Genomic DNA, 57,671 nt, shown 5'->3' with positions numbered 1-57,671 from the left:
CGACGGCCTCATCTACCTCAAGTAGTCGGCCCGACCCGAGCGCAAGGGCAAGGCCGCTACCCGGCTGGTCCACCGACGTTCCGCCGCACCGAGGACATCAGAGGGCACCAGGCCCACACCACGCTGCTCGGGCTGCGCAGTCAGCGCCGACCGTCGCCGATGCGGCGGTCGGCGGCCAGTCCGGTCAGCGGGCCGAAGTCGCGGGCGAGCTGGTTCCACGTCAGAACTGGAGGCGCTGGCACACCGAGCGGTGGGGCTGGGTGGTGAGTTGGTCTCCGCCCAGGCGGCCCAGGCCAACGCTGCCCCACCGCGTACGCGGAGCCGTCACCGTCCAGGACGGCCAGCGGGCCGTGCGGGAAGCGCGGGTCGGTCGCGGGCGTGGCAGCCTTCGCCGCCGTCGACCGCGCATACGCTCGCTCGTAGACCGCACCGACATGGAGCGGGACAGCCCCGGTGCCTTACAGGCATGGTCCTGGGATGGAGTACGACCGGGTCCCCAGCAGTCCCGGCAGCCCGCGCGGCCGCGGGGACTGCAGCCGTGAGGACTGCTGGCGAGTTGGTTCCTGTGACGCGGTGACTCAAAGGTCGCGCGTTGTCACCCGGTGGTGCTCTTGCGCTCAACCCCGCCCCCATGCATCACTATCTGTGATCAATTGGATACGGCGAAGTCGGGGGTTGCGATGTCGTCAGGAACGAGCGGGGAGATACCGTCGAGCGGCTGATGGTCGAGCTGGGCCTGGAGGGCGTCATTCGTGGCCGGCGGCGCCGGACCACGGTTCCGGAGCCGTCGGCGCCGCGTCCGCCGGACCTGGTCGACCGCGACTTCACCGCCTCGCGGCCGGATCAGCTGTGGGTGGCGGACATGACCTATGTCCGCACCTGGTCGGGATGGGCGTATGTGGCGTTCGTCCTGGACGTGTACTCGCGGATGATCGTCGGCTGGCAGGTCGCGAACCACATGCGGACCGAACTCCCGCTGGACGCAATGGAGATGGCGCTGTGGAGGCGGAGGATCAAGAAGGACTCCGGGCTGATGCATCACAGCGACCGCGGGTCGCAATACGTGTCAATTCGGTATACCGACCGGCTCGCCGACATCGGCGCCTCCGCGTCGGCCGGCTCGGTCGCGGACTCGTACGACAACGCGATGGCCGAGGCCCTGAACGGCACCTTCAAGGCCGAGCTGATCGAGATGCAGGGCCCCTGGAAGGACGTCGACCAGGTCGAGCGGGCGATCTTCCAGTGGATCACCTGGTACAACGAGGAGCGTCTTCACTCCGCGCTCGACTACGTTCCGCCGGCCGAGTACGAAGAAGCCTTCTGGCGGAGCCACGAGCAAATCCCGCAGTCCGCCTGAACCAATCAAGATCGGACTCTACGAAACTCGGGGCAGCTCAAGCACGGGCTGAGGACACCGTCAAGGCCGGCTGACTTCCCGCTGCGATCACGGCTGCTGCCGGCAGTCTTCTGCGAGTCCGCCTGCCGGTCAGGGCACTTTTCCTTCCAACACACCCGTGCCAGCCTGGGTGGCCAGGTGCCCTGACCAGCTTGCAGATGGAGGCACAGTGGGCAGCAGTGCGGTGCAGATGAACAGCGTCTTCGACGGTCGACTGAAGTGGCGTTCCCGCTACCTGGTCCACAGGGCCCGCCGTCGATGCCTGACCGGACTGCTTCTCCAGGCAGACCTACGCGATCCTCCCCGGAGCATGTCGCCCAAGTGGTGCGTCTTGTCTGTCACTGCAAACGGGCGTCACCTCTGCAGTGTTGATCGGACCACCTTCCGAACGGTCCGCTTCTTCCCCTTGCCCCCAGGCTCGTACTCGCTGCACCTTGAGGTCGAGCGGGTCCGCCGTCCAGGTCCCACACGAGTCGAGCGGAAGGTTGTGCTCGACCAGGGAGACATCCTGCTGGTGACGTGTGACCCAGTACAGCCGAACGTCTTCTACCGCCGCAGTCCCGTGGTGGACACCTGGAGCACTCAGATTCTTCAGCACCGAACGGCTTCGGATCCCCGCTGAGCCGCCCCCATGCCCCGACCATGACAGTGCCGTCATTTCTCATCGACATCCACGGGTCCGTTGATCACCGACTGACTCCGGAACCGGTCGACAAACGCTGTCCCAGGAAATGAACGAAGCCACTCACCCGAAGTTCAGCCGCGTCCTCCATGACGGCTCACCCCGACCTCCGCAAGGCAGCCTGAGCCGCAGCGAGCCGAGGGGGCACGGAGGCTGTTGTGAGCGTGTTCGGCGAGGAGCCTGGACACATGAAGCCCTACTTCATGCTTCAGCCGCTTTCGAGCGAACCGCAGGGTACTGCTCACAGCACCCAGAAACACGATCGCTACGCTCGTGATCAACACCGGATCCACCCTTGCGCTCCTGCCTCTTCGAGCATTGGCGGCGCCCGGGCGGGCCCACGTTAACTAGTGCTGGCGGCCGGTCGTGCTGTGACATCCAGGGCTGTGATTTCTCAGCGGTCCGGCCGGAACTCGAGCCCCGGCCGGACTCAGGAGGAAAGGAAGTCCGCGCAGCAGAGTCCGGGATAGGCGGTGCAGGCAAGCGGTGCTGGAGGAGTGGAGCCAAGGCCGTCTGTTGGCCGAGCGGAAGATTGTGGGGATCACTCTGGACCAGTGTCTTCAGCCGGGCCGGTACGTCAGGTCACACGGTCGGACTCAAGGCCTGAGGAGCTGCCGGTGAGGTGGTTGTGCCGGGCGAGCTCCCAGTGCAGGTCTTCGGGGACAGTGCCGTGCGCCCAGGAGCGCAGGAAGCGGGTGGCGACGAGCATGTCGAGCAAGGGGGTGAGCTCTTGGAGCGGGAGGCCGCACATGCGCGCGAGGACTTCCTGCTCGGCTGCTGGCGTGCCTGCTTCGTCCGGGGGGTGCGCGGCAAGCGCCAGTGCCAGCAGACGCGGGGAGGCTCCTAGTTGGCGGATCTCGCCCATCTGGCAGATACGCAGGATCCAGTTGGCCGCCCGGGCACGGTCTGCGCGAGCCGGCGCCTGCATCCGCACCGCGGTGTCCAGGAGTTCCATCGAGGTACCTGTGTGCGTCGGACCGGTGGGGGAGCGCAGCCAGCCGGCAGCCTCCAGTTCGGTGAACGCAGACGGCTCCGAAGCAAGCCGCATACCGCGGATCAACCCGGCGGGGATGTTCACCTTCCCGGCGGTGGTGGAACGCAGGGCGCACTGCAGGGCCAGCAGGCGAGCAGCCGCACTGGTCCGGGCGGGAAGAGCAGCAGCCAGATAGCTGAGCATCTCCCGCGCGCGCACTTGCTCCGAGGGGCCGTGCGGAGCTCTCCGGCGCTGCTGTTGCCGGATCTGTTTCACCGACGCTGCCGGAGAGGCCGTGGCGAGGACGGTGTCGGGCACGACCGCGGCATGGTCAGTGGCTGCCGCGCAGGCGGCGCAGGTGTCGGCGAGCCGCCAGAGCCGGCCGCCGAGCTCGCGGGTGAGGACGAGCAGGACGGGCCCGGCGCAGCCGCGGTGGCGTGAGTGCCACCGGCAGCCGTGTGAGTGGCACTGGCAGGTCCGAAGGTGCCTGGGCAGGAAGTCATGGCGGGCGTGAGCGGCCAGGTGGGTCAGTGCCTGGGACGGCGCGGTCCGCATGGTCGGAGCGGAGGGCGAGCACTGCAGGCAGCTCAGCATGGTCCCTCCGTGTTCAGGGCGCAGCTCCACGGTCCAGATGCGTCGCACCACCGGGTGCGTCGTGCAGAGCCTCATCTGATCGGTCTTTCTCCTGGTGCTCGGCGAGCTTGATCTGCTGGTGCAGTGGGCTGGTGGAGTGGGGCGGCAGCACACCGTAGTGCAGACCTCTGCCCTACCCGGAAGTGCGGCGACCTGCGGAAATAGGGCAGAGGTCTGCACTGACAGGGCAGGTGTCTGCACCTTCGGATGGTCAGGTGACGATCTTCCCGCCCGACCCGAACCTCACCGCCCTCCGCCTGGAGCTGGCACGGCTGAGGAGCGAACGCGGCTGGACCTACGACGAGCTCGCCCACCGAACCGGCCTGGCCAGGCGCACCCTCATCGAAATCGAGCAAGGCCGAACCATCGGCTCACTCAAGACCTGGCACGCCATCGCCCACGCCCTCGACGTCCCCGTCGACCACCTCTTCGCCCGCCTCTGCGAAGGCCACGAACCCCCGGCCGAGCCCGCCCCTGACCGCCCTGTGTAGTGGCCCGGGAGATCACCCGATCCAGTCACCAAAAGGCACTCGTGCGCGAGAGACCGCACACAGGTTCCCTTCCGTTGGGCCGTCCGCAGGACACACCGGCACGCTCCCCGCAGTACCGGCGTGTCACCTGCCACCTTCACCGCCATGTGCTCCGCCAACGCCTCATCCCCTCGCCGGTGGGACGGCACCCCTGCCCGCTCCCCACGCTCACGGTCCCTGCGCGTCGCCCCCGACAGCTCCACCCGTCTCGTCCGCAGCGCGCAGTCCGGCCGCTGCCCTGACTGCGGCAACCGCGTCGACTGGCACCCCCGCACGGACGCCGACGCCCGAGCCGTGGGGCTCCACCCCCGAGAACTCCCCGCCGCCGCTGTCCCTGCCGTCAGCCGCTGGCACGTTAGCTCAGGCATCGCCCACCCCGCCCACGACGGCACCCCGTGGTGCCGCATCCCGCACACCGCCCCGTGCCCCGCACGCAGCGCTCCCGCAGCCCTCACTCCACAGCTCGCCGAGCTGCGCCGCCACCTCGCCCTGCACACCCGCCGCCTGATCAACAACGGCGCCCCCACCACACGGGCCACCCCACCTGCACCCGAGGCCGCCGAATCCTGCCGACCGGCCCGGCCCATCGCTCAGCTTCTCAGCGTCCGCTACATCGCCAGCCACCCGGTCGACGCCATCCAATGCGTAGCCCAGACCCGCCAGCGGCACCGCTGCACACGCCCCGTCCTCGACGACCACGCCCCACCCGGCATCTGGAGCCTGCTCCTCACCACCCCCCTCAGCCGCCAGCCCCCTTCTCTCTCCGTGGGCAGGATGGCCGTCTACGACCTGACGCACTTGCCCTATACCGAGCAGTTGCGATGGCGTCACCAGCACTGCTCCAGCCACGCCACCTCCTCAGCCGCAGATCTCGCCCTCACCGAGTGGGAACCCTTCGACCCGCGGCTCCACCACCAGCACATCCATCCACGCCTCCCCGGCGGCACGCGCACGCAGCACCATGGGACATGACGCCCGGCCCGTCACACGTCCCGGCAACGCCCGCCGCCCCACCAGCCCCCGGCGCACCTGCCCCAACCCACGGAGACCCCCGGTGCCCACCCCGACCGACGAACAGACCGCTGCCGCCGACCGCTTCCACGCCGGCGACCACCTCGCCCTCCAAGCAGGGGCAGGCACCGGCAAGACCAGCACCCTCGCGCTCCTTGCCCACGGCACCAGACGCCGCGGCCGCTACATCGCCTACAACAAAGCCATCGCCCAAGACGCCGCCAGCCGTTTCCCCTCCACCGTCACCTGCAAAACGGCACACGCCCTCGCCTACGCAGCCATCGGCCACCGCTACCGCGCCCGCCTCAACAGCCCCCGCCAGCCCAGCTGGAAATCCGGCCACCACCTCGGCATCACCAAAACCCACCGCATCGGCGACCGAGACCTCTCACCCCGCGCCCTCTCCTATGCGACGCTGCGCACCATCACCCGCTTCTGCCACTCCGCGGACCCCGTCCTCACTGACCACCACGTCCCCCGACTGCGCAACCTTGAAGACGCCAGCCACCACCGCGAACTCACCGCACTGGTCCTGCCGTTCGCCCACAAAGCCTGGGATGACCTGCAAAACCCCGACACCGGTGCCGTCCGCTTCGACCATGACCACTACCTCAAGATCTGGGCACTGACCGAACCGAGAATCCCTGCGGACTTCCTCCTCCTCGACGAAGCTCAGGACACCAACCCCGTCGTCGAACAGGTCTTCAACGCCCAGCGCGACCATGCCCAGCTCGTCATGGTCGGAGACTCCGCCCAGGCCATCTACCAGTGGCGCGGCGCCCGCGACATCATGACCGCCTTCCGCGGCACGGCCCTGACTCTGTCCCAGTCCTTCCGCTTCGGCCCCGACCTCGCCACCGAAGCCAACCGCTGGCTCTCCATCGCCACTGCACCCCTGCGCCTCGCCGGTACCGAGAAGATCCCCACCACACTCGGCCAGGTGGACCAGCCTGACGCCATCCTGTGCCGCACCAACGTCGGCGCCATGCGCGAAGTCATGCAACTCCTCGACACAGACCACCGCGTCGCCCTTACCGGAGGAGGCGACTCCCTACGAGCACTTGCCCGCGCCGCCGACGACCTCAAGGCTGGCCGACGCACCTTCCACCCGGAGCTGCTGCTCTTCCCTGCCTGGGGTGACCTGCAGGACTACGCCGCGAACGACCCCGCAGGGCGAGATCTCCAGCCGCTCGTCGACCTCGTCGACACCCACGGAACCGACGCCATCCTCAACGCGGTTCACCGCCTCAACCCCGAGAGCACCGCCCACGTCACCGTCTCGACTGCCCACAAGTCCAAAGGGCGGGAATGGGCAAGCGTCAAAATTGCCGACGACTTCACCCCACCCCGCGACACAGACAAGAAGGACGACCACGGGCGACCTGTCCCCGGCCCCATCGACGAAGCCGAAGCTCGCCTCGCCTACGTCGCTGTCACACGCGCCCGCCGCAGGCTCGACCTGGGAGGCCTGTCATGGATCCACGACCACCCCGACGGAGCATCCCCGGCATAGCCCCTTCGGGGCTGCGGGGCTACCAGATGCCGTGTTCCAGCTCCTCCAGCGAGAGGTTCCACTGCGAGTCCTCGTCGGCGAAGGGAGTGGGGTCGAAGGCGCCGACGGTTTCCTTGAAGCGTGCGGAGAGCTCTTCCGGGTCCGCGTCGTTGTCATGGTCGATCTTGAGCTTCCGGAACTCGACGAGTGCGTACACCAGGGACTCGACGTCGCGGTGAAGCGGGATGTAGCCGTTCGATCCCTCGGGGAACGCGTAGACCTTTCACTCCAACCATCTAGGAGGCGGCAATTTACCTATACGCGCGGCGACCGCTGTAAAAGTGACCTGACGCCCAGCGGCGGGGCGAGGAAATTCGGCGAAACTCCCCGGGGCGCTCCGGCCTCCTGCAGAGGAATTCTTTACCGCTGCCGGGAGATCCCCTCCACACTAGCTTCCGAGCCGAAACCGTCGCAGGCCCTCTGGGGCGAAGTGCTCAAGCGGTTCAGTAGACGGATCAGAGGAGGGCACACGTACCTCATGAAACAAGGGGCCGGTCGATGAACACAGCCGACCCTGGCCCGAGCCCCGCCGCTCCCTGCAACGGCATCCGCCTGGGCCTGGTGAGACTTGTCGCACGTCGTACTGCGTGCTCGGGGTTCGCCTTGAGCTCCAGCGAGTCGGCCGCACGCCCATCTGAAGAGGTGTGCGCGTTCCGAGCGCTGTTCTGCTGCGCGATTTTCTCTGCATGCTGGCGTGATACCGATGCCGCCTGTTGCGGATGCTGGCACCGGTTCAAGCCAACCACGGCCTGCAGAAGGCATGCTCTCACCGGAAGCCCTCGGACATACCGAACGCCTGGCAGGTCCGACTCGTAGACGTGAGGCTCGTTGATCTGCTCTATGCGGCTTCCTGGAGAGACGTGGGGGAGCTCCTTCCGCGTTTCTCAGTCGGGGCGAACGTGTGTTCTGCGATGTTGGCGAGATTTCACAGGCTTTCGGGCAAACCATGATTCTGATCATTTTTCCTTGTGCGGGGGAGTGGTGTGGTGGCGGGCGGGCGCGCTCAACTCGCATACCCGCAAAGGGGAGTGAAGAAGTGAGATATAGACGTTCGTCGGCGTGGCGGCATGTGGCCGCCGGTGCCGTGCTGGCATTACTGGCGGGGGTGGGGACGGCCACAGCGGCCCCCGCGCCGCCTACGCCCGGCCCTGGGGCTTCTCCTGCCACGGTGGCGGCAGCAGGGCCGCAGGACCTCACGGATCTTGCTGCAGGGGGCGTACGGCCGGTATCGGGGAAGTCCCCGTCGGCCGGCCCCAAGTTCTCCAAGGCAGGTGCGGTGTGGCGGGTCATCACTCCACAGGTGGTCCTGCGGAACACGGTGACGGATGCGGACGGTGATACGGCGAACCTGACCTTCCAGGTGTACACCACGAACGCGGATGGTACGCCGAAGGCCCAGGTCGATCTCGACGGGGCGGGTCAGCACGGGGTGCTGGTTTCTTCCTACGTCGCCTCGGGCTCCACGGCGAAGGTGACGGTGCCGTACGGGAAGCTGAAGCCCGGCCTGCTGTACAAGTTCCGTACCTCCGCCTACGACGGCAGTCTCTACGAGACGGACTGGTCCCCGTGGGCGGACTTCCGTATCGAGCCGTACGTGAAGTTCCCGGCCGCGCAGACAACGCCGCCGATCAACTCGAACGTGCAGGAGATCAAGGAGTTCAACCGTTCCGATCCGGGCCCGGCCCTGCCCGTGTTAGCCGCGAACGGCGCCGTGAAGCGGAAGGCGACACAGGAACGTTCCTGCGGCAAGCCGGACGACGAGGGCCGCAAGCTGTGCATCGAGCTGTCTCCCCCCACCGCGGAGTCGAAGGCCCGCGCGAAGCAACGCGCCGCATTGCGCGAGGCTGAGGCGGACAAGGCACGTAAGGCGGGCAAGTCTGTCACGTCGGCGGTCGCCCCCGCTGTGGAGCTGGTCGACTGGTGCAGCGACAAGCCGAGCGGCAAGGACTACATGACCCGGGGCGAAGCATGTCTGAAAAACATCGGGTCAGGGACGCTGGTGTTCATCGACCCCGAGGGTGCTGAACTCGGCTTCGGCGTGTTCGACTTCGAGCAGCGGATCAAGGCCTATCCGAACAAGGGGTCATCCGGCTCCGACTTCGCGGAATTCGACCAGCAGGTGGTGATCGTCCCGGTTTCCATGGACGCTGCTCTGGAGGGCGTCACCATGAAGTGGAACGTGGGCTCCAACTGCAAAGCCTGCGTGACGTCCACCACCCGGTGGAAGGACGGCCAGAACAACGACGCCGGTCCGACCGCACACTGGAAGGTCGACCCGACCCGGCCCTACGCGGGCCGGTGGGGCACTGTACAGACCACCTGGAACGGAACTGGCAAGGAGACCATCGACCTGGGCTGGTCGGTGACCGCCAGGGTCGACGCCAGCGCCACCGCCATCGCGTATGCGGATTTCGGCAGCAGCGGCATCGAAGGGGTACGGGAGCTCGCTCCGCGCTGCGACGACATCGTGAAGGGATCGGCGCCTGGTTGTGTCCTGTCCTACTTCAAGACGAACTGGACCGTGGACTCCAACCGGTACCCTGCCGCGAGCGCGTACTACTGGTACATGCAGCAGGTGATGCCCGACCACGCCGGATCCAAGCGGTGGGACTCGCTGATGCACTACCTCGGTCCGGACACCCCGGTGAAGAACAGCGCCGGCACCACCTGGACATCGAGCAACAGCCGCAACGTCATCTGCGGCCCCAGCTCCGCCTGGAGCCTTCACCCGGCGGACGCATCGGTCGGTTCGGTCGACTGCGACGAGTTCGCCATGGCCTCGACCCACGAATCCGGCGGCTACCCCAAGAGCTACAACCTGGTGACCTCAGGCACGAAATGCGCCCAGCTCTACACCGACAAAATGGGCGACGGCTCGGCGAACTTCGGGATCTTCGCGGACACCCGTACCGCGACAAACGGACCGAGCGGCACGGAGCGGTGCGGGCGTGCCGCGATCTCCAGCGAGCAGAACCAGAAAGCGTTCAGCGGATTCCCGGTTCCGACATGGCGGATGCTGGACGGAGACGGGTTCTTCGTGACGCTGCCGGGATTCGAGCACTGCGCATCCGCTGCGACCACCTGCACGTGGCGGAAAGTCAGCTGACGCAGCCTGAGTGACAACAGGCGACAGCTGAGGGGGCGGTCCCGCCAGGGGCTGCCCCCTCTTGCGCTCAACCGGTCCAGGGGCGCCAGCGTTCTTCCTGAGTGGGATCGACACTGCTCAGCCACACCAGCGCTCCATCGATGAGGCCGGGCTTGTCCCCTACGGCCAGGGCCGGGGACTCAAGCATGTCTGCTGCCTCTTCCAGATAGGTGACCAGGGTATCGAGCTCCTCGTGGAAGGCTTCGTTGTACCGGGACCACTGCCCCAGGCGGCCGGTCGCGGTATCCAGATAGAGGCCCGCCGTGCTGTCAGCCGGGCCCAGAGCGATGACCGGAATCCACGTCGGCATCCACACAGTGACGGAATCACCGTCAGGACGATCGGCGTTGAGGAGGTCCTGGTTCGCCTGGTCATCCATCTTCAGCCGGTAAGTGGCGGCCACGGCCTTCAGGTTCATCAGAGCCCGATTCCCCGGAAGACAGCCCCAGCCGTTGCTGCCGTCATCGCCGCCCGTCAGCAGCCACAGTGCACTCAACTCGACGGGTATCCGAGTGCTGAGGCCGTCATCCAAGGCGGCGATGTCGGCAGGATCGGCTCCAGCACGGAGCGCGCCATAAGAGTCCGGAGCATTCAACTCCAGCCAACGGGTGATGCGCTGCCACGCGTCGGCGATCTCTCGGACGGCACCGGCCTCGGCGGCAGGCCGGCGTCGCTGGGCACTCTGGTCCTCGCTGTGCTCCCGGACGGCGGGCTGCGTGGAGGGAACCGGGTTCACGTACCGGATCTCGATCCGGTCAGGCTCGCGAATGTAGCCGATAGCCAGCGTTGGGCAGTCCTCGAAATGGTCGCCATCGACTGTCACGCTGAGGATACCGGGCAGACCCGAGGCCTCACCCATGTCCGGGTCATCAGCGAGCTGGCCCGCCAACACTTTCAAGGCGTACGGGACCCCGGCTCCGAGCTGGGCAGCAGAGTCGCGTATCTGAGGGGGGATCTCGACGTTCACGCCTGGCGCTCCTTGCTGGTCGAAATGAGGGCAGCCCACACACAGTAGGTCGCTTCAGCGCGTCGCCTGAAACGTTTAGGGGCGGCAGGTGATGCTTCTGGCCGGTCCTCTTGAGTCGGATGCAGCGGGGGCGTTGTCTGTCGCGCGGCCGGGCGTTCACAGAGCCCGGCCGCCATGGAAGCCGCCCGGCTGTGCTGTCGCCAACCTGCCCCGCGGAGGCGCCGCGATAACCCCTGCCTACAGCCGGAACTGGAGGTCCAGGACGTCGGTGAGTTCGACTTCCAGGCCGTGCGCGCGGCGTCCGTTGTCGCGGAAGTAGGTCTCGCCGAGGGCTTCGGCGGTGAGCTGGAGCAGCTGGTCTTCGTCGACTCCTGCGGCCTGGGCGTCAAGGAGGCGGGCGGCGTGGTGGGGTGGGAGGGCTAGGGTGAGGTGGCGGGTGCGGGACTGGTCGGTGGATCCGGCGGCGGCGGTGTAGCCGAAGCGGGCCTGTACGTCGATCATGATGCCGTCGGTGCTGGCTGCCTTCTGCCGGGCCCGGGCTCTGACCTGCGGCTGCCACCGCGTGCGGACCTCCCCTTCCAGCCGGGTGGCCAGCTGCGGGCGGGGGTGCTTGATCTGGCCCTTCATATACCGCTCCACCGTGCGCCGGCTGATCCCGAGCAGCTCGGCGACCTGCTGGGTGCTGCCCCGGTGCCGGCGCACCAGGTAACGCATCTGGGCCCCGGCGGACTTGGGCACCGGGCGCGTGAACGCCTGCTGCACGGCCCGGCCGAGCTCTTCCTCAACAGCGACCATCTACCGCCACGCTCCCTATTCCCCGGTGTCCCGGGCGGTGACCTCACCGGTCTTGATGTACCGGGCGAGATTGGCGCCCTTGCCGTCCCCGCCGAGCTGCTCCAGCACCCCGACACCCCACAGCACGTCCTGGGTGCCCTCGTGCTTGACCATGCCGGGGGAGACCCCGAGACGGAACGAGCCGGGCACGGTCTTGCCGTCCTGGTCGTAGGGCAGGACGTCCAGGGGGCTGGGGCCGTCGGCGGTGTAGACGGCGCAGTCGGACAGGACCGCGACCGGGTAGCGGCCGGTGGCCGCGGCGAGGGCGATCATCTTGCGGTGCATGTTGATCCGGGCCCGGGAGATGACGGCGGCCCGGATGTCGGGGCGCCACGTCGGCCGGGCGAGCGCGGGCCACGCCTGCCCCGGAACCCACCCGCCGCCGCGGGCCTTCTCCTGCAGCTTGCCGATGCCGCCCTTGACGGTCATCTTCACCGCGTCCACCACGATCCCCAGCTCAGGATCCCGCCGCTTGTATCCGTCCATCGCCTTCAGGAACTCACCGGGGGGCAGTTTCTCCGCCACGCCTAGGTCGGCCATGGTGGCGACGTAGGCGTCGCGCAGCCGCTTGTACCAGCCGTCCAGGAACCGCCCGCTCCTGGGCCGCAACCACGCCTCGACGGGGGTGACGTCGTAGCCGAGCTCGACGGCGTACGCCACGGTCGGCGTCGCGTACCAGGCCGGCCCCTCAGGCCGTTCACCGGTCGGGGTGAACGGGCTGGGCAGCAGACCGCCCTCAAGGTCGCGCCACTGCTTGGCGACCTTCACCCGGTCCAGGTCGACGTGGGAGAGGTCCACCAGCCACGAGCCGGGCACCGCCGGGTCGAAGACCGGGCGGGTGACGTGCTCCGGGGGTGCGTCGAGGCCGACGACCGCGCCGTTGGCGGCCGCGCCGAACGCCAGGTTCACATCGATGCCCACCAGATGGGGCTGCATGCACTCCGCGTCGGTGAGATCCCGCGCCCAGTCGTAGGCCTCCTCGAACAACCGCTCCTGAGGCCCGCGGATGTGGAAGCGGGGCAGGTCGGCGAGGACGGGGTGCCCGTCGATTGCCTCACACGGCGCGGGACCGACCGGCTCATTGCCCAAGGAGCCGGGCCGGTGCTCGGAGTGCCGTTTGCCGTCCGGGTCCGGCTCGCTGGCGCGGGTGGGCGGGTTGAGCGCGGTCATCAGCTCCAGCCCGCTCACCGCTGTTGACCCGACCGGTGTCATCACCCGCTGCGCGTACACCCCCAGCACCCGGGCCAGCTCCGCCGGCTCCAGCGTGGCGGCGTGGCCCCAGGCGCGGTCGTCCAGAGCGTTCCAGGAGGGGATGCATAGCTGGACACACTGGCGCCGCCCACCGGTGACGGGACGGTAGATCCGCGCCCACGGGCCCAGCCCGCGCCGGGTCAGCTTCCACCCCGCCCGCTCCAGCAGCTTGATGACCTTGTGGCCCTCCGGGAGCCGCCCGGCCGACCGCTCCGCGTCCGACAGGGCGGCGGGCAGGCCGTAGCGCCCGCACGCCGCTGCGGTCAGGACCAGCAGCGGGTCGGCGTCCTTACCCGACGCGTGCAGCTTCGTTGCCCCCACCCGCGCCTCGGCCAGCGCCCATTCCACCAGGGCGGGAAGGGAACGTGCGGGCACGTCCAGGAGCAGGCCGCCGGTGCCGTAGCCGGTCACCTGCCGCTCGTCGTCGGCGTCCAGGACGAGCAGCGGACCGTGCGCGTACGCGCCGGATCCTGCGGGTGCGGGGGAGCCGGCAGCGGTGGCCCGGGGTGCGCCGGGGCGGCGTGAGCCGCGTGCCGGGCGCGGGGCGGTACGCGGCGATGGCGGTGTGGCCGCGGGAGCCGGTACGGGAGATGCGGGTACGGGGGCGGCCACCGCCGCCACAGGTGCGGAAGGTGCTACCTCGACGACGGCGGAGGGTACGGGGGGCGCCGTGGCAGCCGGGGTGCCGCCCTCGGTGGCCGTGGGGGAGAGGTAGAGGCGGGCGAGCTGCTTCAGCAGATGGGCGTAGGGCTCTCGCTGGGGCGGGCGGGGTTCGGTCTTGCCTGACTCCCACGCGCCGACGGTGGCCCGCCGCACGTCCAGGGTGGTGGCCACCTCTTCGAGGGTGAGCCCGTGGGCCTGCCGCAGGCGCTTGCGCTCGGCGGGCGGGGGCAGCGGCGACCGGGACGCGACGAGCGCGTCAATGGCATCGAACAACTCGGACATGGTGAACCTCCGCCAACCACTGTACCCATGAAACGCGCATACACAGTGCAAGTAGCGTTCGAATGGCGTACTTTACGCGTACCACCCGGCCATGTAGGTTCGGGCCATGACGGGTGACTGGCGGTCGGACCGGATCGGCGCTGCGCTGAAGGGGGAGAACCCGACCGTGCTGCGACGGTTGGCGGCGAGTTTCGCGATGATCGGGGACGTCCAGTTTCTGCCCGGCTACTCGGTCCTCCTTGTCGACGACCCGGATGTGCAGCGACTGTCTGACCTGCCGAGGCCGAAACGACTCTCCTTCCTGTCTGACATGGACCACCTCGGCGAGGCAGTCGAGTGTGTCTGCCGACGGACGGATCCAGCGTTCCGACGGGTCAACCTGGAGATCCTGGGCAACACCGATCCCTTCCTGCACGCGCACGTCTGGCCACGGTCGAGTGGGAACCGCCCGATGTGGTGGGCAGGCCAGTGTGGCTCTATCCGCAGGGACGATGGGGCGACGAGCAGTTCAAGCTCGGTCCGGAGCATGACGCGCTGCGCGATGCGATCGGCAATGAACTGGACCAGCTGCGCTCGAAGCTCTGAGCCTGGAGACACCATGACGGCGGCACGACACGCAGCCCTGACTCAGATGGATCGCTACGTGTTTGTAGAGGCTTGCCGTGATACCGCCCGCAGGCAGTCACCTGCCACCCGCGCCACCCTCAGGAGTGCTGTATGGCCGTGGTTGCCGCTACCGCTCCCTGCCTGCCGGAGAAGCGGGCGCTGTTCCCCGACCAGGTGGAAGCGGTGAACCGGCTGGCGAGGCATCTGCGGCGCCCCGGGACACGGCGGCTGTACGTCGCGGCGACCGGAACGGGCAAGATCATGGTCTCGATCCGCGTGGCCGACGAACTCCAGGCGCGCCTGGTTCTGTTCGTCGTGCCCACCCTCGACCTGGCCGCCCAGACCGCACTGGCATGGCGGCGCGACGGCCACACCGAGCACATGGTCATCGTCTCCTCCATGGACGCTGCCGGCCGCGACGCACTGGTCTCCGCCACATCATGTTCAGCAGCGACCCCGTCACCCTGGCCGCCCTCATGTCGGTCGTGGGGGAGAGGGATGACCAGATCCCAGCTCTGACGCTGATCTGCACCTACGACTCACTCGACAAGATCCAGGAAACCCGCAACACCGCATACGCGGTGCCGCCGTTCGACCTGGCTGTCATGGACGAGGCGCACCGCATCGCCGGCCACCTAGACAAGAAACGGGCCACCGTCCACGACAACCATCGCATCCGGGCCGAGCGCCAGCAGCGTGGATGCATGAAGGGTCCTCATATGCGCAAGTCAGGGCTGCGGTGCGGCATCGGGATCTGGGTTGAGGGGGAAGAAGCCGAAGCGTTGGCCGCCAGGGTCTCGGCTGAACATGTACACCTGGGCCTGTCCTGAGATCCCCGCGGGCGGGTCACCGTTCTCAACTACTACCGCCTGCCCGCGGAAGCTGTCGAACAGGTCCTGGTAGAAGCGGTCCGCCACGTTGTCCGGCACCTGGCCGTTCTCGGGGGATGGTCCGCCAGGCTGCCGGTAGTTGAGCACTGGGGAGTCCAGGACGACGAACCCGGGGTGGCTGTGCTCTTTGCGCAGACAGTACTCGGCCAAGGCGACGACGAAAGCGGAATGAAGCACTGCGCGCATCCCCTTGCCGTGGGCGGTGCGGGCTCGGTCCCCGACGAACAACTCTCCTGTGTACTGGTCGTAGAACACCCCCCCGTCGGTGGGGACCTGCCAGGATTGCAGGGCGCGTGCGATGGCCCGGTCGAATTCTGCGACGGTGCCGGCGGGAATACTGCCGCTGGGCGAACCACTTGGCTGCGACCCGTCGGCGACCAGCGTGGCGCGCACGTCCTCCAGCTCCTGAATGCGAGTGTGCAGGCCTAGTTCGCGCTCCACTTTCGAGCGGGCCGTCATCAGCTCTGCGGCCATGTTCTGCAGCGGCTGCAGTTCCTCCTGCTCGATGCGAGCGATCACGAGGTCGACGGTCTCGGTCGCTGCCAGGCTGGTGCGGTACTGCTCAGCGATCTCCCGACGCTGCTCCTTGATGCCCTCAATGGTGACGTGCAGGTCGGACAGCAGCTGGCGGGTCTTGGTGCTCTCGGTCTCCACCGCGGCGTGCAGAGCCGTGGTCTCGTCTTCGTGGGACCTTTGGTGTTCGGGGTCGGCTCCGCACAGGACGCAGTCTCGCTGCTCGCCGTTGAAATACGCGAGCAGGCTGTTGGCTTCGGTGACCATGGTCAGGCGTGCAAGATCGGAGTTGTACTGGCGCTGCAGCAGCTCGAACCGGCCCAGGAGGTCGTTGATCTCGGCGCGACGCTGGGTGTGCTGGGCGATTTCCACCGACAGGTGCGCACGCCGGGCTGCGGCTTGCGCGTGGCGGGCGGAAACTTCACGCAAGGACACAGCCCCGGTGTCTTGGTGCTCCAGAATGCGGCGCAGCCGCTCGGTCAGTTCGGTCTGGTTGCCGCTGGTCGGGTCGAGTTGGCGTTGCAGAGCTAGGACCAGGTCGTCCAGCAGGACGATCTTGCCTTTATGGACGCGGCGCTGTCCTGGTGTCGGACGGGTGCCGTTTGCGGGCTCACCTCGGCCGGTGAGGAGGATCTTGACGGCTGACCGGCAGGCGGTCTGGCCGCTCGTGCCGGACGTGCGCAGGGCGGGCGGAACCTTGGAGATCATGCGGGTTTCGTTGACCAGGCACAGGTGCAGCAGATCGCGGAAAGACAGGAGCTTGGTGCCGCCCGTGGCGTTGGTGCTGATCAGCGCGCCGTCCAGGCCGATGCGCTCAAGCAGGTATCGGGAAAGGTTCTTGCTGCTGCGGGGGCTGTGCTGGGCGGACAGGGACAGGTCGGCTGCGCGATAGGTCAGGGTGCGGATATCTTCGTTGAACACCTTGATTTGGGGCGAGTTCAGGCCACGCATGAGCGTGATGATGCTGCCGTCGGGCAGCGCGAGCCCCAGGAGGATTTGTGAGTAGCCCTCTGCCTCGGGGATGACGTTGAGTTTTCGCGCGCCGAGCATGTAGTCGAGCGAGTCAGTGACGAAGGACTTGCCCGAGTCGGATGCTCCGTAGACCACGGTCAGCTGCGGGTCGAAGGCGATCTGCGCATTGCTCCGGCCTTCGCCGGCGAAGGTCAGATGCAGCAGTGTGAGACTAGCCATGGTCGGCCCCCGGGGTGGTCAGGGAGCTGTTGAAGGCACGGGTCCACCGATCGGTGATCGCCCGGGTCGCTTCACGGATGTTGAGACGATCAGGACCTCGGTGGACGATCCACTCCGCCCGGTCGCTGAGTGCACCGATGTAGGGGGCCTCCAGGAGCTCGACGAAGGCGGTGCCTTTCTCGCTGGCGCGGTAGAGCAGCCCTCCTTGTCGTGTCGCCTCGACCTCGGCAAGCCCGGCGCGAAGAAGGATGATCAGGCCTTGCTCGATGCGCGCCCTCTTGAGCGCGAGTTCACCCGGTCCGGCTGGCAGGGTGGGATGGAGGCTGGGGGGTCCGTCCAGGTCGCCGCTGTGGAGTATGGCGTCGTCCATGTAGACCATCTGCGCCACGTCCAGAGGCTGAGGGAAGGAGACGGACAGCAGCACCAGGGTGCGCATGCCGACCTCGAGCGGACTGTTCAGCGGATCCACTACACGTCCTTCCTCACCCAAGTGAGCTTGTCGTCTTCGTGATTGGCCAGCTGGTGGCACATGCCCATTCGGTCTCTGCTGTCGATGACCTCGATGAGCCGGTTGCCGTCCAATTGCATGGCTTGGGCAGCCGCCATCACGGCCTTGAGACGGTTCCACCCGGTTTCGAAGTCGTCTTCTTCGACTTCCTTAACCGCCTTGTAGACAGCCTCCTGCAGCGTGGGGAAGATTTCTGGGGGGACGCTGTCGCGGGCGAACATGCGCAGTTGCTCTGCGCAGTAGAAGTGCTCGCGCTGCCGCTGCAAGTTATCTTTCGCCGTCGGGTGCTCCTGTGCCGGTTTCGTTGGAGTGCCCCCAAATTTTTCGTCGTAGACGTCATGCAGCTTCTGCACGTATCGGGTCTCGTGAGCTTCGGGACGCGGTGGCGGCATCGGCCTCGCGAGAACTCGTGGCGGCAGCGGTGTGGCGAACCGTGTGGCGTGGTACCGGGTTTTAGCGTGCTGTTCCAAGATCTGTGCGAGGTCAGGGGCTTCGAAGCAGGAAAAGTCGGTCCGCCGTGCCAGGTCCACGGTTCTCTGGAATGCGGCTTTGCCGTAGTCTCCAGCCAGCTTGGCGGTGCTCTTGTCCACCCACAGCAGGAATTCCTCCCGCAGCTTTTCGGGCTTGACCAGCAAGTATTTGAGAGTTCTCCCGATCATGGGCGCCACGAAAGAATAGCGGTCCGGGAGTACGCGGTAGTGGCCTTCTCCGACAGCCCAAATGATTTTGAACATTTCGGGATAGGCCATGGCGGGCTGCAAGGCAGTCTTGTAGTGCTTGCATTGGTAGCAGTGCCAGGCTCCGTCGGTCTTGTGCCGGGTTAGGAATGCTGCAACGTCAGCACCGCGGTCATGGGAACCCCCCAGGCCCACCACTGACATATAGTTTTCCCTTTTGAGTCCCAGCACCCATTCGAGAATGAACTCCTCCCACTGCTCGGGAGAGTATTGGGCGAGGACCTGCCGCGGTGTCAGCTGGAGAGATCCGGCCGCTGCCGACAGTGCGGTCGCTGTCTGCGACGGCTCGGGCAGCTCATAGAACTGCACCGGCGCCGCAGCGGTCGGCGAGGGGTATGCCTGGCGCGGCAGTTCGAACAGAGGGTCCGCGTAGTAGCCGGGCTCAGGGCGCGACGGCTGGGGGAGGTCGGTGAACAGCGGATCTGACTGATACTCCGACGGCTCTTTCGCCCCGCTCATATACCCCCCGCCACCGACGAACGAGACCCGGTCTGGGCGACATTCCTACCATCGGGAACCGGACACTGGAGGAGCCGGTCAGCTCGTTCCCGCCACCCTCCCGCATGCCGTGAGCCGCTCCACTTCCATGATTTCCGAGAGGAGATTGGCCTGCGGTGATGCCAGCGAAAGTCACCCGCAGGAGGGACAGTTGCGGGCATGCCTCCTGACGGTTCCTGAGTCTCAGCACGCTGCGCCATGATGGGCGGCATGGTCACATCGGTCGGCGGCCTCCCGCCGCGGCGAAGCCTGCACCCACACCAAGAAAGAGGCCGGGACGCGGCAGTCGGTCACTTGAGACGCCCGGGTACTCGGGCGCTGCTGGTGGCCGCGACGGGGACGGGCAAGACGCTCATGTCGATCCGGATTGCCGACGCGTTGCAGGCACGCCTGGTGCTGTTCGTGGTCCCCACCCTCGACCTGGCCGCGCAGACCGCCTTGGCCTGGCGTCGCGACCGGCATTTCGAGCACATGGTGATCGTCTCCTCCATGGACGCCGCCGGCCGGGACGCCCTGGTCTCCGCCCGCGTCATGTCCAGCAGCGACCCCGTCGCCCTGGCCGCCCTGATGTCGGTGGTGGGGGAGAGGGATGACCAGATCCGGGCCCTGACGCTGATCTGCACCTACGACTCACTTGACAAGATCCAGGAGACCCGCAACACCGCATATGCGGTGCCGCCGTTCGACCTGGCGATCATGGACGAGGCGCACCGTATCGCCGGACGTCCGGACAAGAAGTGGGCCGCCGTCCACGACAACCGGCGCATCCGGGCCGAGCGCCGCCTCTACATGACCGCCACCCCTCGCATCTTCGCCGCCCCCGACCTGGCCGAGTCCGCCGACACCACCCGCCCCCGCCGCCGCACCCTCAACCTCCCGGGCCCGGCGGCTGACCTGTTCGCCAACTCCATGGACAACGAACAGGTCTACGGGAAAAAGATCTTCGATTATCCGCTGGCGCAGGCGATCGAGGACGGCCGGGCGCCGGACTACCGCATCGTGGTGCCCACCCTCACCGACGACGATCTGCGCCGCCGTATCAACCTCCCCGCCCCCGATCCCGACGGTGAGGGCGAAGGGCCGGACCAGGCGCTGCGCACCACTGCCCTGCACCTGTCAGTGCTGCGCGCCATGGCCGACCACGGCCTGAAGAAGGTGCTGGTCTACTTCAACCTGACCTCCGACGCCCGCCTCTTCGCCCGCGAACTGCCCCACACCCTGCGCCAGCTCGCGGCCACGGCCCCTCACCTCGTCCCCGCCACCACGCCGGAAACGTTGTTCGTCCACGGCGAGGACACCCCCCAGCAGCGCGAGGAGACCTTCACCCGCTTCGCCCAAGCCACCACCGCGATCCTGACCAACGCACGCCTGGTCGCCGAAGGCGTCGACATCCCCAGCGTGGATGCCGTCGTCTTCGCCGACCCCACCCGCAGCGTCATCCGCTGCGTCCAGGCCCTGGGCCGCGCCCTGCGCCTGGACGTCTCCGGCAAGACCGCCAGCCTGATCGTCCCCGTCTGCCTCCCGCCCGACGCGACCCCCGAAGACATCCTCGGCTCCGCCTACGAACCGGTGTGGGCGATTGCCTCCGCCCTGGCCAGCCACGACCACCGCATCCTGGAACGCCTGCCCGACAAGGCCAACCGCCTGCCCAAGGAGACCAGCGACGTCATCGAACGCCGCTGGCACTTCGACTTCACCGTCCGCCCCGAACGCATCGCCCAGGCCATGGACCTGGTCTCCTTCGACCCCCGCGACCCGACCACATCCCGCTCCCGCCGCCTCGGCCTCGCCGCCGCCCAGGCCTACCACGACCAGTACGGCCACCTCGACGTCCCCGCCGACTACACCGACCCCACCGGACACACCCTGGGCACCTTCATCACCACCATGCGCGACGCCCGCAAAGCAGGCCGCCTGGAGGCGGACTGGATCGCCGAACTCGACGCCCTGGACATGATCTGGGACAAGCACGACGCCGCCTGGCGCTCCCGCCTCACCGCGGCCGCCGACCACCACCGCACCCACGGCCACCTCGCCGTCCCCGCCACCACCCCGCTCGGAGCCTGGCTCGCCGAACAACGACACCTGGATGCAGCCGATGAGCTCGCCCCCGGCCGCGCCGACGCCCTGACCGCAATCGACCCGAACTGGCGCCTGCCTTATGGCGCGGACTGGCACCGCAAGTACCACCTCCTGCGCACCCACCTTCAAGCGGGCAACGACCCTGCCGCGCTCACCGGAGACACTCGTATCGCCGGGGTGAACATCACCTCCTGGCTCACCCGCCAGCTCGCCCGCTGGGCCACCCTGCACCCCGGCCAGCGCGACCTGCTCACCGCACTCGACCTCACCCCCGCCACCAGCCCCCTGGTGCCCGCACGCCGCACACGCCGTACCTTCGCCCAGACCGTGCAACTCCTAGAACTCTTCCTCCACCGCCACGGCCGCGCCCCCACCGCTCGCGAAACCCTCCGCGTCGACGGCGACACCGTCCAGATCGGCCCCTGGTTCGCCAAGACCCGCACCAAGCACCGCGAAGGCCAGCTCCCCGCCAACCACGTAGCCCTCATCGCCGCCCTCTTTGACGGAGACTGGTGCGCCCCCGACCCCGCCCCGGCCGCCCTGGCATGACCTGCCACTCCCCGACACCCACCCCACCCCCGCGCGGGCACCCCCGCGTCGGCATCCGATCCCCGGCGGACCACCAGCACATATGACCGCCTGTCACCAGGCGCTGCACTCCTGGGAACATGAGGCAACCCCACCGCCTCACCCCGGGAGCCTGAATGCCCCACCGCCCCCTTCTTCCGCTAGCTGCCGCCCTGCTCGCCCTGTCGCTGACCGCCTGCAACCCGCAGACCCCGGACGACGATGCCAAGCAGCCCGATCCGGCACCCACGACATCCACCGCCCCATCCGGAGCCGCAGGCGGACCCCCGGAAGGCGCCCTTAACCTCACCGACGCCATCGCGAGAATCCCGACGGGCGACGAGAAACGCGACGGATACGAACGCGACAGCTTCAAGCACTGGACCGACGAAGACCAAGACGGGTGTTCCACCCGCGCCGAAGTCCTCATCGAAGAAGCCACCACGAAACCCAAACAGAGCGAGCGCTGCACCCTCACCGACGGAGCGTGGACATCCGCCTACGACAACACCGAGGTCACCGACGCCAAACGCCTGGACATCGACCACATGGTCCCCCTCGCCGAAGCATGGGACAGCGGAGCCCACGCCTGGAACGACGAGCGCCGCCAGGCATACGCCAACGACCTCACCGCCCCCGCTCCCTGATCGCGGTCACCGCCAAGACCAACCGCTCCAAGGGCGACAAGGACCCCGCAGACTGGCTCCCCCCGGCCACCGACGCCCACTGCACCTACGCCGCCGACTGGACCGCGACCAAGCTCCGCTGGCAGCTCAACGCGGACAACGCCGAACGCACCGCCCTGCTCGACCTCGCCGACCAGTGCCCCGACACCGTCGTCGAGTACGAACCCGCCCCCTGACACCACACCCGCGCACCGCGGCCGCCCTCACCCCAAGCCGCTCCGCCACCCGCAGCGTCCCACCCGTTCGGCCCCGGACCCCGCTGCGCCGCCCACACACCCCGGGGCAGATGCCTGATCATGACGGCCTGAGCCCGGCCGGGCGCCCTCGCACGCCGACCGGCCGGGCCGCGCCCATCCGTTCGCACCAACGCCTCCTCCGCCCGGACCGGGAAGCATCACCTGCCGAGGCCAAGGAGCAAGCCCTGGGACAGACCGGCTCGACCACCCGCTACTGATCACGTGCATCAGGCCGCCCCAGCGGAAGCTCTCTCACCGCGGTCGCCGTATCCCCGTACACCAGGCCTCTCTTTGGCCTGATCCGGCACACCGACGGACCGGTGACGGTAGAACCAGCACGTGAGAACAGGACAGGGGGACAGGACATGGTGGAAGCCGTAAGGGTGCTGCTGCTGCTGCTGCTGTTGGTGGTGGGGGCAGGAATCTGGGCGGCCTGGCGGCGCAGCCTCTTCCCCGGCACATGGGCCCACACCTTCCACACGGCATATGCCGAAGAACGCGCCCTGCTCACCCAGGCACGCAGGGAACTGCGCGCGGTGGACAAGGAGCAGCGCCGGGCGTACAGCGAGGCGGACGCGAAGGTCGGCTCGGCACGCGGAGAGTACGAACAGCGCGTCGGCAAGCTGAGGAGGAAGGTGGCGCTGCTGGAAGATCCCGGCCGGGGAGCGGAGCGGGGACGTCTGGGCGGGCTAGTCCTGTACGAGCACGCGGTCCACATCTTCCCGGTGGGCAGGGAGCTGCCGCTCGCCGGACTTCAGGCCCGAGTCGACCGCAGCGAGCGGGATCTGTGGCTGTACATCCATCCTGCCGACGACAGCCCCGAACTGGTTCGGCTTCCTCACCGCCGGGACCCGGCAACAGCCCCGGACGAGATTGTCGAGATCTTCGATGAAGAACAGGTGCGGGGCTTCGAGATGAAGATCAACGCGGCTGCGGCGGCCGAGAAGAGGTTTCGCCACGGCCTGCCAGCACAGCTTGCTCAGGCCCGGGAGGAACTGGCCGTAGCACGCAAGGACACCGGCCCGCTGCAAGCCGCTGAGCAGAGCCGGGCGGACGTGATGGACCGCATCCGCACCGACCCCCGCCGGAAAGAAGCCCTCGCCAATCTGACGGCCGAGCGCAACGCGTGGCAGGACCTCACCGGGCGCCGCCCGCCGAGGTAGCCCGATACCTCTCACCCATCCTGCGCCCCGGTGCGGCGGATGTCCGCGTACACCCGGCTCGTGACGCCGACCCGGCCCGGCACCCGCCGCACCAGGGCCGGGCCCGAGGTCGCCCAGCGCTCCTCCAACTGGGCCACCACCAACCCAAGGGTCTCCTCGTCCGCCGCAGTGACGTCCAGCACCACCAGGCCGGGCTCGCTGATGTGCTGCTCGTTGATCTCCTTCATGCCGTCCCTGACGCCCAGCCGATCAACACGGTTCGCACCCGTCTGCCCCTTCACCCATCCGGCGGACCGGGTGCGCGGCTCCGATGCCGAGGTCGTAGGCCCGGCCGGCAGGCGGAGGGCGCCATCGGCGTTTCCCACCAGGGCTGCTCAGAGGCGGGCCGTGACGGAGCGGCAGGCCGCCAGCAGGTCCTCGTCGTTGGGGATGCTACGGAAGCGGCCGCTGCGGCGCAGGAGCGTGAGCTCTTCCCGGACCCGGGGAAGGGCCGGCCGGGCGGCCGGCCCCATGCGGCTCAGGCAGGTCAGGACGTGGTTGGACGTCGAGTCGTTCTCCGCCCACGCCGCAAGGAGCGTCTCCGCGACGGCGGGCGCCTCGGCGTCGCCGCCGATATCCCACAGGGCGGCCGCGGCGTAGACCCGGGTCCACTCGTAGCCCGCTGTCAGCATCTTCCGCAGACGCGGCAGGGCCGGTGCGGCAGCCGGCCCGATCCGCCCCAGGACGGCGGCTGCCTCGTCGTCCGCGTGGGTGTCAAGAAGCTCAACCAGCCTCGGCACGACGCCGGCCGCGTCGCCCTCAAGTTCCCACAGTGCCGCGGTCGCGGCCGCCCGGACGGTGACGTCCTGCGCGTCGGCCAGCGGGCGGACCACATCCAGGGCGAAGGCCGCCTCAGGGCCGAAGGAGGCGAGTGCCTTGATGGCGGAGGCGGCCGTATGCCACTGCTCCTCACGCACGGCCGCGGCTACGGCGCTGGCCAGCACCGGTGCAGCCCCGGGGTCACCCAGCTCTCTCAGGGCAGACACCAGAGCATTGGCGCTCATCGACTGCGACGCATCCGAGAAGTCCACCTCCGCCAGGAGCTTCGACAGCCGCGGCGTCAGGTCACCGGCCGCCTCACCCAGGTGACCGGCCACCTGCACAGCACGCCAGGCGTCGGCGCCCCCGTCCAGCGCCTCCAGCACACAGGGCAGCGCCCGCAGATCCCCCAGAGATGCCAGAGCTCTGACAGCTTCCTGGTGAGCGCGCCGTACCAGCCGATCCCGGGCCGCCCACACGCCCGGCCCGTGTTCCGCACGGGCCGCCTCGACGTAGCCGGCGAGGGCCTCCCTGGCCGGCTCGCTCACCGGCACGAGCGCCCCGAGAGCCTCCGCCGCCGCAGCCGAGGTATACGGGTCCCCGGGATCCAGGCACCCCGCGATCAGCACCACCAGGCCGGAGTGATCCCCACGCCACTGGCCGATCAGCTCCCTCGCCATGCGGATCGCGTCGTAACGCACCCCAGGGTCCGCACTGCGCAACTGCGCGGTGAGCAACGTGGTGCGCTCCAGCACACGATCGTCCAACACCGTGTGAAACGCCTCCAGCAGGGAGGTCGTCGGCGCGTGAACCCGGCCGTGCCGCTCCAGATCCTCGAACGCCGCGGCGACCTGCGGTGGCACACCCGGGGAAGGCTCCGAGCCCGCGGCAACATCCGGCACCGCCTCGGCCCGGCAGGGCGCATCGTCATCCCCGCCGGCCTCCTCCGGTGCGATCTCACGGATCAGACCGACCGCCGCCGGCACAACAGCGTCACCGAGCTCCCCCGGAGCGCACCGGACCCGGTGAACGAGAGCAGCGAGCCGCACCTCGGGCACTTGTGCCGTGTCACCGGCCAGATCTTCCAGCCATGCGGCGGCCGCACCGTGAACGGCCGCATCCCGCAGCGCCACCGTAGCCACCGCCCTCACAACGAACAGCCGCTGCACCATGCCGCTCCCGGGAAGCAGACTGCGCAGGACCTCCAACGCGCGTGCACTGTCGGCGAGGAAGAGCCCCAGGCACTCGATCGCGGGCCGCCGCACCTCCTCATCCGGGTCCATCACCCAGCGGACGAACACCTCGGCACGCTCACCTATCAACGCCAACGCGTCCACATGGGCTCTGGACTCGGTGCCGTCCGGCGTGAAGTACACCACTTCGGGATCCATATCCAGGCACTCTTGCCCGATGCTGAGCAGCAACTCGATGACCGAGCCCCGGTCAGGAGTCGCGGGACTGCCGGCCATCTCGAACAGGAACGGCAGGCTGGCCGCCGTGCACGGATAGACATCCCCCTGATGGTGCGCCGCACTGTAGAAGTCGCTGAACGCCTCTTCCCGTACACCGGGGTCCGCCGAAGCCATGCCCTTCAGCCAGCCCGGAACATCGCCTGCCGGACCATAGGCGTGGCCCATGGACTCCCAGTCCACGCCGTCGATTTCATTGATCATCATGCGGGGCACTATGCCGAACAGCACTGACACCACCCCGAAGTCGCGCCTGGGCAGAAGACATGGAGGAGCGAAGCTCCCTCGCAGGTCAGCGCCCCGCCGCCGGTGACGCGCCCCCCGGCCGCCTGACATCGCCGTTGCCTACCCGCGCTCACCCGTAACGAGGGCGCCCTCCCGCGCTCGTGCCGCCCCGGAGCGGAAGCTAGGCTGCCCGGCAGCCCGTGCCGACATGGAGCGCGTGGGTCAGATTCCGGTCCCCGTGACGGGACCAGGAGTACGGCCGGAGTCGCCCGCGGCCTGGTGCCGCAGGCGGCCCTGCCTCGGTACCAGGCCGCGGTCTTCTCCGTTCCACACCTTCTTGGCGACGCCTACGCCGCCGCCCGCCCGCCACACCCTCCGCTGGGACTGCCGGCGTTGACATCGCCAGCGCCCCAGCCCCAGCGATTCCATAGCAAGCGCCAGTTGCGACGGGCCCGCCACTGCTTCGGGTAGTCCGATCAGCTGACGCGCCAAGGCACCCACGGCCGCCCCTGTCTCTGCCGAGGCCTGGGGTACAGCCGGCCCTCGCCGTTCGAGTTCGCTCCGGTGTGGGGACACTGAGCATGCCGATGGGCGTCAGGGGGGCTGATGAGTTTCACTGCTGTGCATCCGGTCTGGGGCCGACTGGACGTGTCGCTGAACGACCTGGGACGCGGGCGCACCTGGGCGGAGATCCACCGGGTCAAAGGGCTCCGGCTGGCGTGTCCGGAGTGCGGTGGGAGGCTCTTCGCCCGGGCCTCCCAACACGGGGTGCGCCACTTCTACCACCAGGTACGGCCGCCGGACTGCGAGCTGGCGAACGAGTCGCCGGAGCATCACTTCCTGAAGCTGGAACTGGCCATGGCGGCCCGGGCGGCCGGGTGGCGCGCGGAACTGGAGGTAAGCAGCGACGTACGGGACTGGCGGGCCGACGTCCTGGTCTTCGACGACCGGGACCGGCCCTTCATGGCACTGGAGGCGCAGTTGTCGCCGATGACGCCCACCGAAGCCAGGATGCGTACCGACCGCTACGCGCGCGACGGGGTGGCGGTGTGCTGGGTCGCCCTGCAGGACCGCCCCTGGACGCGCGCCGTACCCACGCTCAGAGCCAGCGTCCCTGCCGAGGGAGGAAAGTCCTGGACGGTGCGGCACGGGCTGGCCCGCTACACCTGGACCCCCGCACCCTGAAGGCGAAAGCCACATGGGAGCACATCACCTGCCCGCTCGGCGACGCCCTCGCATGGATCCTCCAGGGGACGGTGCGCGTGCACACGGCGGTGAACGGGACGGTGTGGTGGACCGCGCCCGCCTACGAGGAACGGGCCCTGGAGCGTGCACGCCTGGAGGCGGAGGCTGAAGCCGCCGAGCAGGAGGCCGCCGCGGAGCGCCGCCGTGAACGGGCCGCGGCCGCCGACCGGCGTCGCCGGGCCGCCGAGCAGCGGGCCCTGGACCGCCAGGCCGAACTTGAGGAACGGCACAACGAGATGCAGCGGCTGGCGGGGTTCTTCCGGCGCACCGGGTTAGACTTCACGGCCTGGGACGCCTTCACCCAGCTGGTTCGCTCCGCCTCCGGCAAGGCGATCGTCTACGGGGAGCAGAGCCCCCGCTACGGCAACGGCCTGCTGGTCCACGCCCGGCACCGGGACATCGAAGCCGGATACACCCTGGCCGCCGTCGTCTGCCCCGACCCGCACGTCCTCTCCCACTGGCCGGAGAAGCTCGACATCCTCGTCCCCGACCACACCTGGCTCGCCCGCATCCGCACCGTCGCCAGGGTCCCCCTGCGGGTCGCCGTACTGGACCCCCGCACCGGACGCCGCACCTTCGAACGCATCCCCCCAGCCCCGGTTTACCGCCCGGGGCCAGACCGCCCCGGATGAGCCCACCACAGGAGCCCGCACGCTGTTAGATTTCCTGTTCATGAGCCGCTTACCCGATCCGCCCGCACCCGCCGTGACCTGGGAGCCCGAGGTACTGGACGCCGCCCGGGCCACTCCCGCCCCGCTGTACGCGCTGGCGCTCCCGGACACCGCCGGTCACGGCTGGAACATCAGCCTCCTCGATGGCGAGGGTGAGGTCCGCGAGTCCTTCACGGCTACCGATCTGGAGGAGGCCGACGGCGGACTCCAGCAGCGGGGGTATCTGTCCATGGCAGCGGCGATGGGCCGCAACTGGGAACGGCTGACGCCCAACCGCCGTGAGAGCCGGCACGGCACGCCGGTCTTCCGCGACCCTGGAGAACCCCTCTGACAGACGCCCGGCCGACGAACGTACGCCCGGGGCGTTACTCGGGTGGCTGGCCGGAGACGCCGACGTACCAGTCGTCGGCCTCCGTCATCCCGTCCATGCTCGGCTGGTAGGGCTTGACGACGTCATCGGCGTCCTTGAAGTACACCGTGACGCACAACGGGTACTCCTTCCCGGTGGGCGCCGTGACCGTTTCCCGGGGGGCCACCCACACGAACTTCCCCGGCTGCTCCCACTTCTTGCGGGCGAAGGTCAAGGTGGGGTCCGCCGTTCCCCGCCGCAGCAGGTCCGACCAGCTCATATCTGTCACCCCGTGAGCGTAGAGCGCGAACTCCATCGCTTGGTAGCGCGGTTGACAGACCCGGTCACTGCACACTCGCCCGTCGACCCGGCACCGCGTCGCCCTTGGCCGCAGTGCTCCCCAGACCTACAGGCCCTCTGAACCGGCTTACACACGCGCCGGCTCGCACCGGACACGCGACGTCTGCAGCCGGGCAGCTGCAGCGGGCCGTGTGGGTCAGGGCAGCTCATCCCCGCGCGGTGCGCGCGTGCCGTCGGCCCCTGCTGAGCAGGGTGTTCGCCGAACGGGCCCGCCGCGCCCCGGTCATGGGAGAGGATGCTCCTGTGATCATCGGGGATCTCTCAGCACGGCTGGCCGACGCGCGCGGCCGCCTCATCATCGAGCTCAGCCGCGCGGTGACCGACTGGGGCGGGCAGGTGCCCGAAGACCCCGGGGTGGCCGAGCTGGCCGTCCTGCTGGAGGATGCTGCAGCGAACCTCCACCACGTCACCTCCTCCACCCGGAGTGAACTGGCCGGTGCGGTGGGCCACCTGAGGGCTGCGGACCGCCTCGGCGGGCTCCTTCCGGCCGTGACGCTGTGGCACCTGGGCCAGGCGCTCCAGCGGGCGGCCACCCTCCCGGGCGCCCACGAGCCCACCACCGCTCCAGGTGAACCTGCGCCGCAGACCTGCTGAGCCGGGAGCAACGTCTCCAGCCGTCCGGATCAGGCGTACCCGAGCGGTTGGGCGGAGCGCTGAAGCGTTCCTGCGGTGAACCGTGTCCCCCAGGCGGGTGAGCACGCGGAACCGGCTTCACCGGCAGCGGATCACGGCCGGTAGAACGCCATGGTGATCCAGAAACTCGTGCGCGGGCTCAGCGCACTCTCCTTCGCCCTCACCGCCCTTCTCTCCGCTCCCGCCGCCCAGGCCGCCCCGACGGCCGAGGTGACCACCCTGGCCGACGCGGTCGGCCTGGTGCAGGCGGCGCAGGAGAACCGCGCCGGGTACACGCGCAGTTCCTTCAAGCACTGGAACTTGGGCGAGGACACGTCCGACGGGTGCAACACCCGTAAGGAGGTCCTCATCGCCGAGGCGGTCATCGCACCGACGGCGGCTGCAAGCTGACCGGCGGCACGTGGATCTCCTACTACGACGGCCAGGAAGTCACCAGCGCCGGGGCCCTGGACATCGACCACATGGTGCCGCTCGCCGAGGCCTGGGACTCCGGCGCCTCCGCCTGGACCGTGGCACGCCGCGAGGCCTACGCCAACGACCAGGAGGCGCACACCTCCCTCGTCGCGGTCACCGCACGAACCAACCGGCAGAAGGCAGACCAGGACCCGACGGACTGGATGCCACCGTCCCCCGAGGCGCAATGCCGGTACGTGGGGGAGTGGGTGGCCACCAAGCTCCGCTGGCAGCTCACCGCCGACGACCGCGAACTGGAGACACTGAAGGCGTACGCCGACCAAGGTCACCCGCATTGGCCCAGCTCGGCAACCACGACCCTGAAGGGTCAACGTTTGAAACTATGAGCACCAAATGGTCTCGCAGCACACCGATCGGAGAGGCGCATGGGGGACAGCTGGGGCCTGCTGTTGGGCGACAGACAGATCAGGATGGGGAAGAACGAGACGCCCGCCAAGTTGATGACGGTCTTCCGTGAGGAAGACAAGTACCTGCACCTCGAATGGGCTCAGCGCGTCGACGAGGTCAACGCGCGTGGTGAGACAGCGTGGGACGAGCTCGACGAGTTCGAGGGCTTCAACCATCGCGAGCTCTTCGGTTACCGGACCACAGTCCAGACGATCATGACCCGTCTCAAGCTGATGGGCTTCGATCCCGATCGATGCAGCCAAGAGATGATCAAGGATCTCGAAGACGTCAACGAGGATGACATCGAGGACGGTCTTCTTGTGCTCAGCGGCCGTCCCACACGCGAGCGCAAGCAGGAGATCTGCCATCGGGTCTCTGCCGCCGAGGTCCTGGACACGGGGATCGCGGCCTACCACAAGCGAGCGGATGCCTTCGGGAACTGGAAAGTGGGGTACGGTCCCATAAAGCTGGCCGAGCTGGATGAAATTTGCGTTTCGCAGCTGGACTTCTTCTTTGATGACCTTGCAGTCGATCCGAGGCTTTTCCTTGCTTTGATCCTTAGCTCTCAGGATCCTAAAGAGGTGCTACAGCTCGACCTGAGCCAGCTCCTCATGGCTGGCTACTTTGAGAGCAGCGAGGCGGTCTCGACCGAGGCCCTCCAGCAGCTGCGAGATGAGACAGCGAGCAGTGGACCCATCATCGTCATCACCGAGGGGAAGTACGACTCCCGTGTCCTAGGCCGGGCGCTACCTATCGTCAGGCCCGACATCGCTGGCTACTTCGCCTTCTGGAACCTTGAGGAGACCAAGGCAGCTGGCGGGACGGACCGGGTGGTCGCCAACCTCAGGAGCTTCGCAGCCGCAGGTGTGATGAACCGTGTCGTCGCCCTCGTCGATAACGACGCGGCTGGACTGGCTGCACTGAAGAGCTTGGCCAACCCGGCTCTTCCCAAGAACTACATCGCTCGCAATCTGCCCGATCTGGACTACGCGCGCGCTTATCCAACCCACGGACCTTCGGGCCCAGGCCAGGACGACGTCAACGGTCGAGCATGCTCCGTCGAGTTCTACTTCGGCCTGGAGTGCCTCATCGGCCCTGACGGAAATCCCGTCCCCATCCAGTGGACATCGCTGAACAGATCGGTGAACACATGGCAGGGAGAGCTGCAGAACAAGCGCTACGTCGAAGAGAGGATCGATGCCCTGCTTGACGCTGCGGAAGCTGGACAAGTGCCACTGGACGAGCGCTGGGATCCCCTTCGGGAGATCGCGCAGATCCTCATCGATGCTGCCCAGAGCCGGTAGTCGCATCCGGCACTGCCAGCGGTCAACGGTCAGCTCCAAACCATACCCACAACCTCGCCCGGGCCTGGTGGCAGTGGGGCAAACCCGAGCAGACGGCCGCCGAACTGCTCAGCGCCCTACGGGCATCACCGGGCGAAGTCCGCGACCGCCCCGCCATCCGCACCATCGTCACCGACCTCCGCGCACTGCACGCCCAGACAGCCGGGGTTCGGGAACTGGCCGCGTCCCTCAAGAGCGTTTTGTCCTGGCGGGAGTGTTTGGGACCGCAGCTGTCGTGGATGATTGCGGGGTGTTGGTCCAGGTGGAAGCGGTGGGGCAGGTCGCCGACGGGCGCGCGACGGTTCGGGTGCGCTCGGAGGTGGGTGCCGCTGCGGCGTTGTGGTGCGGCGGTCCGACGGGAGTGGGCCGCGAACATCATGTGTAGTGGACTGTTGATGAGGACGTGGCCTGGGGCGGCAACACTCGACCGGCCACTTCATTTTCACCCGGGGTGGATGAGGAGGAAGGCGGTCGGATCGTCTTTCGGGGGCGGCTGGGCCTGACGGGCGATGGCGGAGCTACGTTGGAAGTAGCTGAAACCCATATCCTTTTCGACCTCGCCGACCCGCCGCCGTCGATTGCTGTCGATGGAACGTGGGTCGAGATCAGCGTGGAGCGGAACAGCGTCAGCCTGCTGCCGTATGCGCCAGCGCTGAAGTCTGCGGGCTGGCCCGGAGACGCCCGTTCACACTGGATGTTCTCAGGGCTTGGTTTGAGTAAGTGCTCTGTGCTGTTGCGCCGTTGCTCGTGCGCGCCGTAGGCGGGGTACTTCATCGTCGTCGAGTTGTTCGACGTGGGTGAGGAGGAAGCGCGGCCCGTCGGCGGTGTCGGCGACCATCGAGTTGCGCATGGAGACCCAAAGGTAGGTGCCGTCCCGCCGTGCGAGCCGCAGCTTGGCCCGGCCGCCTTCGGCGGAGGTGCGCAGCAGGGTGCCGATGTCTTCGGGGTGGACCAGGTCGGCGAAGGAGTAGCGGCGCATGACGGAGGCCGGGCGGCCGAGCAGCCGGCACAGGGCGTCGTTGGTGCGGAGCAGCCGGCCGTGCTGGTCGCCCCCCGTCTCGGCGATGGCCATACCGCTGGGGGCGTACTCGAAGGCCTGGCGGAAGGACTCCTCGCTGGCCCGCAGCGCCTGCTGCTCCCGCTCCAGGCGGACCAGGGCGCGCTGCATGTTGGCCCGCAGGCGGGCGTTGCTGATGGCGATGGCGGCCTGGGAGGCGTACAGCTGAAGGGACTGCTGTCTCCAGGGCCCGGGGCGGCGGCCGTTGCGCGGCCGGTCGACGGATATGACCCCGAGGAGGTCCCGTCCGCCCCCGGAGGCATACATCGGGGCGTAGAGCCGGTCCAGCGGGTGCCACTCGTCCTCGAACCGGGTCTCGGGGCCCTCGGTGTGCCACTGCGGTACTTCGTCGTCGAGTAGGACCCCGCCCTCGGTGTGGGGTATGAACCGAAGCTGGTCCCAGGCCTCGCCCATGGTCAGCCGGCGGTCCCAGGAGGCGCGGGAGCCGACGCGGCCGGTGAGTAGGGCCTCCGCTTCAGTGTTGCCCGCGAAAGCGGCCACGACGAGGTCACCATCGGGCCGTACGAGATTGACACAGGCCAGTTCGTAGCCGAGGCCTGCCACGATGCCCTCGGCGGCGGTCTGCAGCGTGTCCGCGAGACTGCGCGCGGTGCTGAGCTCTGCGAGCAGATCAGTCACATGACGCAAGGATTCGAGCCGGTTGGTGAGTTCTGCCGTGACAGTTGGATCATCGGATACCTCTGAGATGTCCTCTACCGAGGTCCAGTTCGTCAGCGAGGAGGGAGATGGGCGATCGGTGTGAGCAATGTTCCGAAGAAAGGGAGCGCCGCCCAGTCCGTCACGGCAGAGCCGGTGGGGCTCGGGCCGTCCTTTCAGTCGGAGCGTGATCTGGAGGCCGTGATAGATCGTGTCAAGGTCCAGAAATTCCCCTCCGTCCTGGACTCCGTTTTCGATGAGGGCGATCAGTTCGCCCGTGAAGGAGGTAAAGCCTTCGGTGGGAGGGGCGAGAGCGACAGCATTTTCAGCGGTCGCCGCGAGGAGATAGGTTCCCTCGACCTGCAGGTCGGCCTCGGCGGACTGGACGCCGAAGGCTCGGGCGCTGTAACAGCAGTCGATGATGACGACGCGCCGTCGGGCTGGGCTTTGCTCGACGGCCCGGCGTATCCAGTCGTAGGGGGCGGCGGTGTCGTGGACCGAGTGGCCCAGGCTGTCGCTCACCGCGAGGTGGAGCAGGCCGGTTCTGGTCTCCAGTAGTCCGTGGCCCCCGTAGTAGACCAGCAGAGTATCGGTGGCCTCGTTGGCTGCTTGTGCAACCGGCGCGGACAGCTCACGGGGAGTGCGTGGATCGGAGACGATGTGGCAGTTCTCCGGAGGCAGTCCCCAGACGCGTTGTTGTGACAGCAGTTTCGCCAGTTCTTCGACGCTGGCCTTTACGGGCAGGAGGTCTGTCAGTGTTTCGAAGCGGCTGGCTCCGATGAGAACCGCCCGCGATGCTGCCGGATCAGGAAGTCGCACCGGAAGCGTCACCAGGGTCGTTGCCGATTAGGGTTTCTACCGCCCGCTGAACTTCCTGGGGCGAGGTGGCGGTCACAGTGACCGAACTGCCATCCGAGCGCTCCAGCGTCACCGTCATCTGACGTGGACGCGTGCTGCGCCATGTTGCGATGGACAGAGCAAGGGCTCCGGTGTTGAGGCCCGTCCCGAGGACCAGGGACAGTACATCAATCATGTCGCCCTGAGCGCCGGGCTCAGGAGCACGTGAGCTGGCCAGTGACAGCCGGGCGTGGCGCCGCAACGCGGGATCGGATAGGAGCCAGGTGTACAGGGATCGCAGCTCCTCTTCTGCCCACTTAGGATCGTCAAGCCGTATCACGATCTCCACGCTCGCACCCTCTTCCCCGTGAACTGTTGACAGCAGAGGCGGACAGCCTAGGAAACCCGCGGCGGAACGACACAATCCGGCGTCTGGTGCTCATCGGAGGTCCGTACTCCGTTTTCGTGACGGCCCCTCAGTCCAGGAGCCGTCCGGCCGATCATGCGACTGTTGCCTGCTTTGCGGGCCATTCAGCTGTCGGACACGAAGCGCGCTGTGACCGCCGCTACCTGGCCCTGGTCCTGCACGGCTGTCGTTGTGACCCCGGTCTGACGGCCAGTTCGTGACCGCTGCCATATCCTCCACTGCCGATAGATCAGCCCGCACCAGACTTCGCGGCGCCGAGGCTTCGCTTCCAAGATCCACGATCGCTCGGTTCCGCGCTGTAGAGAGCACCGGCGTGGGCGCTGCGGCGAGGTCGAACGCAGGCAGATCGCGCCGCAGCCGACGTGACGTAGCAGCCGCCTCCTACTGCGCCGAACGGTCATGACACCCCGCCCGCCACTCGATCGCGGGTTGCAGAAGCGGCACACCGAGTGAGCGCCAGGACTGTACCGATGCGTTGAAGTCGCAGCATCGCTGTCAGTGGGATGCGCGAGACTGCCCGCGTGTTCACGATCGGTCTCCTCGTCGCGCTTTCCCCATGGCTGCTCCTGGCCGGGATGCTTCTGCTCCTCATCCCCGGACCGGTACAGCGCTGGGGGAAAGCATCTTGGGAGCGCCTCGAGCGTCGGCGCGCCGACTCGGGGGTGCGCCGCGCTGCTCCGCTACTGACGCAGATGATGCTGTTGCCGCCTCGCATCCACGACCGTGTCGGCGGAAACGGATTGGCACCCCCGTACGTCGTGCGGTGGTGGCGCGCTCTGCCTGTAGCCGGGGCGATCAAGACACTACGGTTTGCCGTGCTGCTGTTCATCGTGCTGCACGTCGAAGACATGGCCGACTGGGAACACCTGCGGTGGAGCGCCGATCCGGGACCACAGTCCGGCTTGGTACAGGAACTGCTCAGCAGTTTTGTGGCTCTACCGACGGCGGTACTTCCCTGGGACTCTTCCGCGGTCGGCAGAGTCACGAAACTTCTGTTCTGGTTCTTGATCCTGACCGCTGAGGTACGACTCATCAAACGTACGAACCTCACCGGCTCCGGCAGGGGCGTGGCGCTTTCCGCCTACGACATGGAGGGCCTCACCAGGTACGCGGACGGAGAGAGTGCCCGCGTCGAGGATCGGCGCTGCTGGCCGGTCGTTGCTCTGCTGACGGTCGCAGCCCAGTGCGGGGTGGTTCTCCGCCGCTGGGAGGAAACCCAGCCGGACTGCCAGATCCCGCGAGTTTCCGTACAACCGGTCGAGCGCGCCATCTGGAGAGCCCACCGCACTCGTCGAGGCAGAGCCAGACGGCACAACGAGCGCCAGTTCAAGGCACATGCCGCACTGGTTGTTGGCGCGCTACGAAAGGCGGAAGCCCGGCAGGACTCCGACCCAGGCCGCGCCCTTGAAGACCTCGCCGTGATGCTGCTGACAATCGCCGAACGCTACGCCGAAGGCCGCATCGACGATCTCCTCGATGCAGATCAACTCGCTGATGTGGTTCCAGCCGCGCCGAGGGAGCGGATCCGGGCGGTTGTGGTGGGGCTCACGGTTGTACTGGTGATGGCTAGTGCTGCCCTCGTCGGATTGCCTGAGGCTGCGCTCATCCCCTTGCTGCCTGTGGTGGTCGTCTTCGTTGCCGTTGTCTTCAATCGTGGCCGAGTTCCCACTACGGGGCAGTTCACCGATTTGATCATCCCTCGTTGAAAGACGCGCCCGGCTACCGCCACGCCTTCCAGGAAACTGGACGCGCAGCCCGAGATGAAGGTGTGGACAGCGATGTCGACGGTGCGGCCGCAGCGTCCAGCAGAGTCCCCAGCGTCATCGCTCGCCAGCACCCCGGCCCCCACCGGCTCGACCGTCCCGCTGGATTTCGGGCCGACGGACCTGCTGGTCAACAACGCCGGCGCGATGTTGCTGGGGCGGATCGCCGACCAGCCGGTGGACGAGTGGGAGCGGATGATCGACATCAACGTCAAGGGGCTGCTCTACGCCACCCGCGCCGTCCTTCCCGGGATGGTCGCCCGCCGCGCCGACACCATCGTGAACATCGGCTCGGTCGCCGGCCGCAAGACCTTCCCGAACCACGCGGCGTACGTCGGCACGAAGTTCGCCGTCCACTCGATGTCGGAGAACCTGCGCGAGGAAGTCGCCGAGACCGGGGTCCGGGTGGTGACCATCGCGCCGGGAGCGGTGGAGACCGAGTTTCTCTCCTATACCAGCGACGAGCGGATCAAGAGGGACTACCAGGCGTGGAAGGAGTCGGCGGGCGGCGCACTGGCACCCGAGGAGGTGGCGGACACGATCGCGTACGCCTACGGCCGGCCCCGCAACGTCACGATCCGCGAGATCGTCTTCGCGTCCACGGGCCAGCAGGCCTGACCGGGCGGACGGCTGCACGGACGGCCGGGCCCGGCGCGAGGGCGCGCCCGGCGGCGCTCCCTAATGCCCCGCGTCCCTGACCAGGAGATCACGCAGGGCGGGATCGGCCTGCTCCTGGAGGGGCTCGGCGATGCGGCGCAGCTCTTCCCGGCGTTCCGCGTCGTCCGCCCGGCCGCTCAGCTGCGCGGCCCAGAGCCGCCTCCGCTCCGCATCGACCGCGGCGGTCTCGTTGAACAGTGCGTACAGGGCGTACCACCGCACGGCCCCGCTCTGATCCACGGCCAGCCGCAGGAGGGCCTCTACCACCCGCGGCTCGGTCCGCTCGGGATCAGCAAGGCCGGGCAGGGCCGCGGCGACGCCGAACCGTACCGGCTGCGCCGGGTGGTCCTGGTAGCCGAGTACCAGATCGAGGGCCCGGCGGCCGCGGTGGTAGCCGAGCCCGGAGATCATCCAGCCGAGGATCCCCGGATCGGGCTCATCGGCCATCTCCGCCATGAGCACCCCGATGGTCTCCTCGGCCAAGGGCCGTCGGCCCTCGTCATCGTAAGGACCCAGCTCGCGCAGGATCCGCGCTCCCAGCTCCCGTTCCACGTACCCGTCGCGGGCCAGCAGCTGGGCCGCGCGGGCGAAGACCTCCCGGGTCGGACGCCCGGTGAGGGCGATCAGGAAGGGCATGGGCCGCCACTCGTCGTCATCGGAGTCCGCATCCGCGTCCGCCGCGACCTCGAGCAGCGCTGCCGCGAAGAGTTCATCCGTGGTCAGGCCAACTCCGGCTTCATCCATACGACTTGCGCCGCCCCCGCCCTCGCCACCGCAGCGACTTCCGGCCCCGCACGACGGGGCTGCCGTTATTCTCGCACCGTGCGGTGTGGGTGATACTGGGAGGCGCGAGGAACCTCCGTCCGCGCGGGACACCACCACCTCCTGCGACCGTTCCGGCGCTGCCCACCTCACACGGAGGAGACGAACCGTGTCGCCCAGGTACACAACGGTCCAGGTCCGGGTGGACGAAGGCGTGTTATGGGTGGGGGGCGAGGCGTATCCCCTGCGCAACATCTCCCATGTGGGAACCCACACACTTCGGGTCGACAAGGCCTCGGCCTGGTGGAGGTTCGTCCGGCGCACGGTCATCTGCCTGACCTTCGGCGGAGGTCTGGCGGCTCTGGCGGGAGCGAACTGGACGGTCCTCCCGGCCGCCGTGGAGACGCTGCTGGTGTGGCGACACGTCCGGATCATCAGTGCGCCGGCCCTGTACGGGCTGGTCCTCGTTACCTCCGGCATTGAGCGCGATGCCCTGTGGTCCGCGGACAGCCGTCAGATGGAGGATCTCGTCCACGCGATCACTATGGCGCTCGCCCGCCCGGACACCGTGCGGGCGACCCATGAGATCCAGGCCGTAACAGCGAGCATCGTCCGGCAGTTCGAGGGCGGGAGCGTGGGCAAGGCCGCACACAGCGGGAGGGGCGGCGACATCCAGGGGGGGCGACTTCGGGTGGCTGGCCGGCCTACCAAGGCAAGACCGCGCGGCCGGTCCCCGATCCCCGGCCGGTCCAGGGCCGGCCACGGCCCGAGCCGCCTGCGGACGAGGATCCTGAGCCACCGGAGCCCGGCCCGCACCCGGATCCCGGCGTCGGCCCGGATTCATCGGAACCGCGTTCCCTGGTGGCGGAGTTGGTGGAGCAGACCTCCCCCGGCCGGGAGGTCCCCTTGCACGTGCAGATCGTCCGGGGCCGTGAGCGGGGTGCGCGGCTGCGCTCCTTCGCCATCCATCCGCGGGACGGGTCCCGGGTCGTGATCACCCTGCACGCTCCCGGTCTCGTGGTGATCGGCGAGCTGCAGCAGGAACTGCACGTCATGCCCGGCCAGGACTCGGACGTGCTGCGCTTCCGCCTGAAGGCCCCGGCGCCGGGGCTGCACCAGGTGACCGTGCGGGCGTTCCGGGGCGGCACGTTCCTCGGCGAGGTGACCTGTCAGATGTCGGTGGAGTTCGACAGCGTCACGCGGGACGGTCCCCGGCGCCACGCGCCACTGCCCTCCATGGCGTTCGACCCCGGTGAGGTCACTCTCCAGGTTGAGAAGGACGAGGCGGCCGGCACCTTCCGCTTCCAACTGATTGGCGAGAGGTTCCACGCGCCGGAGACCTTCCACTTCCGGGGCGGTGACCCCGGGCGGGCCACGGAGCAGATCTACGCCGAGCTTAGGCGGGCGGCGAAGGACGCCGCGAGGAGCGGTGGCGACGGGGACGGGCCGCGGCTGCGCGGCCGGCTGCGCAATCATGGCGTACAGCTGTGGACGTCCGCGGTTCCTCGGGCCGTTCAGCGGCAGTTCTGGGACGAGGCGGACCGCATTGCGGCCTTCACCGTTCTGGGTGAACACGACATCGTTCCCTGGGAGTTGCTGTATCCGCTGAACGAGGGTCGTGAGGACCGGGGTTTCCTCTCCGAGTGGCTCCCAGTGGTGCGCCGGGTGTTCGGACAGGACCGGGTCCGTAGCATCGGCGTGCCGGGCGCGGCCTTCGTTGTTCCACCGGGTTCCCCTGCCGATGCCTGGGATGAAGTGACGTCCCTGCGTGCCACCTTGGGGAAGGGCGTGGCCGACGGCGGTGTGCTGACCGAGCGCGCGGCGCTGACCGCGTTGATCGAGGGCGGGCCCGCGGGCCTGCTCCACTTCGCCTGCCACAACGCGTTCACCGGGTCCGGCTCGTGCGTGACCATGGCCGACGGACCGTTCGACCCCATCGACCTGGCGTGGGCGGCGCAGCTGCGCACGCTGCGGACGCACCGCCCGCTGGTGTTCTTCAACGCCTGCCGCAGCGCCGGGGAGATCGACTGGTTCGGCGAGAGCCTGGGCTGGGCGCCCCAGTTTCTCAACGCGGGAGCGGGCGCCTTCGTAGGGACCCTCTGGCCCGTGCGGTCGCGGTCCGCCCTGCAGTTCGCCGAAACCTTCTACGACCAGCTGATCGCCCACGGACAGCCGCTCGGCCGGGCTTCGGTCACGGCCCGGCATGCCGTCCGCGACCTGCACGACGGCGATCCGACGTGGCTCGCCTACGCCGTGTACGGCAGTCCCGCCGCGACCGCGCACACCAACCCCCAGGGAGAGTGACCCATGAAGGACCCGGTCTTCGTAATCCACGGGGTCGCCAACCGCGACCGGGACGAATTCACCGCGACCGTCGCCGCGCTCGCCGCGGCGACCGAAGTCGACATGGTGCCGGTGCACTGGGGAGACCTGGGCGCGCGGGACCGGTTCGTCGCCGCCGCTTTGCCCACCCGCCGGACCGGCCCGGAGACCTTGCGCGACGGCGAGGAACCGGAGCCGCCCGGGGCCCCCGAGGACTTCGCGGCTGTCCTGCTCCCCGGGCCGGTCGACGAGCAGCGGCAGTTGGAGCAGGTCGACGCCGCCGTACGCGCTCAGCTCGACGCGGGGGGCGACGGGGAGGACGAGGAGCTCCGGGAGGGTGCCCGGGATGCCCTCGATCCCGATGAGGTCCTTGAGTACGTGCGGGAGGCGTGGGCCGACACCGAGTGGCTGCGCCTGACCGTCGACCCGCAGCTGCTGAGCGAGGTCGGGCGCTCCCTGGCGCGGTCGCTCCTGGACGGGTTCGATCCCGACGGGGAGGACGCGTACCACGGGCTGCGCGGTGGCGGGGCCGACCGCCGCGGCCGGCTCCGCGCCCTGGTGCGGCGCCGGCTGACCGACCTGGACCGCGTAGCGGGCGCGAGCGCCCAGGCGGTGGGCGGGCGGCTGAACCACGCCGTACGCAACCGCTTCGGCGCCGATGTCATGCGCTTCCTCGGCGACGTGCTCGTCTACCAACGGCACCAGGCCGCCGTCCACGCCCGCGTGCGCCAGGTCATCGACGCGGTGGACCCCGGCCTCGGGCGCAGCCCCTCCCGGCCGGTGCGCGTCGTGGCCCACAGCCTGGGCGGTGTCATCGCCGTGGACATGGCCACCGCCACCGTGCCCTTGTGGACGGAGTCCCTGGTGACCTTCGGCTCCCAGTCGGCCTTCTTTCACGTGTGCGATCCGAGAGGGGGCCAGGTGGCCCCGTACGACGGCGGCTCGCCCGTCGCCCTGCCCCCTTCCCTCGGCGGCTGGACCAATCTGTGGGAGCCGCTGGACATGCTGGCCTTCGCCGCTTCCAAGGTGTTCCTGCTGCACGACGGCACCGTTCCGGTGGACCTGCCCGTCCGCCACCAGGCCAGCACTGGCATGTGGACCCACTCGGCGTACTGGGACCTTCCCTACGTCGCCTCGGTCATCGGCGACGTCATGCGCCGGGGGCGGCCGGCGCGGGCCGAGTGAGCCGGCTCCGCGTACCGGCGCCCACTGGGGAGGGCGGACCCGGATAAGGAGCCGCACGGCCATCTACGTGGATGAAATCCGTGACTGGACCCTGATCGCCAAAGCGCGAGGACTGCGGCACACGCACTGGTGCCACCTCACCGCCGACACCGAGGACGAACTGCACGCGTTCGCGGCCCGGTTGGGACTCCGCCGCTCCTGGTTCCAGACCCGGGCCCTGCACGCCTACCTGCGCTGGCGCACACAGAACGCCCGCCACCCCGACGTCCTGGCCGCCCAACGACGCGAACGCGCACGCATCCGCAGCGAACGAGGTCTCCGCTGGGGCGGCAGGCCGATGCCGGCTGCAACCTGACCGCCCGAGGTGGCAACCCTGGATCATGCGCACCGGCCCCCTCGTCGACGTCCTCGTCAACCACCTGATCGACGAACTGGGTGAACCGCAGGAGATTCTCACCTCCCGGGACCGCCTGGCCGGCGCCACCGGGCAGGACGTCAACGATGTGCGCCTGGCCGTCGCGGAACTCGTCCAGTGCGACGACGCCAAGATCCTGCGCGGACAGGAATCGGCCGATCCCGAACGCCTGGAACCGCACCACCGCTTCCGCCTGATCATGGACTGGGCCCACTTCCACGACACCCGGATCGAGCTCAGCCTCGCCCCCGACGAAGCATGACGCCCCGGTGGCGCAACTGCCCGCCGTGTACTGCCTCTTTCGGCGCCGCCGTAGCCAGACCGGAGGACCGCAGCAGCGAGCAAGATCCGGTTCAGGCCGGACCGTGGGCGCGTACGAGGAGCGTGCCGAGACCTTCCCCGCCCGGTGCGGGCAGGATGCGGGCGTCGACGTCGGTGAAGCCGTGGCGCTTGAGGAGGTCCGCCCACGCCTGGGGGGTGTACTGCCAGCGCAGCACGGTCAGTTCACTCTCCCCGCCCTCAAGCCACTTGCCGCGCATCGGCTGCGGCCCGTAGGCGCCGGGGGAGGGCTCGGCCTGGCTGAAAGCGAAGATCCCGCCGGGTGCGAGGTTCCGGGCGACGAGCGGGAAGAGGACGTCGGGGTCGGTGAACCACACCGCCCCCCACACCGAGTACACCGCGTCGAAGGGCGTCGTGCTGGAGGTGAGGTAGTCGCCGGCCTCGGCGTGGATGAACTTGAGGCCGGGGGTGTCCTTCCACCACCGGCTAGCGCGGTCGACCTGGGCGGCGGAGAGGTCCACACCGGTCGTCGCGACACCCTGGCGGGCCAGGAACACCGCTTCCCTCCCCTCCGCCGGGCCCAGGTCAAGGGCCCGGCGCGGGTGCCCCAGCACCTCGGCTCCGGGCCCGTGGCCGGGGTACTGGGTCCACTCGAACCGGCCAACCTCCGGGGAGGGCTGCTCGCCCGTTCCCCGGTAGGGCTTGTAGGTGTCCCAGTACTGGGCCGGGGTGCGGGGCTCGGGTGGCATGACGTTCCTCTGGGGGCGGGGGAGGCCTTGGAGCTGGCCACCGTACCCGAGCCGCTCCACTGCCCACCGGCGAACGCCCCCGCCTCACCCCCAGGAGTGCACATGCCGGGGCCCGGCGCCGCTGTGAGCGTCGCCGGGCCCCGGCCGGCTGTTGCGGTTCAGTGGCAGTTCTCCCCGGGCCGGCAGGGGCCGCACTTGCCGTAGTCCGCCTCCCACAGCTTCCAGTCGACCTCGAAACCGTTGTCGGCGATGATCTGCGCCGTCCGTTCGACGCTGCCGTCGTACTTGAAGTCGATCTCCGGAATGTGTTCCAGGAACCTGCCGTCGAAGTGCCGGTGGCAGAAGTCGCGGTAGTTCCGGGTGTCCAGGATGAAGGTGTGCACCGCGATGTCGACGGTGCGGCCGCAGCACATCTCCAGGCCCTTGCCCCACTTGTCGATGGCCGTGATCAGGTAGGAGACGGCGGCGTGGAAGAGATGCGTCGCCATCACCTCGTCGAAGGGGTAGTCGCGCATGAGGAGCTGGACCTCCCGGGCCCAGACCTCGGGGTCCACGTAGTCCCGAGGGTCACGGACCCTGGGTTTGGCGGCTGTCGCCATACTGTCCTCCCGTGTGTGAGAGGCCCCGCCTCACACACGGGGCCACACCCCCAGCAAAGCGACCACCCACCCTACGCGGTGGTCAACATGCGTCCGGTGCACACCGTTTGCAGACCTTGCACACGCCATAGGCACCCCGCCCCTACGGCCTCTACCGTGGACAGGCAGACCTGTCGGCTCCTGGCGAGTGGGAGGCCCCTGTGCGCACCGATTCCCTCTGGACCTCCAGCAGGGTCACCACCGCCGTCGCCCGCCAGGACCCCGGCGCCCTCATCCGGATCGCACGCCAGCACCGGGGCTGGCGGCAGACCGACCTCGCCACACGCATCGGCTGCTCCACCTCCACCGTCTCCCGCCTGGAAACACACCACGGCTACGCCGACCTGACGCTCCTTCGGCGCGCCGCCCGCGAGGCGGGCGTCCCGACGGGTGTCCTCGCGGCGTCACTCGGGTTAGCCGGGCCACCAGCCGCTACAGTCGTCGCGGACGGGCCACGCCGTGACGAGGAGGACCCCATGCGTCGCCGTACCCTGCTCGCTGCCGCCGGCCTCACGGCCCCCGCTGCCCTGCTGACCGGCGTCCAGGACGCACTCGCCAGCACCCCGGCCCCCACCGGCTCGACCATCCCGCTGGACAGACGCATCACCGCCGCACGCGGCTACTTCGACGCCGGCCAGCACAGCCACCTCCTCAAGGCCCTGCCCGGCCTCCTGGCCGACACCCGCGAAGCCGCCCGGAGCCGCCAGGACCTAGACTTCGCCCGCCTCTCCGCGTGCTACAGCCTCACCGCCCAAGTCCTGACGAAAATCGGCAGGTACGACCAGTCAAGGCTCAGCGCCGACCGCGCCACCATCTACGCCGAACTCTCCGGCTCACCCCTCGCCGCCGCCGCAGCGGCCAGGGACCTGAGCATCGTCCTCCGTCACCAGAACCAGCCTGCCGCCGCCCAACGCCACATCCTCGACGCCGTCACCCGCGTGGAGAAGACCGGACTTCGAACCCCGGCCCAGGCCTCGGCCTACGCCCAGATGCTGTGCACCACCTCCTACACCGCCGCCCGCGCCGGCGACCGGGACCAAGCACTCACCATGATCCGCGACGCCACCCGCGCCGCCCGCGACCTCCCGCACGACCCGCCCCAGGGCAGGCTCTTCCCCCTCACCCCGGCCGCCGTCGACCTGTACGCCGTCGGCGTGCACTGGGCCCTCGGCGACGCCGGCGCCGCTCTCGAAGCCGGACGCAGCCTGCACGAGAGCCAGTTCACAACCCCGGAGCGCAAGGCGCGCATGCACACCGATCTCGCCCGGGCCTGGTGGCAGTGGGGCAAACCCGAGCAGACAGCCGCCGAACTGCTCAGCGCCCTGCGGGCATCACCGGGTGAAGTCCGCGACCGCCCCGCCATCCGCACCATCGTCACCGACCTGCGCACACGGCACGCCCAGACAGCCGGGGTTCGGGAACTGGCCGCGTCCGTCGGCGCCAGAGCCGCCTGAGGACGCGGCAAGCGCGCGCGGGTGTCTCGATGTTCCGTCACTGCCATCAGGCTGACCCATCATCATGGTCGCGGACCATCGCGCACCTTGGAGGCCTCGACCGTGAACCGCCGTGCCACCCTGACATCCGTGCTCACCGCCCTGCTGGCCGTGTCGCTCGCCGCCTGCACCACCGAGCCGACCGCCACCCAGGACGACAAGCCGGCCGTACCGGCGGCGTCGCGCACCGCGAGCCCCGAGGCTTCCGGAGCCCCCGGCGGCCCAGCTGGCGGCACCGCTCTCGCCGAAGCGATCGGGCAGCTGAAGATTGCCGCCGAGGTCGCGGGCGGGTACGACCGCAAGGCCTTCAAGCACTGGAACACCGGCCTTGACGCTGACGACGGGTGCGACACGAGGGAGGAGGTGCTCCTCGCCGAGGCCGTGAAGCCCCCGACGAAGGGCAGCGGGTGCAAGCTGTCCGGCGGCGAATGGCTGTCCTACTACGACGAGCTCACCATCACGGACCCGGGCAAGCTGGATATCGACCACATGGTGCCACTCGAAGAGGCCTGGTCCTCCGGGGCGCAGGACTGGGACGCGGACCGCCGCGAGGCCTACGCCAACGACGTGCAGGCGGAAAGGTCGCTGGTCGCCGTGTCGTTCAAGACCAACCGGGGGAAGGGCCGCAAGGACCCGGCTGAGTGGCTGCCCCCGGCCGAGTCCGCGCACTGCACCTACGCGTCCGACTGGACCGGCACCAAGCTCCGATGGAACCTCACCCCGGACCAGGCCGAAGTTGACACCCTGCTCCGTCTCGCGGACGGATGCCCGGACACCACGGTCGAGTTCACCCCGGCATCCTGACCACCGGTGCCGCCGGCTACCGGCGCCGCACCATCGGGCGCGGCACCGAGAGGTGCCGCGCCCGGATCGTTACTGGCGGACGAAGGAAGACAGGAAGCGCAGCAGCTTGTCCAGGACTGTGATGGCCCGGCGAGCGGCCTTCGGGTCAGGGTGCAGGACCCCCGCGACAGCACAGAACACGATAAGCGCCAGCAGCACGACGACAACGACACAGGTCAGATCGAACCAGGACACGGAAAACCCCATGAGTTTGGTGGGATTCCCGCCGCCTACGTCTCGTCTGCCGAGTCGACTTCGTAGTGCTGGGATGTGGTCTGGCTTCAGAGACTGTTGACTCTCGGACAGCACCAGGTGTTCGGGCACGACACCTGAAGTCTGCGCTGTGCGTTGCTAGTTGAAGTATACAGGGAGTGAGTGAGAGGTAGGCGACCTCACCGCCCGGCACGGACGAGTCGAACGCCCGGAGGCAGGCCCGCGCTCAGCTTCCGAAGCGCACGGGCCACGGCGGCTTGCCCGATCAGGCCGCGGCTCCCGGCGGGCGCGAGAGCGGGCCAGTCGCTCGCGGGCAGGGCTCAGGGCGAGGACTGACCGGCTCCACGCCCGGCAGGACTGTCCCCTCGTGTCTCCCGCTGTGTCGTGCCCTGTGTCACCGCTTGTGCAGTTGCGCTCTCCCTGCCCCCGGGAGCAGCGGAGCATCACACAGGCGCCATGCGGACCGTACGACTGCGGCCGGCGCCACTGCCCTTGGCGCTACTCTGGCTATCCGGGCATGTCTGCAGGAGGGGCATATGGCGCACGAAGACTGGACCGTGGACCGGCTGCACGTAGCGCTGCCCCACTCCGCGTCCCGCCAGCAACTGCTCCAGGACGTCAACCTCACCCCGATCGAGGACCTGCCCCCTGTCCTCGGCGGATGGGCCACGGCCGCCGAGCACCTCGAAGCAGCCCGGCCCCGCATCGAGGCCGCCCGCGCCCACATGAAGACGCACGGGGTCCTCCCTGACGACCTGGAGACCAGGGACGTCACCGCCGACATTCTCAGGGACGCCGAGCCGCGCCAGGGAAGCCGGGACGACCGCGGCCGGGGAGCGGCGTGACCTACCGGCTCAACTTCCCCACCGACGTCTTCGACACGTACAAGCAGCTCCCTGAGGTCGCCCGGCGGGACCTCGCGCTCGCCCTGGTCGACGCCCAGCAGGACCCCCTTGCATACTCCGAGCCGTACGGGCAGGACGACGGCATCATCCGCACTGTCGCCCAGGGCCACGTCACCGCGGTGATCCTCCTCGGCCACGACACATCGACAATGACCATCCTCACCGTCGCCTACGCCGGCACCGCATGAAAGCCCGACACCGAGTCGTCCACGGCGCTGCTATCTGGCCGGTGCTGTCTTTCCGCCCCGAGGACACCACACCGTGAACACAGAACACTGGATCGCCCTCGGTGCCATCGTCCTCGCGCTCGTCACATTGATCGTGAGCTCAGTCAGCGCTGCCAGGGCTCGCGTCAAGACCATCGAAGACGCCTACATCGCACGCTACTGGCAGATCCTCGACCGCTTCCCCGCCGACGCCCTCATCGGCGATCCACAGGGCGACGCGGAGGAAGCACCGGCCGAACGCGCCGAATGCGAGAAACTCCGCAAGTCCGTGCTCCTGTACCTGCGGCTGTGCGAAGACGAACTGGAACTGCGCAAGCTGGGCTGGGTCGGCGGCAAAACCTGGGAGGAATGGAGCCTCGGTATCCAAGCCCAGCTCAAGCAATGGCCCGTCGCCGAAGAGTGGGCACCCATCCGCGACGGCCAGCGCGCACCCAGCCAATTCACCCTGCTGCGCAACCTGGACAACAACACCCAGCCCGACCCCTTCCAGCCAAACTCCCTCTCCGACCGGCTGATGGGCCGATGGCGGGGATGCACAACGAAGAAGCCCACCAGGCCTGCCGGACAGTGAGCCGGCAGGTGCTCGGGGCTGAGACCGGGCTCGTAGAGGTGGCACACGCGGATGGCGCCCTTCTGCACCACGCGGGAGAGCGAGACGAGCGAGCGACCATATGGCCACGGGCTCACCCACCGGCGTCCGCTCGATCGCCTGGACGTGATCGACGATGTTCCCCAGGGTGAGCTGAGTGCTCCAGCCCGCCCACGCCCACAAGCGGGAACGTGCAGTGCGGTGCCGGTGATGTGAGGAACTGACCTACACCGCATCGGCAGGCGACATCCCGCCGACCGCAGTGCCTTCGGTGAGACTCCCGACGAAGGCATCGAGTGACTCGACGGCATGGCGCAGCGTACGCGCAGCCTCGTCCACCACTTCCCTGGGCACGCCGAGCCGACGTGGATCGGACGCTGCATCTCGATTCGCCTTGGCGACCGTGCATGTTCCTTCGCAGGGCAGCTTCACTGCGGCAGGTCGCGTCACAGTGCCGGCTTCTGGTGCCGTGCGAGGAGGCTGGCGAAAAAGGACTCCAGAAGCTGCCTGCCGCCCGGCTCCTTCAGTTCCCAGCCGCCGAAGCGGTAGATCTCATATCCGGCGAGCCGCAGCCGACGGTCCTCGGCGACCATCTCCGCGTACAGCCGCGGCACCGCGGTATGCGTGATCCGCCCTTGCTCGTCAGGCGGGTTGGGCCGGCCGTAGTGCTGTACTCCGTCGACCTCGATGACAATGCGGGAGCGGTCCGGGGCCAGGAGCAGGAAGTCCATCCGCTGCCGGTACAACGCGCCGGACTGCTTGCCGCTCCTGCGCGTGTGGGGGTCGTAGTGGAGGTAGACCTGAGGGATCAGCGCGGGCAGGTCGAAGCCTCCTTCCTCGGCGTACCGGGCACAGTAGGCGATCATGAGGAGCTGCTCAGGCTTCGAGTCCAGCGACCGGTACAGACGCCGGTACAGCCCCTCGGCGGCCGTCTTCTCGTCGGCGCCCGGCTGGTGGTTCTTCTGCCACCAGGCGACCATCTGCCGCCAGGTGAGCCCGTGAGGTGGCAGGGGGTCGGTGAACACCAGGCACGTGTCGGCGTGACGGACGATCTCGACTTCATTGTTCACCGCGTCCCGCAGCACGATCTCCGGCTTGAACCCGTCGGCGGCGAAGATCAGGTTCTTGAAGCTGCCCGACGGCCCCTTGGTGAAACGCCGTTCGTACTCCAGCTCCTGCATGTCCTCCAGCGCGTCCCGCGTGGGGCCGAGGATCTGCTCGATGCAGTCCCGCCGCGCCTTCCAACTGCCGCTCATATCGTTGGCGCGCCAGTAGCTGCCGAACCCGCGCGGTCCGTCGAAGGTACGGAACGGCCAGACGGGCGGCTTGAGGGCCAAGCGCTCCAGAACGGCGCGGTGCGCCTTGATGACCAAAGGCACGCTCTCGTCGTCCAGATGCCGGCCCTGGCCGTCGGTGCCGTAGGAGACGAAGTCGTGGTGCAGCAGCCGGGTCAGCGCGATCGCAACGTCCAGGTCGGTGTGCCCGGCCGGCGGACCGAACCGCAAAGATTCGACCAGTTCGATGTCGAGCACCCAGGGCTGCGCCCATCCGTCACCGCTGCTGAAGAACGCAGTCAGCTCCATACCCACCCCCATGGTGATCCTCCAGGACATCGTTGGCCGCTGACAACGCGGCCGCCAGAGGCTAGGCCCTTCCTTTGCCACTGGACGTGTTGGCGGATCCCTGCTCGGCCAACGGCTACTGGTCTCGTACTCCCGGCGCGAGCAGGGCTGTGTTCTGTCGGCGGCATTGTCACACCGGGTCGCTACGGTTCGGGCATGGCTGCGCACACCTCGAATCCCAACGGACTCGTCCCCATACACGTCGCTGTCCGCGACCTCGCCCAGATGGAAGAGCCCGGTCCGCAGGCCAACGACTACATACGTCGCCTCCTCGCGGCTTCGGCCAAGTACACGGGCATCTCCTGGGCCAAGTACGGGGCCGAGCCGCGCTGGCTCGACATGGAGACTGGCACCTGCGCCGCCGCCATCAATCCGAGCCGCTTCTCCGGCGAGGGCGCCGACGAGTACGACAGGTTCCTGTCCGGGACGGTCTCGCGCGGCGAGTCCGCGCTCATCATCGCGACGATGGGTACGGCGGACGACGACGATAACCCTGTGCGGTCGGTCTTCGGCCCGCCCAGCGGCCGCGTGGACTTCCGCAACTTCACCGGCGCGGTCGTCGGCAAACGGCTGCTTGCGGGGGCGGAAATCTCTCTGGTCCCCGGTCTGGACGGGGTCGATCACGATCTGGGACTGAGACTCCGCAACCGCCCGTCCAACGCCCCCTGGTGGGCGATGACCTTGCAGGCGAGCACCGTAGCGGGCTCACGGGGGACCGTGGTTCGCGAGCCCGAAGGCGAGCTGACACCGATCCTCGTCGACAGCCTGGGCGAGCCCGTCGTCGCACGCTGGACATCCCCCAACGCCCAGCAGATCTGGTACATCGTCCCCGACGGGGTCGACTGGAACCAGATCGTCGACTGGCTCGTCCAGCGCGCCCTTCCCGAGCACGTACCGGCCGCACTGCGCCGCGTCCGCTCACGCCACCATCTCGACCCCGCCCTGGAAACCCCGGCCGAGACGCAGGCACGCAGTGCCCTTGAGAAGCTGGAGCACCGCTACCTGGAGGACAAGGACCGCCTGAAAGACGACCTGAACCAGGCGAGGCAGAAGGCCGAACCCATACGGAACGGTCTGCTCTACGGCACCGGCAGCGAGCTGGAAGACGCGGTGGCCGTGGTACTGCGTGCCGCCGGCTTCACCGTCACCGACCTGGACGAGGAGCTGGGAGACACCCTGTCAGCAGACCTGCTCGCCGTGCTGAACGGGGCCACGTGCCTGGTCGAGGTGAAGGCTGTCGCGGGGCCAGCGGGGGAGAAACTAATCTCGCAGCTTCAACGCCATCTGGACAAGTGGCCACACCTGTCGCCCGGTCAGCCTGTCACTTGCGCTGCCCTGATTGTCAACCACCAGCACCGCCTCGATCCCGCCGAGCGCCCTGCGGAGGTGTACCAGCGCAGGGTCGTCGATGCGCTCCGGTTTCCCGTGATTGCCTCCGGCGACCTGTTCCACTGGTGGCGCACGCAGGACTGGCCGGCCGTGCAGGCCGCTGTGCTCGGTCATACCCGCCCAGAAGGAGCACAGGACGCATTCCCTGCTGGAGGGCGTGAGACCCCGGCGACCAGCCGTCGATGGTGGCGTCTCTGGGGCAAAGACGGAACCGCGTAGCGGCAGCGGCCATCACCGACACGCACGAGGTGGCTTAACTGATGCGCCCGGACATCTCCGCCAACGGGTGTCCGCAAAAAGGGGCACCGCGCCGACGCGGTGCCGACCGGCCCGTCCACCGAGGTCCTGGAGAGATCATGTCTGCCGCCGTCGGCCGGGGGCACGCCGAATGTCACGGCGGGCCCCCTCCCGTACGGGACCTCAAGCGGCTGGAGGATGTTAGGTGGGGGACAGGGGCTCGGAGTAGGCGCTGAAGAACCGGTCGCCGGTGAGCTTGTGGTAGGCGAGCTGTTCGCGGACGGCCTGCTCGTTCGCCCAGCGGTTTGGGCCGCTGGCGAGCGCGGCCGCGTAGCTCGTCACGGCTTCCTTCAGCCTCTCGAACAGGGCCGGCGTGACGACGCGCATGCCCGGCACCGCGGTGGCCTTATCGTCGCGAACCCGGCTGGGGTGCAGCACGACCGCCAAGGCCTCCACTTCGGCGTTGTGACCGTTGAGCCAGCGGACGCTGCCGCCGAGCTGATCCATATCCTTTTTGGCGATGGTGCCGGTGGTGCACCCCGTCTTCAGCTCGATGACGGCCTGACGCGCCGCCGAGAGCGCCCACAGGTTGTCCGGGCCCTTGCCATACAGCTTCTCCGGACGCGTGCTGGCGAACCCGAGATGCAGCCCGAGCTGCTGCCAGGCCTGCTCGGCGTCGTCGGAGCGCTCCTCCTCGCCCCACACGACGTCCTCGAACAGTGCCTGCACGCCGAGCCTGAGACTGACGCCGTCGAGATACTGGGCGGCCAGGAACTCGGCGGCGGCGCGCGACTGTACCGCGGCCGCCTTGAGCTGGACGGGGGCACCGCCGTTGACGGGCCGCAGGACGAACGGGTTGTCGTCCAGCGCCCCGGCCAGAGCCCGCTCGGCGGCCGCAGGATCAGTCAGGTGCAGGTAGGCGGCCTTCTGCTCCCGCAGCCAGCCCCGCAGCGCCGTGTCGCCGTTGCCGAGGTCGTTCACCGCCTTCTGCATCCGCTCGGCCGCGGCCGGGGCGCGGCCGGTGGCCGCGAGGTCGAACGCCTCGCGCAGCGCGGTGGCCTCGCCTCGCACCGTTCCGTGCTCGGCATAGCGGACCTCCGCCAGCGCCCGCCGACTGCGCTCGCGCCACTGCGGCACCCGCCCCAGGCAGGCCCGCAGCGCCTGCCTCACAGCGTCCAGTCCCTCGCCCTTGATCTGGCCGGCGATGTCCCGGCTCAGCTTCAACTGCGCCTGCGTCGCAGGGGAGAACAGAGCCAGGTGACGCGCGTCGTGGATCGCCGTGGCGAGCTTCGCCCCCAGCAGCAGGACGGCGCAGTAGTCCTCGCCGTCGCGCACCCCACGGCCCATACCCTGCTCGATCCGCTGGACCTCGCGGGCCAGACGGACCGTGCTGTCGGCCAGCGCGATTGCCTCGCGACGCTCCACCCCGTCCAGGGGCCGCGGGATCCCATCAAGGATCAGCAGACGGCAAGCGTCGGCCGGGAGGTTGACGCCGTCGTACTTGTTGACCAGCACCACCAAGCCCACATGGCCAGCCTTCAGTTCCTTCACGCCCGCTTCGAGGTCCCCGACCCGCCAGATGCGGTCGGCGTGGCGTGTCCAGTTCGCGGCGGCACGTTCGCTGGGTACCAACACGACCACGTTGACCGGCTTGGTCTCGGCGACACCGTCGCCATCCTGGTCCCCGTCGGCGAACTGGCGGGCAAGCACGCGTACGGCCTCGTCGTCCAGATCCGGGTTGAGCGCCACCGGGGCCAGGATCATCCGCTCACCGAGGTCGGCGGCGCTGCCCGGCGTGACGGGCTTCGCGACGAGCTTCGGGTCGGCACCGAAGTCGGTGACCAGGGCGCTGTCGTCGGCGAGCGTTGCCGTCAGGTAGACCCGGCGGTGGGCACGTACGAATGAGGGAATGCGGTCGATCGGCGGGCACGAGGGCCTGACCTCGATCGCCGACGACGTCGCCGTCGCGATGCACAGGTGCAGCACCTCCGCGAGCAGCGGCCACACGAACATGAAAGCCCGCTCCTCCCGGTGCGGGCGCAGAATCTTCAGCACCTCCTCGCGCTTGTCGGCCCACGCCCAGAACGGGATCGGCGCCAACGCGGTGGGGTCCTTGTCCTCCAGCGCCGACCAGACGTTCGCCGACTGGTGGCGCAGGTCCTGCGCGAACAGCTCCAGCAGCTCGTCGTACGCCTCGTGCCCGGCGGGCACCCGCAGCCGGAACTGATCCTCGGTCCGCGCCAGCGCGGCGTGCGCGTCATCGACGACGACGATTCCCAGACCGACCGGCTCCTTGCCGTCCCCAACGACACCGAAGGCCGACCTGCCGTTGAGCAACTTCTGGTAATTCGTCACCAGCACGGCCTGAGCCGTAAGGAATGCCGGGTCGTACGGATCGTCCGTGGTGGCGATGTTGAGCTTGGTGGCCTCCTCGCGGACCTGCTTGACGAGGTAGTTATCCAACGTCAGGTAGACGGCTTTGCCGATGCCCTCGTTCAGGGTGCTCTGCGCGATCAGCAGGCCGACGGCCGTCTTGCCCCCGCCGGTGTTCTGCTTGATCACCACATCGCGTTCACCGCGCCGCTCGAACCACTTGTCCAGCACCTCGCCCTGCTCGTGCCGCAGATACGGCCATGGCCGACTGGCCAGCCCCGCGTAGATGTCCCGGGGCCGCAGCAGCGCCTCGCTGTCCCCCGTACCGATCCGATCCCAATCCAGCGCCATCGCGCTGCCCTCCCTCAGTTATCGGGCGGCATCAAGCCGCCTCGATCCCCTTGTTCTTTCTGCGACACGCTCCAAGGCCCGCCTGGCCTCGGGCCGTGTCTGCCCGGGCGGGGGATTTCCGGCTCTGCCGAAACGACAGCCGGGAATCACCTGCCGAAGCGGTCTGTCAGCCCGGCACCGCCGGGTGGCCCCCGGCCCCGTTCCTCTCCGGCCGTGGGGGTGCGACGTGCTGAGCTGACCGGGCGGTGACCTGGGCGAGCCACTGGGCCCGGGTGACCACCGGCCACGTACGCGGACCCATACGGCCGCGCAGACCGATCACGTCGGCGGCCCGGCCCTCGGCCGCCTCGATCGCCTTCGGAGGGCTGAACGGGTCGGCCTCGATGACGAACACCTCCGTGAAGACCCGTGCCCGCTCGGGATGCCGCAGATGATTCTGCAGCCGGGCACTAATGCCGCCATCACGGTGGGCCTTGCCCAGCCACCGCAGCCGCCCGCCGGTATCGACTACCAGGTACAGCCCGGCCAGCACGTCCTCCAGCCCCGCGAGAGTGCGCCCGCGGTACTCGGGGGCGAGGCTGAGCCCGGCGGGCCAGTCGCCGCGTGCCAGCGGTCCCAGCGCCGTCCACGCATGCCGCAGCGTCCGCCCGTCGACCACCGGCCCGGCGACCGGCTCCGCGCAGCAGTCCGAACCCACGGCGCTCACAGCGACATCACTGTCAGTGTGGCCGCGTCCAGCAGTTCCGTGATCTTCACGCCCTGCTTCTTGATCTCGCCGAGTTCTTCCGCGTATAGAATCCGCGCGTCCGGGTGTTCCTTCTGCGCGCCGGCCTCCTCGCGGGCTCGCACAGCGGCCTCGATGTGCGCCAGGAGCGTGCGGAGCTGTTCCGCGACAGTGGTGACGCTATCCCTGTTGCTTTCCACCACCGAGGGCAGGTCCGAGCGCAGCTGGGTCATGCGGGTGAGTGCGTCCTCCGGGATCTCCTCGTCGAGTTCCTCGGTCGTCGCACCGCTTTCCCCGCCCGTCTCGCTCTCGTCGTCGGCGGAGTCGTCCTCCTTGGAGGGGTCGGCCGTGTTGCCCTTTCTGGAGGAGGAGGTCTTGGGGAAGACCGTGTCGAACCACTTCTTGTCGGCGAGCGTGCCCTCACGTGGTTGGCCATGCGCGTCAGGCGCCCAGAACGTCCCCGGCACAAGGCCGACTCCGCTCGGGGACTCGGGGGCTCGCAGGACCGCCTCGGCGAACGAGACGAGCAGCTCGCGGGTCACACCATCCGAAGGACTGATGTAGGCGTGCACCAGCGCTTGGACCGCGTTGGCGGGCGTACGCCGTACCCCCTTGCGGTCTTCACCCTTCTCCGACCCCTGCCCGGCGGTGACGAACGGCTCGGGCGCGTTGATTAGCCCAGGCACCGCGTGCCGCCGAACCAGAATCTCCCATGCCTCCGCATCCCCCTGCTGGCAGGCGGCCAGCAGCGAGAGGAGACTGCGCGCGTCTGACCGTACGCCGTACTGCACGTCGCGCACAGTGAACAACCCCCGGGCGGCGAGTGGGTTGCCGCGGTGGACGAAGTGCTGGGCGACCACAGCAGCCCACACGTCTGAACGACGATCGACACGAGCCTTGCCCGCCTGGGCCCAGGAAGCCTCCTGCAGAGCGGCGCGCACCACCGGCCAGTACCGGCCGGTGGGCATGTGCGCCCGCGGCGGCAGGCCCTCCGGGCGTGGAGGCACCGGCGGGAACAACATCACCGTCGCGCAGCGGACCGCGACATCACGCAAAGTCAGAGGGCTTACCTCATCGCCCGGCGGCAGCAGCACGGCGAGCTCGTGTAGGGCCCGGGCCCCGACCAGCGCGTCGGCAATGGCGTCCGCGTTCAGTTCCCGGGCCCCCACGCGGCCGTGGGTGACCTCCTTGGCGAGCAGCTCACCCAGCACGCCTTTCGCCTGGTAGGCCTTCACCAGGGTCGACCAGAGCCCCAGACTGCGGTCCATGTCCCCGTAGTTCAACTGCCCGCGTAGATGGTCGTGGATGTTCAGCTGGCGCAGTGACTCCTCAAGCCGCTCCGGAGTCCTAGCACCGACCACGACACGGGCCGGCACCTGTGCGATTCGCAGCGCCCGCTCTGCACGTCCTTCCGGGTTGCGGTCGGGGTCGGCGTACTCCGTGTTGAGCAGGGTACTGACCCGACGCAGGACCTCACCCAGACCCAGCAGGACCAGCCGCCGGTTCTCCTCCTCCCCCTCCAGGGAAAGTAGATACTGTGGAACTCCGGCCAGCAGCTGATATGCACGCAGCCCGAAGACCTGCAAACGGGCATCCGCGCGGTTGTTACCGGTGACCTGCCGCCCCCGCCAGATGCCACGCCGGGATCCGTCCCGGCCGATCACCAAAGTCCGCTGCAGGACCACAACAGTGGACTCCCGCTGACCCTCCTGAACCAGGGACTCCACCAAGTCGTAGGAGCGCAACCGCGCCCGCCGCTGCAGTACCTCCACGGCGTACCGCTGCACCTCGCTGGCTACCTCCGCACGGACCTCCTCCGTGGTGAGCGCGGCCAGTGCCACCCCGTCTTCGACTACGGCCCGTACCACCGGCAGCGGCCGCCGCCCACCCAGCGCCTGCTCTCGTGCATTCAGCTCCCGTTGCGCACGGGCCAGCTCGTCCTCGGCGTTCTTCACCGCAGCCACCGCCGCGTCCTTTTCCGCCCTCGGCGCGGTCGAGGCCAGCGTCCGCTGAGCCCCCTGCGCCCGTTCCCGGGCCACGGTCCACTCGGCCACCGCCCGCTGCTGGTCGACAACCTCCTCCATACGGGCCAGGTTGTCCGGGGAAGGGTGCAGCCACTCGCTGCGCGTACGGTCGTTGTTGGGCCACGGCAGCGTCGCTGCCCCGTGCAGGTCCACATTGAGGAGCAGCAGCGCCTCGTCGGTACCGCGCTGCTCGACGTGGTAGGCCGTCGCACGCAGGACACGGCCGGTGCGCCGGCGTTCTGTAACGCGCTTGGCCTCGCCCTGGCCGAGTGACGGAGCGAGAGCCTCGATCACGGCAGGCCGCGGAACGGGCGCGAAGCCCTCGGCGGCGCACGTGTTGGTGATCGCCTCGTACAGGTCTTCCGCCCACTCAGGGGTGGTCTGGTATGCGAAGGGTCCTTCGGGGGCCTTAGAAGTAGACATCGAAACAGACGGTCCTTCTCCTGGAAGCCCTCATGGCCCCGGGTGCGAATGAAGCGCATCCGGCGGTGCTGCCGGATGCGACACGCACCCGAGTCGCAGGAACTCCTCTCCAGGGAGCGCCCGCCGGGCCGCCGTCACCGTCACGTGCTCCGAGCGCGCACCGGCGAAGACCGTCTGCCCCTTCGAGTCCACCACCGGAGACTGGGCGCGCCACCAGCGCCCCTGGAACAGGGGCCTTCCGCAGCGCACGGCTCACGCCCGCTCCGCCGACGGCGGCATGGGGCTGGCAGGTCGTTGAGACCACTGACGTGTTCTAAAAGTCTGTCAGATATAATGAAAATTAGGCAAGTTGCATAGAAGACGCGCGTAGAACAACAAGATCAAGGCCGATTCCGGTCGGCCGCCGTGGCCAGCAGCCTGGCTAGCGACGTCGGCCCCACCGACACCTGCCAAGGGCCGCTCCTCGCCTGCAACGCAACTTCAGTAGCGGTTCCGGTTACCGGAAACTTAAGGGTCCGTCCGAAGCGACGCAGCCTCGTGCGGACGCCCAGCACAGACAGAAGAGAGGCAGCAGCGCCCGCCTTCGGAAGCATTAGGCCCGCCTCAGCGCGGAGCCGTCAGGATGGCCAGTGGAGCCGGCTGCGCATGACGGTCGGGAGAGCCGTGGGCATCTTGTCAGTGGTCCAGGCGAACTCCAGCGCCGCGAGCGTGGCTTCTTGGTCCGTCCATACGAGGATCTCGCCGACGTGGGCGCCGGACGGGTTATGGACGTGCTCCTCCACGGTAACCAGCTCGGTCGGCAATGCCGCATGCTCGCACGGTTCCCGGACCTGCAGATCGACGCTCAGGGAGTCGGGCCCTAGACAGCGGTCGCCTCGGTGCGATCCAGCTGGTTCCTCAGCTGTGACGTGCCATCGAACTCCGGCGACAGGATGCATTCAAGCACTGCGCGCTGAGCGC

Annotated in this window: 45 protein-coding genes and 9 pseudogenes (1 of these 54 running past the window's edge); 31 read left to right on the top strand and 23 right to left on the bottom strand. The window is 68.6% G+C overall.

The genetic code is table 11. The features are described 5' to 3' along the window. A protein-coding gene (locus KME66_RS00250; protein ID WP_253208179.1) for an N-acetylmuramoyl-L-alanine amidase crosses the window boundary here: on the top strand, positions 1 to 25 show its 3' portion. 2,027 nt of this gene lie to the left of the window's left edge; only the last 25 of its 2,052 coding nucleotides appear in the window; its start codon lies beyond the left edge, outside the window; its stop codon occupies positions 23 to 25. 678 nt (positions 26 to 703) lie between these two features. Beyond that, a pseudogene (locus tag KME66_RS00245) lies at positions 704 to 1,357 on the top strand (IS3 family transposase); the annotation flags it as partial. A 1,298-nt stretch (positions 1,358 to 2,655) separates the two neighbouring features. Here the strand turns inward: KME66_RS00245 and KME66_RS00240 are convergent. After that, complete coding sequence (locus KME66_RS00240; RefSeq protein WP_253208178.1) at positions 2,656 to 3,645, bottom strand: hypothetical protein; 990 nt, start codon at positions 3,643 to 3,645, stop codon at positions 2,656 to 2,658. Positions 3,646 to 3,899: 254 nt separating this feature from the next. Here KME66_RS00240 and KME66_RS00235 point away from each other — a divergent pair, with 254 nt between their 5' ends. The 3 genes from KME66_RS00235 to KME66_RS00225 all read left to right on the top strand — a co-directional run bounded on the left by KME66_RS00235 (position 3,900) and on the right by KME66_RS00225 (position 6,738). After that, entirely contained in the window at positions 3,900 to 4,175 is a 276-nt protein-coding gene (locus KME66_RS00235) for a helix-turn-helix transcriptional regulator (RefSeq protein ID WP_216317699.1), read from the top strand. 120 nt (positions 4,176 to 4,295) lie between these two features. Further along, positions 4,296 to 5,186: a DUF6083 domain-containing protein gene (locus KME66_RS00230; protein ID WP_253208177.1), complete on the top strand. Its 891-nt coding sequence runs from the start codon at positions 4,296 to 4,298 to the stop codon at positions 5,184 to 5,186. Between the two features lie 82 nt (positions 5,187 to 5,268). Continuing rightward, entirely contained in the window at positions 5,269 to 6,738 is a 1,470-nt protein-coding gene (locus tag KME66_RS00225) for a UvrD-helicase domain-containing protein (RefSeq protein WP_216317697.1), read from the top strand. A 19-nt stretch (positions 6,739 to 6,757) separates the two neighbouring features. Here the strand turns inward: KME66_RS00225 and KME66_RS00220 are convergent. Next, positions 6,758 to 6,985: pseudogene (locus KME66_RS00220) on the bottom strand (SUKH-4 family immunity protein); the annotation flags it as partial. A gap of 960 nt (positions 6,986 to 7,945) precedes the next feature. Between KME66_RS00220 and KME66_RS00215 the strand changes: the two are divergent. Further along, the gene (locus tag KME66_RS00215) at positions 7,946 to 9,883 is read left to right on the top strand and encodes a hypothetical protein (protein ID WP_216317695.1); all 1,938 of its coding nucleotides are present in this window, start codon (positions 7,946 to 7,948) and stop codon (positions 9,881 to 9,883) included. 67 nt (positions 9,884 to 9,950) lie between these two features. Here the strand turns inward: KME66_RS00215 and KME66_RS00210 are convergent, their stop codons facing one another. The 3 genes from KME66_RS00210 to KME66_RS00200 form a co-directional block, all read right to left on the bottom strand. Beyond that, the gene (locus tag KME66_RS00210) at positions 9,951 to 10,889 is read right to left on the bottom strand and encodes a hypothetical protein (RefSeq protein WP_216317693.1); all 939 of its coding nucleotides are present in this window, start codon (positions 10,887 to 10,889) and stop codon (positions 9,951 to 9,953) included. Between the two features lie 237 nt (positions 10,890 to 11,126). Further along, on the bottom strand, positions 11,127 to 11,684 hold the full coding sequence (locus KME66_RS00205; RefSeq protein WP_216317690.1) for a helix-turn-helix domain-containing protein: 558 nt from the start codon (positions 11,682 to 11,684) through the stop codon (positions 11,127 to 11,129). A 15-nt stretch (positions 11,685 to 11,699) separates the two neighbouring features. Beyond that, positions 11,700 to 13,919: a helix-turn-helix transcriptional regulator gene (locus KME66_RS00200; protein ID WP_216317681.1), complete on the bottom strand. Its 2,220-nt coding sequence runs from the start codon at positions 13,917 to 13,919 to the stop codon at positions 11,700 to 11,702. Positions 13,920 to 14,025: 106 nt separating this feature from the next. Here KME66_RS00200 and KME66_RS00195 point away from each other — a divergent pair. Both KME66_RS00195 and KME66_RS00190 read left to right on the top strand, forming a co-directional pair. Continuing rightward, positions 14,026 to 14,504: pseudogene (locus KME66_RS00195) on the top strand (diadenosine tetraphosphate hydrolase). A gap of 132 nt (positions 14,505 to 14,636) precedes the next feature. Beyond that, complete coding sequence (locus KME66_RS00190) at positions 14,637 to 15,044, top strand: DEAD/DEAH box helicase family protein (protein WP_253208176.1); 408 nt, start codon at positions 14,637 to 14,639, stop codon at positions 15,042 to 15,044. Between the two features lie 209 nt (positions 15,045 to 15,253). Here KME66_RS00190 and KME66_RS00185 read toward each other — a convergent pair whose 3' ends face one another. The 3 genes from KME66_RS00185 to KME66_RS00175 are packed head-to-tail and all read right to left on the bottom strand — an operon-like array spanning position 15,254 to position 18,823. Beyond that, positions 15,254 to 17,119 (bottom strand): hypothetical protein, encoded by a 1,866-nt coding sequence (locus tag KME66_RS00185; protein ID WP_216317679.1) that lies wholly within the window; start codon positions 17,117 to 17,119, stop codon positions 15,254 to 15,256. Then, the gene (locus KME66_RS00180) at positions 17,112 to 17,588 is read right to left on the bottom strand and encodes an ABC-three component system middle component 2 (RefSeq protein WP_216317677.1); all 477 of its coding nucleotides are present in this window, start codon (positions 17,586 to 17,588) and stop codon (positions 17,112 to 17,114) included. The genes KME66_RS00185 and KME66_RS00180 overlap by 8 nt, the downstream gene beginning before the upstream one ends. Then, complete coding sequence (locus tag KME66_RS00175) at positions 17,588 to 18,823, bottom strand: ABC-three component system protein (protein WP_253208175.1); 1,236 nt, start codon at positions 18,821 to 18,823, stop codon at positions 17,588 to 17,590. Before KME66_RS00175 ends, KME66_RS00180 begins: the two co-directional genes overlap by 1 nt. A 237-nt stretch (positions 18,824 to 19,060) precedes the next feature. On the opposite strand from KME66_RS00175, the gene KME66_RS00170 reads away from it, so the two are divergent. From KME66_RS00170 to KME66_RS00160, 3 genes and pseudogenes are all read left to right on the top strand, one after another. Beyond that, positions 19,061 to 21,493: a Helicase associated domain protein gene (locus KME66_RS00170; protein WP_367303617.1), complete on the top strand. Its 2,433-nt coding sequence runs from the start codon at positions 19,061 to 19,063 to the stop codon at positions 21,491 to 21,493. A 155-nt stretch (positions 21,494 to 21,648) separates the two neighbouring features. After that, positions 21,649 to 22,373: pseudogene (locus KME66_RS00165) on the top strand (HNH endonuclease family protein). Between the two features lie 443 nt (positions 22,374 to 22,816). Beyond that, complete coding sequence (locus KME66_RS00160) at positions 22,817 to 23,596, top strand: hypothetical protein (RefSeq protein ID WP_253208173.1); 780 nt, start codon at positions 22,817 to 22,819, stop codon at positions 23,594 to 23,596. Between the two features lie 11 nt (positions 23,597 to 23,607). Here the strand turns inward: KME66_RS00160 and KME66_RS00155 are convergent, their stop codons facing one another. Further along, complete coding sequence (locus KME66_RS00155; protein WP_128806405.1) at positions 23,608 to 23,823, bottom strand: DUF6207 family protein; 216 nt, start codon at positions 23,821 to 23,823, stop codon at positions 23,608 to 23,610. 147 nt (positions 23,824 to 23,970) lie between these two features. After that, positions 23,971 to 26,070, bottom strand: coding sequence for a HEAT repeat domain-containing protein (locus KME66_RS00150; protein ID WP_253208172.1), 2,100 nt, complete (start codon positions 26,068 to 26,070; stop codon positions 23,971 to 23,973). A 624-nt stretch (positions 26,071 to 26,694) separates the two neighbouring features. On the opposite strand from KME66_RS00150, the gene KME66_RS33705 reads away from it, so the two are divergent. The 3 genes from KME66_RS33705 (at position 26,695) to KME66_RS00140 (ending at position 28,335) form a co-directional block, all read left to right on the top strand. Beyond that, the gene (locus KME66_RS33705; RefSeq protein WP_253208171.1) at positions 26,695 to 27,273 is read left to right on the top strand and encodes a competence protein CoiA; all 579 of its coding nucleotides are present in this window, start codon (positions 26,695 to 26,697) and stop codon (positions 27,271 to 27,273) included. Positions 27,274 to 27,344: 71 nt separating this feature from the next. Then, a complete protein-coding gene (locus tag KME66_RS33700) occupies positions 27,345 to 27,965 on the top strand; it encodes a hypothetical protein (RefSeq protein WP_253208170.1) in 621 nt (206 codons plus the stop codon). Between the two features lie 40 nt (positions 27,966 to 28,005). Next, positions 28,006 to 28,335: a hypothetical protein gene (locus KME66_RS00140; protein ID WP_128806407.1), complete on the top strand. Its 330-nt coding sequence runs from the start codon at positions 28,006 to 28,008 to the stop codon at positions 28,333 to 28,335. A 34-nt stretch (positions 28,336 to 28,369) separates the two neighbouring features. Here KME66_RS00140 and KME66_RS00135 read toward each other — a convergent pair whose 3' ends face one another. Continuing rightward, positions 28,370 to 28,633: a hypothetical protein gene (locus KME66_RS00135; protein ID WP_128806437.1), complete on the bottom strand. Its 264-nt coding sequence runs from the start codon at positions 28,631 to 28,633 to the stop codon at positions 28,370 to 28,372. Positions 28,634 to 28,956: 323 nt separating this feature from the next. On the opposite strand from KME66_RS00135, the gene KME66_RS00130 reads away from it, so the two are divergent. From KME66_RS00130 to KME66_RS33695, 4 genes and pseudogenes are all read left to right on the top strand, one after another. After that, the gene (locus KME66_RS00130) at positions 28,957 to 29,307 is read left to right on the top strand and encodes a hypothetical protein (protein WP_176725616.1); all 351 of its coding nucleotides are present in this window, start codon (positions 28,957 to 28,959) and stop codon (positions 29,305 to 29,307) included. A gap of 150 nt (positions 29,308 to 29,457) precedes the next feature. Beyond that, a pseudogene (locus KME66_RS00125) lies at positions 29,458 to 30,146 on the top strand (DUF1524 domain-containing protein). A 39-nt stretch (positions 30,147 to 30,185) separates the two neighbouring features. Next, entirely contained in the window at positions 30,186 to 31,511 is a 1,326-nt protein-coding gene (locus KME66_RS00120; RefSeq protein ID WP_216317669.1) for a hypothetical protein, read from the top strand. A gap of 41 nt (positions 31,512 to 31,552) precedes the next feature. Continuing rightward, a pseudogene (locus KME66_RS33695) lies at positions 31,553 to 31,741 on the top strand (transcriptional regulator); the annotation flags it as partial. 584 nt (positions 31,742 to 32,325) lie between these two features. Here KME66_RS33695 and cdgB read toward each other — a convergent pair. From cdgB to KME66_RS00110, 3 genes and pseudogenes are all read right to left on the bottom strand, one after another. Further along, a pseudogene (gene cdgB / locus KME66_RS33690) lies at positions 32,326 to 33,315 on the bottom strand (diguanylate cyclase CdgB); the annotation flags it as partial. A 258-nt stretch (positions 33,316 to 33,573) separates the two neighbouring features. Continuing rightward, positions 33,574 to 34,083, bottom strand: a pseudogene (locus tag KME66_RS34500) (caspase family protein); the annotation flags it as partial. Then, complete coding sequence (locus KME66_RS00110) at positions 34,070 to 34,450, bottom strand: hypothetical protein (RefSeq protein WP_216317668.1); 381 nt, start codon at positions 34,448 to 34,450, stop codon at positions 34,070 to 34,072. The gene KME66_RS00110 and the pseudogene KME66_RS34500, both read right to left, overlap by 14 nt. Positions 34,451 to 35,049: 599 nt before the next feature. Here KME66_RS00110 and KME66_RS33680 point away from each other — a divergent pair. Together KME66_RS33680 and KME66_RS00100 are read left to right on the top strand one after the other, a co-directional pair. Then, entirely contained in the window at positions 35,050 to 36,234 is a 1,185-nt protein-coding gene (locus KME66_RS33680; protein ID WP_253208169.1) for a hypothetical protein, read from the top strand. 72 nt (positions 36,235 to 36,306) lie between these two features. Continuing rightward, on the top strand, positions 36,307 to 36,909 hold the full coding sequence (locus KME66_RS00100) for an SDR family oxidoreductase (protein ID WP_253208168.1): 603 nt from the start codon (positions 36,307 to 36,309) through the stop codon (positions 36,907 to 36,909). 60 nt (positions 36,910 to 36,969) lie between these two features. Here the strand turns inward: KME66_RS00100 and KME66_RS00095 are convergent, their stop codons facing one another. Continuing rightward, the gene (locus KME66_RS00095) at positions 36,970 to 37,692 is read right to left on the bottom strand and encodes a HEAT repeat domain-containing protein (RefSeq protein WP_216317663.1); all 723 of its coding nucleotides are present in this window, start codon (positions 37,690 to 37,692) and stop codon (positions 36,970 to 36,972) included. Between KME66_RS00095 and KME66_RS34495 the strand changes: the two are divergent. The 5 genes and pseudogenes from KME66_RS34495 to KME66_RS00075 all read left to right on the top strand — a co-directional run. Next, positions 37,583 to 38,248: pseudogene (locus tag KME66_RS34495) on the top strand (DUF6232 family protein); the annotation flags it as partial. The gene KME66_RS00095 and the pseudogene KME66_RS34495 sit on opposite strands and share 110 nt — an antisense overlap. A gap of 323 nt (positions 38,249 to 38,571) precedes the next feature. Next, positions 38,572 to 40,014 carry a CHAT domain-containing protein gene (locus KME66_RS00090; RefSeq protein ID WP_216317661.1) on the top strand — a complete coding sequence of 481 codons (1,443 nt, stop codon included), beginning with the start codon at positions 38,572 to 38,574 and terminating at the stop codon, positions 40,012 to 40,014. Between the two features lie 3 nt (positions 40,015 to 40,017). After that, positions 40,018 to 41,217 (top strand): hypothetical protein, encoded by a 1,200-nt coding sequence (locus KME66_RS00085; protein WP_216317659.1) that lies wholly within the window; start codon positions 40,018 to 40,020, stop codon positions 41,215 to 41,217. A gap of 67 nt (positions 41,218 to 41,284) precedes the next feature. Continuing rightward, a complete protein-coding gene (locus tag KME66_RS00080) occupies positions 41,285 to 41,572 on the top strand; it encodes a DUF4031 domain-containing protein (RefSeq protein WP_216317657.1) in 288 nt (95 codons plus the stop codon). A 25-nt stretch (positions 41,573 to 41,597) separates the two neighbouring features. Then, entirely contained in the window at positions 41,598 to 41,894 is a 297-nt protein-coding gene (locus tag KME66_RS00075) for a DUF6042 family protein (RefSeq protein ID WP_216317655.1), read from the top strand. A 91-nt stretch (positions 41,895 to 41,985) separates the two neighbouring features. Here the strand turns inward: KME66_RS00075 and KME66_RS00070 are convergent, their stop codons facing one another. Beyond that, positions 41,986 to 42,660 (bottom strand): class I SAM-dependent methyltransferase, encoded by a 675-nt coding sequence (locus KME66_RS00070; protein ID WP_216317653.1) that lies wholly within the window; start codon positions 42,658 to 42,660, stop codon positions 41,986 to 41,988. A 158-nt stretch (positions 42,661 to 42,818) separates the two neighbouring features. Next, entirely contained in the window at positions 42,819 to 43,259 is a 441-nt protein-coding gene (locus tag KME66_RS00065; RefSeq protein ID WP_216317651.1) for a hypothetical protein, read from the bottom strand. A gap of 200 nt (positions 43,260 to 43,459) precedes the next feature. Between KME66_RS00065 and KME66_RS00060 the strand changes: the two genes are divergently transcribed. Then, positions 43,460 to 44,752, top strand: a complete 1,293-nt coding sequence (locus KME66_RS00060; protein WP_216317649.1) for a helix-turn-helix domain-containing protein — start codon at positions 43,460 to 43,462, stop codon at positions 44,750 to 44,752. 102 nt (positions 44,753 to 44,854) lie between these two features. After that, positions 44,855 to 45,595, top strand: coding sequence for an HNH endonuclease family protein (locus KME66_RS00055; RefSeq protein ID WP_253208167.1), 741 nt, complete (start codon positions 44,855 to 44,857; stop codon positions 45,593 to 45,595). A gap of 69 nt (positions 45,596 to 45,664) precedes the next feature. Here the strand turns inward: KME66_RS00055 and KME66_RS00050 are convergent, their stop codons facing one another. Then, positions 45,665 to 45,829, bottom strand: coding sequence for a hypothetical protein (locus KME66_RS00050; protein ID WP_216317647.1), 165 nt, complete (start codon positions 45,827 to 45,829; stop codon positions 45,665 to 45,667). Between the two features lie 554 nt (positions 45,830 to 46,383). Between KME66_RS00050 and KME66_RS00045 the strand changes: the two genes are divergently transcribed. From KME66_RS00045 to KME66_RS00035, 3 genes are all read left to right on the top strand, one after another. Beyond that, a complete protein-coding gene (locus KME66_RS00045; RefSeq protein ID WP_216317645.1) occupies positions 46,384 to 46,692 on the top strand; it encodes a hypothetical protein in 309 nt (102 codons plus the stop codon). Further along, a complete protein-coding gene (locus KME66_RS00040; protein ID WP_216317643.1) occupies positions 46,689 to 46,940 on the top strand; it encodes a hypothetical protein in 252 nt (83 codons plus the stop codon). The genes KME66_RS00045 and KME66_RS00040 overlap by 4 nt, the downstream gene beginning before the upstream one ends. 73 nt (positions 46,941 to 47,013) lie before the next feature. Beyond that, positions 47,014 to 47,550, top strand: coding sequence for a hypothetical protein (locus KME66_RS00035; protein WP_216317641.1), 537 nt, complete (start codon positions 47,014 to 47,016; stop codon positions 47,548 to 47,550). A 464-nt stretch (positions 47,551 to 48,014) separates the two neighbouring features. Here KME66_RS00035 and KME66_RS00030 read toward each other — a convergent pair whose 3' ends face one another. Next, positions 48,015 to 49,151 (bottom strand): hypothetical protein, encoded by a 1,137-nt coding sequence (locus KME66_RS00030; RefSeq protein WP_253208166.1) that lies wholly within the window; start codon positions 49,149 to 49,151, stop codon positions 48,015 to 48,017. A gap of 195 nt (positions 49,152 to 49,346) precedes the next feature. Between KME66_RS00030 and KME66_RS00025 the strand changes: the two genes are divergently transcribed. Next, entirely contained in the window at positions 49,347 to 50,798 is a 1,452-nt protein-coding gene (locus KME66_RS00025; protein ID WP_216317633.1) for a hypothetical protein, read from the top strand. Between the two features lie 219 nt (positions 50,799 to 51,017). Here the strand turns inward: KME66_RS00025 and KME66_RS00020 are convergent, their stop codons facing one another. The 4 genes from KME66_RS00020 to KME66_RS00005 all read right to left on the bottom strand — a co-directional run bounded on the left by KME66_RS00020 (position 51,018) and on the right by KME66_RS00005 (position 57,493). Then, positions 51,018 to 53,540, bottom strand: a complete 2,523-nt coding sequence (locus KME66_RS00020; RefSeq protein ID WP_216317631.1) for a DEAD/DEAH box helicase family protein — start codon at positions 53,538 to 53,540, stop codon at positions 51,018 to 51,020. 166 nt (positions 53,541 to 53,706) lie between these two features. Beyond that, positions 53,707 to 54,246 (bottom strand): hypothetical protein, encoded by a 540-nt coding sequence (locus KME66_RS00015; RefSeq protein ID WP_253208165.1) that lies wholly within the window; start codon positions 54,244 to 54,246, stop codon positions 53,707 to 53,709. After that, positions 54,243 to 56,711, bottom strand: coding sequence for a hypothetical protein (locus KME66_RS00010; RefSeq protein WP_216317629.1), 2,469 nt, complete (start codon positions 56,709 to 56,711; stop codon positions 54,243 to 54,245). The genes KME66_RS00015 and KME66_RS00010 overlap by 4 nt, the downstream gene beginning before the upstream one ends. A gap of 617 nt (positions 56,712 to 57,328) precedes the next feature. Further along, positions 57,329 to 57,493, bottom strand: coding sequence for a hypothetical protein (locus tag KME66_RS00005; protein ID WP_216317627.1), 165 nt, complete (start codon positions 57,491 to 57,493; stop codon positions 57,329 to 57,331). Between the last annotated feature and the right edge of the window lie 178 nt (positions 57,494 to 57,671).

The organism is Streptomyces sp. YPW6 (genome assembly GCF_018866325.1).
In the GTDB taxonomy this organism is placed as follows: Bacteria; Actinomycetota; Actinomycetes; order Streptomycetales; family Streptomycetaceae; genus Streptomyces.
Note: the sequence above shows the minus strand (reverse complement) of the source record. Positions and strands in the feature narration are given on the sequence as shown.

Excerpts from the sequence above, each read along its gene's own strand:
- KME66_RS00240 (WP_253208178.1), bottom strand. The coding sequence starts at position 3,645 with ATGCTGAGCTGCCTGCAGTGCTCGCCCTCCGCTCCGACCATGCGGACC.
- KME66_RS00205 (WP_216317690.1), bottom strand. The coding sequence starts at position 11,684 with ATGGTCGCTGTTGAGGAAGAGCTCGGCCGGGCCGTGCAGCAGGCGTTC.
- KME66_RS00200 (WP_216317681.1), bottom strand. The coding sequence starts at position 13,919 with ATGTCCGAGTTGTTCGATGCCATTGACGCGCTCGTCGCGTCCCGGTCG.
- KME66_RS00190 (WP_253208176.1), top strand. The coding sequence starts at position 14,637 with ATGGCCGTGGTTGCCGCTACCGCTCCCTGCCTGCCGGAGAAGCGGGCG.
- KME66_RS00185 (WP_216317679.1), bottom strand. The coding sequence starts at position 17,119 with ATGGCTAGTCTCACACTGCTGCATCTGACCTTCGCCGGCGAAGGCCGG.
- KME66_RS00175 (WP_253208175.1), bottom strand. The coding sequence starts at position 18,823 with ATGAGCGGGGCGAAAGAGCCGTCGGAGTATCAGTCAGATCCGCTGTTC.
- KME66_RS00170 (WP_367303617.1), top strand. The coding sequence starts at position 19,061 with ATGATGGGCGGCATGGTCACATCGGTCGGCGGCCTCCCGCCGCGGCGA.
- KME66_RS00155 (WP_128806405.1), bottom strand. The coding sequence starts at position 23,823 with ATGAAGGAGATCAACGAGCAGCACATCAGCGAGCCCGGCCTGGTGGTG.
- KME66_RS00150 (WP_253208172.1), bottom strand. The coding sequence starts at position 26,070 with ATGATGATCAATGAAATCGACGGCGTGGACTGGGAGTCCATGGGCCAC.
- KME66_RS33705 (WP_253208171.1), top strand. The coding sequence starts at position 26,695 with ATGAGTTTCACTGCTGTGCATCCGGTCTGGGGCCGACTGGACGTGTCG.
- KME66_RS00140 (WP_128806407.1), top strand. The coding sequence starts at position 28,006 with ATGAGCCGCTTACCCGATCCGCCCGCACCCGCCGTGACCTGGGAGCCC.
- KME66_RS00135 (WP_128806437.1), bottom strand. The coding sequence starts at position 28,633 with ATGAGCTGGTCGGACCTGCTGCGGCGGGGAACGGCGGACCCCACCTTG.
- KME66_RS00120 (WP_216317669.1), top strand. The coding sequence starts at position 30,186 with ATGGGGGACAGCTGGGGCCTGCTGTTGGGCGACAGACAGATCAGGATG.
- KME66_RS00100 (WP_253208168.1), top strand. The coding sequence starts at position 36,307 with ATGTCGACGGTGCGGCCGCAGCGTCCAGCAGAGTCCCCAGCGTCATCG.
- KME66_RS00095 (WP_216317663.1), bottom strand. The coding sequence starts at position 37,692 with ATGGATGAAGCCGGAGTTGGCCTGACCACGGATGAACTCTTCGCGGCA.
- KME66_RS00085 (WP_216317659.1), top strand. The coding sequence starts at position 40,018 with ATGAAGGACCCGGTCTTCGTAATCCACGGGGTCGCCAACCGCGACCGG.
- KME66_RS00075 (WP_216317655.1), top strand. The coding sequence starts at position 41,598 with ATGCGCACCGGCCCCCTCGTCGACGTCCTCGTCAACCACCTGATCGAC.
- KME66_RS00070 (WP_216317653.1), bottom strand. The coding sequence starts at position 42,660 with ATGCCACCCGAGCCCCGCACCCCGGCCCAGTACTGGGACACCTACAAG.
- KME66_RS00065 (WP_216317651.1), bottom strand. The coding sequence starts at position 43,259 with ATGGCGACAGCCGCCAAACCCAGGGTCCGTGACCCTCGGGACTACGTG.
- KME66_RS00045 (WP_216317645.1), top strand. The coding sequence starts at position 46,384 with ATGGCGCACGAAGACTGGACCGTGGACCGGCTGCACGTAGCGCTGCCC.
- KME66_RS00030 (WP_253208166.1), bottom strand. The coding sequence starts at position 49,151 with ATGGAGCTGACTGCGTTCTTCAGCAGCGGTGACGGATGGGCGCAGCCC.
- KME66_RS00025 (WP_216317633.1), top strand. The coding sequence starts at position 49,347 with ATGGCTGCGCACACCTCGAATCCCAACGGACTCGTCCCCATACACGTC.
- KME66_RS00020 (WP_216317631.1), bottom strand. The coding sequence starts at position 53,540 with ATGGCGCTGGATTGGGATCGGATCGGTACGGGGGACAGCGAGGCGCTG.
- KME66_RS00010 (WP_216317629.1), bottom strand. The coding sequence starts at position 56,711 with ATGTCTACTTCTAAGGCCCCCGAAGGACCCTTCGCATACCAGACCACC.